General features: G+C 67.2%; 42 protein-coding genes (1 of these 42 cut by a window edge). 30 read left to right on the forward strand and 12 right to left on the reverse strand.

Annotated elements, in window-relative coordinates; translation table 11 throughout:
• On the reverse strand, nt 1-624 hold the beginning of the coding sequence (locus tag ABIC65_RS20850) for a glycoside hydrolase family 127 protein (protein WP_354311316.1). 1,749 nt of this gene lie to the left of the window's left edge; 624 of the gene's 2,373 nt are visible here — the first part of the coding sequence; its start codon is at nt 622-624; the stop codon falls past the left edge of the window.
• A 145-nt stretch (nt 625-769) separates the two neighbouring features.
• Between ABIC65_RS20850 and ABIC65_RS20855 the strand changes: the two genes are divergently transcribed.
• Together ABIC65_RS20855 and ABIC65_RS20860 are read left to right on the forward strand one after the other, a co-directional pair.
• On the forward strand, nt 770-3,112 hold the full coding sequence (locus tag ABIC65_RS20855) for a S9 family peptidase (RefSeq protein ID WP_354311318.1): 2,343 nt from the start codon (nt 770-772) through the stop codon (nt 3,110-3,112).
• An 8-nt stretch (nt 3,113-3,120) separates the two neighbouring features.
• Nucleotides 3,121-5,862, forward strand: coding sequence for a DUF5695 domain-containing protein (locus tag ABIC65_RS20860; RefSeq protein ID WP_354311319.1), 2,742 nt, complete (start codon nt 3,121-3,123; stop codon nt 5,860-5,862).
• 6 nt (nt 5,863-5,868) lie between these two features.
• Here the strand turns inward: ABIC65_RS20860 and ABIC65_RS20865 are convergent, their stop codons facing one another.
• The 3 genes from ABIC65_RS20865 to ABIC65_RS20875 all read right to left on the reverse strand — a co-directional run bounded on the left by ABIC65_RS20865 (nt 5,869) and on the right by ABIC65_RS20875 (nt 9,768).
• Nucleotides 5,869-6,474 (reverse strand): DUF1826 domain-containing protein, encoded by a 606-nt coding sequence (locus tag ABIC65_RS20865; protein ID WP_354311321.1) that lies wholly within the window; start codon nt 6,472-6,474, stop codon nt 5,869-5,871.
• Between the two features lie 112 nt (nt 6,475-6,586).
• Nucleotides 6,587-8,125: a glycoside hydrolase family 43 protein gene (locus ABIC65_RS20870; RefSeq protein ID WP_354311323.1), complete on the reverse strand. Its 1,539-nt coding sequence runs from the start codon at nt 8,123-8,125 to the stop codon at nt 6,587-6,589.
• Entirely contained in the window at nt 8,125-9,768 is a 1,644-nt protein-coding gene (locus ABIC65_RS20875) for a glycoside hydrolase family 43 protein (RefSeq protein WP_354311324.1), read from the reverse strand. Before ABIC65_RS20875 ends, ABIC65_RS20870 begins: the two co-directional genes overlap by 1 nt.
• A 173-nt stretch (nt 9,769-9,941) precedes the next feature.
• Here ABIC65_RS20875 and rpiA point away from each other — a divergent pair, with 173 nt between their 5' ends.
• The 6 genes from rpiA to ABIC65_RS20905 are packed head-to-tail and all read left to right on the forward strand — an operon-like array spanning nt 9,942 to nt 18,821.
• Nucleotides 9,942-10,640, forward strand: a complete 699-nt coding sequence (rpiA, locus tag ABIC65_RS20880; RefSeq protein ID WP_354311326.1) for a ribose-5-phosphate isomerase RpiA — start codon at nt 9,942-9,944, stop codon at nt 10,638-10,640.
• Nucleotides 10,641-10,698: 58 nt separating this feature from the next.
• Nucleotides 10,699-12,774, forward strand: a complete 2,076-nt coding sequence (tkt, locus tag ABIC65_RS20885) for a transketolase (RefSeq protein ID WP_354311327.1) — start codon at nt 10,699-10,701, stop codon at nt 12,772-12,774.
• On the forward strand, nt 12,771-15,575 hold the full coding sequence (locus tag ABIC65_RS20890) for a bifunctional transaldolase/phosoglucose isomerase (protein ID WP_354311328.1): 2,805 nt from the start codon (nt 12,771-12,773) through the stop codon (nt 15,573-15,575). Before tkt ends, ABIC65_RS20890 begins: the two co-directional genes overlap by 4 nt.
• A gap of 23 nt (nt 15,576-15,598) precedes the next feature.
• The gene (gene gnd, locus ABIC65_RS20895) at nt 15,599-16,585 is read left to right on the forward strand and encodes a phosphogluconate dehydrogenase (NAD(+)-dependent, decarboxylating) (RefSeq protein ID WP_354311330.1); all 987 of its coding nucleotides are present in this window, start codon (nt 15,599-15,601) and stop codon (nt 16,583-16,585) included.
• Nucleotides 16,582-18,015: a glucose-6-phosphate dehydrogenase gene (zwf, locus tag ABIC65_RS20900; RefSeq protein ID WP_354311332.1), complete on the forward strand. Its 1,434-nt coding sequence runs from the start codon at nt 16,582-16,584 to the stop codon at nt 18,013-18,015. The genes gnd and zwf overlap by 4 nt, the downstream gene beginning before the upstream one ends.
• On the forward strand, nt 18,012-18,821 hold the full coding sequence (locus ABIC65_RS20905) for a Cof-type HAD-IIB family hydrolase (RefSeq protein WP_354311334.1): 810 nt from the start codon (nt 18,012-18,014) through the stop codon (nt 18,819-18,821). Before zwf ends, ABIC65_RS20905 begins: the two co-directional genes overlap by 4 nt.
• Here the strand turns inward: ABIC65_RS20905 and ABIC65_RS20910 are convergent.
• Nucleotides 18,818-19,249, reverse strand: a complete 432-nt coding sequence (locus tag ABIC65_RS20910) for a DUF1810 domain-containing protein (protein ID WP_354311335.1) — start codon at nt 19,247-19,249, stop codon at nt 18,818-18,820. The genes ABIC65_RS20905 and ABIC65_RS20910 overlap by 4 nt on opposite strands.
• A gap of 10 nt (nt 19,250-19,259) precedes the next feature.
• On the reverse strand, nt 19,260-19,898 hold the full coding sequence (locus ABIC65_RS20915) for a TetR family transcriptional regulator (protein ID WP_354311337.1): 639 nt from the start codon (nt 19,896-19,898) through the stop codon (nt 19,260-19,262).
• A gap of 91 nt (nt 19,899-19,989) precedes the next feature.
• Here ABIC65_RS20915 and ABIC65_RS20920 point away from each other — a divergent pair, with 91 nt between their 5' ends.
• Genes ABIC65_RS20920 through ABIC65_RS20930 form a run of 3 tightly spaced genes read left to right on the forward strand, consistent with a single transcriptional unit; the run spans nt 19,990 to nt 22,213 of the window.
• Nucleotides 19,990-20,658, forward strand: a complete 669-nt coding sequence (locus ABIC65_RS20920) for an O-methyltransferase (RefSeq protein WP_354311339.1) — start codon at nt 19,990-19,992, stop codon at nt 20,656-20,658.
• Nucleotides 20,659-20,708: 50 nt separating this feature from the next.
• Nucleotides 20,709-21,263: a 3'-5' exonuclease gene (locus ABIC65_RS20925; protein WP_354311341.1), complete on the forward strand. Its 555-nt coding sequence runs from the start codon at nt 20,709-20,711 to the stop codon at nt 21,261-21,263.
• Nucleotides 21,260-22,213 (forward strand): alpha/beta hydrolase, encoded by a 954-nt coding sequence (locus ABIC65_RS20930; RefSeq protein ID WP_354311342.1) that lies wholly within the window; start codon nt 21,260-21,262, stop codon nt 22,211-22,213. Before ABIC65_RS20925 ends, ABIC65_RS20930 begins: the two co-directional genes overlap by 4 nt.
• 44 nt (nt 22,214-22,257) lie before the next feature.
• Here ABIC65_RS20930 and ABIC65_RS20935 read toward each other — a convergent pair whose 3' ends face one another.
• Nucleotides 22,258-25,617: a TonB-dependent receptor gene (locus ABIC65_RS20935; RefSeq protein ID WP_354311344.1), complete on the reverse strand. Its 3,360-nt coding sequence runs from the start codon at nt 25,615-25,617 to the stop codon at nt 22,258-22,260.
• Nucleotides 25,618-25,852: 235 nt separating this feature from the next.
• Between ABIC65_RS20935 and ABIC65_RS20940 the strand changes: the two genes are divergently transcribed.
• The 11 genes from ABIC65_RS20940 (at nt 25,853) to ABIC65_RS20990 (ending at nt 40,368) form a co-directional block, all read left to right on the forward strand.
• Nucleotides 25,853-27,367, forward strand: coding sequence for a tryptophan halogenase family protein (locus ABIC65_RS20940; protein ID WP_354311345.1), 1,515 nt, complete (start codon nt 25,853-25,855; stop codon nt 27,365-27,367).
• Entirely contained in the window at nt 27,364-28,794 is a 1,431-nt protein-coding gene (locus tag ABIC65_RS20945) for a tryptophan 7-halogenase (RefSeq protein WP_354311347.1), read from the forward strand. The genes ABIC65_RS20940 and ABIC65_RS20945 overlap by 4 nt, the downstream gene beginning before the upstream one ends.
• Nucleotides 28,781-30,373: a tryptophan halogenase family protein gene (locus tag ABIC65_RS20950; RefSeq protein WP_354311349.1), complete on the forward strand. Its 1,593-nt coding sequence runs from the start codon at nt 28,781-28,783 to the stop codon at nt 30,371-30,373. The genes ABIC65_RS20945 and ABIC65_RS20950 overlap by 14 nt, the downstream gene beginning before the upstream one ends.
• Entirely contained in the window at nt 30,370-31,902 is a 1,533-nt protein-coding gene (locus ABIC65_RS20955) for a tryptophan halogenase family protein (protein ID WP_354311350.1), read from the forward strand. The genes ABIC65_RS20950 and ABIC65_RS20955 overlap by 4 nt, the downstream gene beginning before the upstream one ends.
• The gene (locus tag ABIC65_RS20960) at nt 31,899-32,924 is read left to right on the forward strand and encodes a cupin-like domain-containing protein (RefSeq protein WP_354311352.1); all 1,026 of its coding nucleotides are present in this window, start codon (nt 31,899-31,901) and stop codon (nt 32,922-32,924) included. The genes ABIC65_RS20955 and ABIC65_RS20960 overlap by 4 nt, the downstream gene beginning before the upstream one ends.
• A 217-nt stretch (nt 32,925-33,141) precedes the next feature.
• The gene (locus ABIC65_RS20965) at nt 33,142-33,651 is read left to right on the forward strand and encodes a MucR family transcriptional regulator (protein WP_354311354.1); all 510 of its coding nucleotides are present in this window, start codon (nt 33,142-33,144) and stop codon (nt 33,649-33,651) included.
• Between the two features lie 198 nt (nt 33,652-33,849).
• Complete coding sequence (locus ABIC65_RS20970; protein WP_354311355.1) at nt 33,850-34,392, forward strand: RNA polymerase sigma factor; 543 nt, start codon at nt 33,850-33,852, stop codon at nt 34,390-34,392.
• Entirely contained in the window at nt 34,382-35,371 is a 990-nt protein-coding gene (locus ABIC65_RS20975; RefSeq protein ID WP_354311356.1) for a FecR family protein, read from the forward strand. Before ABIC65_RS20970 ends, ABIC65_RS20975 begins: the two co-directional genes overlap by 11 nt.
• A 103-nt stretch (nt 35,372-35,474) precedes the next feature.
• Complete coding sequence (locus ABIC65_RS20980; RefSeq protein WP_354311358.1) at nt 35,475-38,162, forward strand: TonB-dependent receptor; 2,688 nt, start codon at nt 35,475-35,477, stop codon at nt 38,160-38,162.
• 73 nt (nt 38,163-38,235) lie between these two features.
• On the forward strand, nt 38,236-39,813 hold the full coding sequence (gene treF, locus ABIC65_RS20985; protein ID WP_354311359.1) for an alpha,alpha-trehalase TreF: 1,578 nt from the start codon (nt 38,236-38,238) through the stop codon (nt 39,811-39,813).
• Nucleotides 39,814-40,002: 189 nt separating this feature from the next.
• Complete coding sequence (locus ABIC65_RS20990; protein WP_354311360.1) at nt 40,003-40,368, forward strand: response regulator transcription factor; 366 nt, start codon at nt 40,003-40,005, stop codon at nt 40,366-40,368.
• A gap of 47 nt (nt 40,369-40,415) precedes the next feature.
• Here ABIC65_RS20990 and ABIC65_RS20995 read toward each other — a convergent pair whose 3' ends face one another.
• Nucleotides 40,416-42,674 (reverse strand): TonB-dependent receptor, encoded by a 2,259-nt coding sequence (locus ABIC65_RS20995; protein ID WP_354311362.1) that lies wholly within the window; start codon nt 42,672-42,674, stop codon nt 40,416-40,418.
• A gap of 238 nt (nt 42,675-42,912) precedes the next feature.
• Here ABIC65_RS20995 and ABIC65_RS21000 point away from each other — a divergent pair, with 238 nt between their 5' ends.
• On the forward strand, nt 42,913-44,946 hold the full coding sequence (locus tag ABIC65_RS21000; protein ID WP_354311364.1) for a PAS domain-containing sensor histidine kinase: 2,034 nt from the start codon (nt 42,913-42,915) through the stop codon (nt 44,944-44,946).
• Here the strand turns inward: ABIC65_RS21000 and ABIC65_RS21005 are convergent.
• Nucleotides 44,943-47,579: an ATP-binding protein gene (locus tag ABIC65_RS21005; protein ID WP_354311365.1), complete on the reverse strand. Its 2,637-nt coding sequence runs from the start codon at nt 47,577-47,579 to the stop codon at nt 44,943-44,945. The two genes, ABIC65_RS21000 and ABIC65_RS21005, sit on opposite strands and share 4 nt — an antisense overlap.
• Before the next feature lie 249 nt (nt 47,580-47,828).
• On the opposite strand from ABIC65_RS21005, the gene ABIC65_RS21010 reads away from it, so the two are divergent.
• The 4 genes from ABIC65_RS21010 (at nt 47,829) to ABIC65_RS21025 (ending at nt 51,092) form a co-directional block, all read left to right on the forward strand.
• Nucleotides 47,829-48,908: a catalase family peroxidase gene (locus ABIC65_RS21010; RefSeq protein ID WP_354311367.1), complete on the forward strand. Its 1,080-nt coding sequence runs from the start codon at nt 47,829-47,831 to the stop codon at nt 48,906-48,908.
• Nucleotides 48,905-49,507 (forward strand): cytochrome b, encoded by a 603-nt coding sequence (locus ABIC65_RS21015; RefSeq protein WP_354311368.1) that lies wholly within the window; start codon nt 48,905-48,907, stop codon nt 49,505-49,507. Before ABIC65_RS21010 ends, ABIC65_RS21015 begins: the two co-directional genes overlap by 4 nt.
• On the forward strand, nt 49,504-50,394 hold the full coding sequence (locus ABIC65_RS21020; protein ID WP_354311369.1) for a LysR family transcriptional regulator: 891 nt from the start codon (nt 49,504-49,506) through the stop codon (nt 50,392-50,394). Before ABIC65_RS21015 ends, ABIC65_RS21020 begins: the two co-directional genes overlap by 4 nt.
• Nucleotides 50,395-50,696: 302 nt before the next feature.
• Nucleotides 50,697-51,092 (forward strand): hypothetical protein, encoded by a 396-nt coding sequence (locus ABIC65_RS21025; RefSeq protein WP_354311371.1) that lies wholly within the window; start codon nt 50,697-50,699, stop codon nt 51,090-51,092.
• A gap of 72 nt (nt 51,093-51,164) precedes the next feature.
• Here ABIC65_RS21025 and ABIC65_RS21030 read toward each other — a convergent pair whose 3' ends face one another.
• Complete coding sequence (locus ABIC65_RS21030; RefSeq protein WP_354311373.1) at nt 51,165-51,629, reverse strand: hypothetical protein; 465 nt, start codon at nt 51,627-51,629, stop codon at nt 51,165-51,167.
• A gap of 945 nt (nt 51,630-52,574) precedes the next feature.
• On the opposite strand from ABIC65_RS21030, the gene ABIC65_RS21035 reads away from it, so the two are divergent.
• Both ABIC65_RS21035 and ABIC65_RS21040 read left to right on the forward strand, forming a co-directional pair.
• Entirely contained in the window at nt 52,575-53,570 is a 996-nt protein-coding gene (locus ABIC65_RS21035; RefSeq protein ID WP_354311374.1) for a sigma-70 family RNA polymerase sigma factor, read from the forward strand.
• Nucleotides 53,571-53,676: 106 nt separating this feature from the next.
• Nucleotides 53,677-53,928, forward strand: coding sequence for a hypothetical protein (locus ABIC65_RS21040; protein ID WP_354311376.1), 252 nt, complete (start codon nt 53,677-53,679; stop codon nt 53,926-53,928).
• A gap of 206 nt (nt 53,929-54,134) precedes the next feature.
• Here the strand turns inward: ABIC65_RS21040 and ABIC65_RS21045 are convergent, their stop codons facing one another.
• Entirely contained in the window at nt 54,135-54,506 is a 372-nt protein-coding gene (locus ABIC65_RS21045) for a low affinity iron permease family protein (RefSeq protein WP_354311378.1), read from the reverse strand.
• A gap of 247 nt (nt 54,507-54,753) precedes the next feature.
• A complete protein-coding gene (locus ABIC65_RS21050) occupies nt 54,754-55,341 on the reverse strand; it encodes a DUF4142 domain-containing protein (RefSeq protein WP_354311379.1) in 588 nt (195 codons plus the stop codon).
• A gap of 131 nt (nt 55,342-55,472) precedes the next feature.
• Here ABIC65_RS21050 and ABIC65_RS21055 point away from each other — a divergent pair, with 131 nt between their 5' ends.
• A complete protein-coding gene (locus tag ABIC65_RS21055) occupies nt 55,473-55,892 on the forward strand; it encodes a DUF3597 family protein (protein ID WP_354311381.1) in 420 nt (139 codons plus the stop codon).
• Nucleotides 55,893-56,183 lie beyond the last annotated feature (291 nt).

The raw sequence follows: 56,183 nt of genomic DNA on the forward strand, positions 1-56,183 counted from the left end.
CGCCTGGGCATTGTTCCAGCCGGCATGGACGTCGAGCAACCCGGCGAACAGCTTGTGCACCGTGTAGAGCGGCGACCAGGAGCCGTTGAGATCGAACCCGCCCGACTTGATCTCGCCGCGCATGATCTCCTGGAAGATCACTTCGCCGTCGCTGATCTTGCCGTCGCGCTTGCGCCCGAGCGCGCCGACATAGCCGGTGCCGCGTTTCGCCTGCGCCTCGGCCAGCTCGGCGACGATATAGTCGGCGCGGCGGCGGAGTTCGGGTTCGCCGGTCTGCTGCCAGCTGAGCACCAGCGCCGAGAGATAATGGCCGAGCGTATGGCCGGCGATCGTGTCGCTCTCCCATCCGCCATAGAGTGCGCCCTTGGGCTGCAGCCCGGCATAGAGGCGGAAATTGTGGAGCAGGCGATCGGGATCGAGCCGGAGCAGATAGCGCTGGTTGACCTGCACCGCCGTGGCATAGTCGGAGGGTGCCAGCTTGATCGCGGTAAGCGGCAGCGGGTCGAGTTTCTGCGGTAGCGCGGCCGCCTCCGCCGCGCGCGCAACAGCTGGGGCGGCACCTGCGCCCGCCACGAGCAAGGCGCTTCCGGCACCTGCCAGCATTTCCCGTCGCGTACGCCGCATCGCTCGTTCCCCTCAGTAATCGTATACGATCTACGGAGGCATGGTCAGCGGGTCAAGCGCTTAGCGCTACGGCATCATATACCGTATAACATTCTTGACCCGATTGCCGCGGCATGGTCTACCCACGCGCAAGGGGGAATACCGAATGCTTGTACCAGCTCGGCTCGGCAGGACCAGCGCCTTGGCAGCATGGGCGCTGCTCGCGCCTTGCCTGGCAGCGGCGCAGACCGACGCGCCGATCGAGGCCCGCTATGCCGCAGCCGACCGCTATCTGGGTGACGGGCTCGCCAAGCTGATCGTCGATCGCAGCCTGCGTGCGGGCTTCACCACCGACAGCGCCGGGATCGTCTATCGCCATGGTCCAGAAGGCGCGCGGACCGTTGCCTATTACGACCTCGCCACCAGCCAGTCGCGCCCGATCGCCCCGGAAGCGGCGATTGCCGCGGCGCTCGCCAAGGCGCTCGACAAGCCGGTCAAGCCCGCCGCGCTGCCGATCGAGGACGCGAAGCTCGAGGGCGGCGCGCTGCAGTTCAGCGCGTTCGACAAGCGCTGGACCTGGGCCGCCGACGGCACGCTCGCGCCCGCCGCAAAGGGTGCGGCGGACGGCGAGGACGCGCTCTCGCCAGACGGCCGCTTCCGCATCGTCTCGCGCGACTTCAACCTCTACGCCGTCGAGTTGGCGAGCGGCCGCGAAGTCGCGCTGACCAAGGACGGCACCCGCGACCAGCCCTATGGCCGCGGCATCCCCGTGCTCGCCGACATCCTCGCCCAGGGGACCGAGGACCCGACCATGCCGGTCTCGGTCCGCTGGTCGCCGGACAGCAAGCGCATCCTGACCTGGCGGCTCGACGCGCGCGACGTGATCCGGCTGGGCATCGTCCAGGCGACGCCGCCGGGCAGCCTCTACCCGCGCACCTTCCGCTACATCTATCCGCTTGCCGGCGCCGAGAAGCTGCCCCAGGCGACCCGGCTGGTGATCGACGTCGAGCAGGCGCTGCGTCGTCGCAAGGCGCGGCTGGTCCCTCTCGCTGTCCCCAGCGAGTCGCTGCTCTACCCCTATGATCCGGACATGGCCTGGGTGAACGGCCAGGTACGCGCGCAATGGACCGAGCGCGGCTACAAGCAGCTCGTCGTCTACAAGGCCGATCCCGAAACAGGCGCGGCGACGGTGGTCGCCCGCGAGGCGCTGACGCCCAGTGTCTCGGTGGTGTCGAGCTCGCTCCAGCCCGCGCCCGAGCTGGGCGGCGAGCTCGTCGTCTCCGAACGCAGCGGCTGGGCGCAGCTCTATCTCGTCCGCCCCGATGCGCCCGAGGGCGGCATCCCGCTCACCCGCGGCGAGTGGGACGTGATCGGCGTCGACCATGTCGATGCGGCGGCGGGCGCGATCCTGGTGCGCGGGGTCGGCCGCGAGCCCGATCGCAATCCCTATTATACCGCACTCTACCGGATCGGCACGCACGGCGAGCAGCCGCTGCTGCTGACGCCCGAGCCGATGCAGCATGACGTGCAGGTGGCGCCGGACGGCAAGACCTTCCTCGACGTGCTCTCGACGCCCACGCAGCCGAGCCGCACCGTGCTGCGCAGCGCGACCGACGGCCGCATCCTCGCCGAGCTCGGCCATGCCGATCCCACGGCGCTGCTCGCCAGCGGCTATCGCATGCCCGAGCCGTTCCAGGGCGTCGCGGCGGACGGCAAGACGCCGATCTACGGCATGATCTACCGCCCCGCGCGCTTCGACCCGAACCGCCGCTACCCGGTGATCGACAATGTCTATACCGGCCCGACGACCACCCAGGTGCCGACCAGCTGGACCGCTACGGTGGGCGCGGCAGGCTCCAGCGTCGCCCAGCTCGGCGCGATCGTGGTGATGATCGACGGCCGCGGCACCTCGCGGCGGGGGCGCGCCTTCCGCATGCACGCCTATCAGAATCTGGGCGAGGTCGGGCTCGACGACCATATCGCGCTGATCCGCCAGATGGCCGAGCGCTACCCAGAATTCGACCTGTCGCGCGTCGGCGTGTTCGGCGGTTCTGCCGGCGGCTATGACGCCGCGCGGTTCGTGATCCGCCGCCCCGGCTTCTTCAAGGTCGGCGTCGCCTCCTCGGGCAACCACGACCTGCGGCTAGACAAGGCCTGGTGGCCCGAGACCACCATGGGCGCCGCCAGCACCAATGACTGGGCGCGCAACTCGAACATGGTCGCCGCCCCCAATCTCGGCAGCCACCTGCTGCTGATCCACGGCGACATCGACGACAATGTGCCGGTGACCGAAAGCTTCCAGCTCGCCACCGCGCTGATCTGGGCGGGCCGCGATGTAGACATGGTGGTGCTGCCCAACACCACCCATGCGGTCTACCAGCCCTTCTTCTGGCGCAAGTTCCGCGACTATTTCGTGCAGCACCTGCTCGGCGAGGCGCCCCCCGCCGATATCGGTTTCGACACGCCTGCCTGGCGCGAACAGCTGCCGCTGCTGCGTCCCGAGAAATGAGGTCCCCGATGCGTGCCCCCCATCTGCTCCTCGCCGCCGCCGCGCTCGCCGGGGTGAGCAGCCTGCCCTTCGCCGCCCCGCTGCTTGCGCAGGAAAGGGCGGCGAAACCCGTCTATCCGCCGATCCGCACCACGCCGGTGCGGGTAGGCGCCTTCCTGCTCGAACTGCGCAGCGACACCGGCACGCTCGCCCGGCTGTCGCCCGCCGCCGATCCGGCGTTCGACTTCGTCCCCGGCGGCCGCGAGGCGGAGCGGCAGGGCGATGGCTTCAACCATATCGGCGATCTCAACCTTCGCCTGCGCACCGCGGGCGGCGCATGGCAGGACTTCGCCTCGTCGCGCGCCCGCAAGCCGATCAAACCCCTCCCCCTCACCCCCGGCGTTTTTGCCGCGGCGGACATCACCGCGAGCATGGGCGAGGGGCTGCCGCTGCGCATCGAGCGGCGCTGGGTGGATTCCGCCGGTGTGCCGGTGCTGCGCTTCCGCATCGTCAACACCTCCGCCGCGCCAGTTGAGATCGGCGGGCTCGGCATGCCGATGGTGTTCGACAACACCATTCGCGACCGTACGCTGGAGACCGCGCACGCCCAGGCGAGTTTCGTCGATCCCTATATCGGCCGCGATGCCGGCTATCTTCAGGTCACAAGGCTGAACGGCAAGGGCCCGGCGCTGCTGGTGCTCCCCGACGGACGCACGCCGCTGGAGAATTACGCCCCGCTCAAGAACCCGAACGAGCCCGGCGCGATCTTCACCGACAAGAGCCCGCGCAGCCAGGTCTCAGAAGGCTTTTACGACTGGACGGTCGCCTCCAAGGGGTTCGTCGAGCAGGAATGGCGCAAGGCGGGCGAGCAGTGGAACCCGCCGACCAGCTTCACCCTCGCGCCGGGTGAAGCCCGCGACGTGGGCGTGCGGCTGGTGCAGGCGCCGTCGATCCGCGGCATCCAGTCCACCCTCGTCGCGCAGGGAAGGCCGGTGGCGCTGGGCGTGCCCGGCTATGTCGTGCCGAACGACCTCGAAGCGTCGCTCTTTCTGAAATACGCCCAGCCTGTCGCCAAACTGGACGTCTCCCCTGCCGGGGCGATGACGGTGACGGCGGCGGGCGTCGTGAGCGGCTGGCGGCGCTATGCGGTACGGAGCACCGGCTGGGGCCGTGCGCGCGTCACCATCACCTATGCCGATGGCAGCGTGCAGACGGTCCAGTATTTCGTGACCAAGCCGCTCGAGCAGACCATGGCCGATCTTGGCCGCTTCGCCACGACGCAGCAATGGTTCGACGATCCCAAGGACCCGTTCGGCCGTGCCCCCGCGATCCTCAGCTACGACCATGAAGCGGGCAAGATCCTCACCCAGGAGCCGCGCGTCTGGATCGCCGGCATGAGCGACGAGGGCGGCGCCGGCGGCTGGATCGCGGCGATCATGAAGCAGCTCGACAATCCAGACCCGGCCGAGGTCGAGAAGCTGGAGACGCTGGTCGACAAGACGATCTTCGGCAAGCTGCAGATCGCCAGCGGCGAGCATATCGGGGGGGTCAAGAAGAGCCTGTTCTACTACGACCCCGCCGCCTTCCCCGGCTTTTACGACCCCGCTGCGAACTGGAAGACCTGGACGAGCTGGTCGAAGAAGGATGCCGACGATCTCGGGCGCTCGTTCAACTACCCGCATGTCGCGCTCGGCTATTGGACGCTGTATCGGCTGGCGCGCAACCATCCGGGGCTGGTCACCCATCATGACTGGCGCTGGTATCTCGACCATGCCCGGATGACGATCGTCGCGATGATGCGCGATGCGCCCTATTACACCCAGTTCGGGCAGATGGAGGGCGAGGTCTTCGTCGACATCCTCGAGGATCTCCAGCGCGAGGGGATCGCCGACGGCGCCGCGCAGATCGAGGCGCTGATGAAGAGCCGCGCCGATCACTGGGCGAGCCTCGCCTATCCCTTCGGCAGCGAGATGGCGTGGGATTCGACCGGCCAGCCCGAGGTCTATTCCTGGATGCGCTATTTCGGCCATCCCAAGCAGGCCGCCGAGACGGTGGAAGTGATCCTCGGCTATGATCCGCTGATCCCGCACTGGGGCTATAACGGCAATGCCCGGCGCTATTGGGACTTCCTCTATGGCGGCAAATATCCGCGGATCGAGCGCCAGATCCACCATTACGGCTCGACCAACAACGCGCTGCCGCTGTTCGAGGCATTCCGTGCCAACCCTGCCGACCTGCACCTGCTGCGCGTCGCCTATGGCGGACTGATGGGCGGCATCACCAATATCGATCGCGACGGCTTCGGCTCGGCGGCGTTCCACAGCTGGCCGGACCGGATGGCGTGGGATCCGTATAGCGGCGACTATGGCTCGGGCTATTTCGCCCATGCGTACGGCGCCGCGACCTATCTGGTGAAGGACCCGGTATTCGGCTGGCTCGGCTATGGCGGCAATGTCCGCGTCGCCGCCGACGCGGTGACGGTTGCGCCCAGGGACGGTGCGCGCAGCCGGCTGTTCGTCGCGCCCGCCGGCCTGTGGATCACGCTCGAGGCGGGCAAGATCGCCCAGGCACGCTATGTGCCCGCGACCGGCGTGATGACGCTCACCCTCGACCCGCGCAGCGCGATGACGCCGCAGGCGCTGGTGCGGGTGGAGAAGACCATCGGCGGCCGCGGCTACCGCGTCGAAGGCGGCACGCCGGCGCGGGGCGCCACCACGCTGCCGCTCGGCGCGGGACCGACCGAGGTACGGCTGGTGCCCCGTGCCGGCTGACCGCGCTCAGGCCGGATCGATCGCGAGCAGCAGCCGGGTTTCGCCCGTCCCCAGGATCGGCGGCGAGCGGTGGAGGATCGCCGGTGTGTCGGTCGCAAGGCGCCCCTTGAAGATGGCGACATCGCCGGTCTGCAACTGGCGGATCGGCGTGTCCGCCACGTCGGGACCATAGCGCCACTGGGTGCCCTGCCCGACCAGCGTGCAGAGCAGCCGCGCCGCGACATAGTCGGCGTGGAACTTGCGGCAGGCGTCGGTCTCGATCACCTCCAGCCGCACCGTCACCGCATCGAGCGTCAGCGCGCCTGCGAAATGCCGCGCCAGGCCGACGATCTCGTCGCACAACGCGGTGCCCCGCGCGCCATAGGGATAGCCCGCAGCTGCCAGTGCATCGGCGATGGTCACCGACAGCACCTCGACGCGACTGGTGAGCTCGCAATCGTCGATTGCGCTCCAGTCGAGGCTGCCCAGCCAGTCGAGCGCCTCAGGGAAGCGCCGATGCCAGACGGCGAGATGCACATAGGGCTGCGCGGCGGTTGCCAGCACGGCGGGCTCGCACCGTTCGATGGCAAGCGCCGGGGCAACCGCCTCCTGGCCCGGAACGTCCAACGCCAATCTCGCCTGCGCCACCATCTTCTTGCCCTTGCATGATACACTGTATCATTCCCTTGCCGCGATCGGAGCGCGGCGCAAGCGGGGGTGCGACGAACGGAGGTGACGGCGGCGATCAGAAGCGCGAGAGGGTGAACCGGTCCACGTCGAGCGCCCCGCCGGCGGTGCCTGGGTTGAAGCAGGACAGCGCGAATTGCACGCCCTGGAAGGTGCCGGTCCGCCAGTCATATACCAAAGGCACCGTGCCCCCGAGGGGCGTGAAGCTGCGGCCGTCCTCGCTGTACGAGAGCAGCGCGGTTGCCGCGGTGAAGTCCATCTCGGTACGCAGCCACAGCCGCGGTACCTTGGTGGGGATCGCGGCGACGCGGATCTCGGTCTTCGGTCCCGCGGTGGTGGACTCGGTCACCCGCATCGACAGCGCGCGGCTGCCGTCGGGCTGGCCGACCACGGCGATCGCCGCGCTGTACTTGCCGAAGGTGCCGAAGCCACACACGTCGCCCGGCCGGATGCCCGCGGGATCGACTTGGACCTCTGCGCGCGAGCGTGGCGCCTGCCCCTTCTGGACCAGCGTGTTGCGCGCCCACCAGAGCTGGTCGGCCGGCACCGCGCGCAGCCGCAGCCAGCCGCGCCGAGCGGTGAGCGACCAATAGGGATCGAGCGGATTGTGGTTCCACTGCCATTGCCGGCCGAGCGTCGGCGCGGTGAAGTCGTCCGAGGCGGGCGGCTCGGTGAAACGGCCGCCCGGGATCGGCTTGCGCGCCCGATCGGGCACGCGGCCGGGCTGCTCAGGCGTGCCCCAGACCGGCCAGCCGTCCTGCCAGAAGACCGGGCTGATGTTGGTGACCCGGCCGATCGGCCCGGAGTCGCGCATCACGAAGCCGACATCCGTGCCATCCGCCAGATCGACCAGCGCGCCCTGATGCCCGCCCGTCGTGTCGTCGATCTGCGGCTTGGTCTCCCACGGGCCGTCGAGGCTGCGGGCGCGGGAGACGGTGAGCGCCAGCTTGTTGGGGATCGAATTGAACAGATAATACCAGCCGTTCCGCTTGAGCAGCTTCGATCCCTCGGCGCCTTTGTTGTAATAGATCTCGCGGCTGGAGGTGATCTTCGAGGCGGTCTTGTCGAGCGTGTGCAGCGTGATCGTGCCGTTGGTGCCGATCGAGGTCGCAAGATACACCTGGCCATCGTCGTCAAAGAACAGCGCCGGATCGAACGCGGCGCGGTCGAGCTCGGCATAGGTCCAGGGGCCGCGGGGATCCCGCGCGCGGTAGATCCGCGTATGCTGTCGGATCGGGGTCACCGCCAGATAGTAGATGCCGGCATGGTAGCGCAGGCTCGGCGCATAGACGCCGGCGCGATAGGAACCGCCATCCTTGAGGTCGAACTCGGCGGCGCCGGTCAGCTTCGGGAGGACATGGCTGAGGATGTCCCAGTTCACCAGGTCGCGCGAATGGAGGATGGTGAGGCCCGGCACATTGGCGAAGGTAGTGCTGGCGAAATAGAAGTCCTTGCCCACCCGGATGATGTCGGGATCGGGATAATCCGCGTTGAGCGGCGGGTTGCGATAGGTCCCGTCGCCCTGGTCCGAGCGCCAGACCTGGGCGGAAGCCATGGCGGGCAGCAGCAGGGCTGCCGCGATAAGTGCGCCCCGCATCACTGCGCCATCGGCCCGATGATCGTGCCGACGAACCCGCCCGCCTCGTGGGTGCTGAGGAAGCGGACGTCGAGATCGCGCTTGAGCGTGCCTTTTGTCGCGCCGCTCGCATAATCGAACGCCATGGTGCCGCCGGTGATCCGCAGCGTCAGCGTGACCGGCGCGGTGCCGGGCAACGGGGTCGAGGCGACCATCTGCTCGTCGCCCTTGGCGCGGGTGTAGAGCGCCAGCGTCCGCGTGCCGCCGCTGTTGGTGAGGCCGTAGAAGAGATAGTGGAGGTCGCTCTGCACCGCTGCGAGGCCCGCACGCTCGTCGGGCTTGGTCGGGGCATAGCGCACCGTCACGCTGACGGTGGCGTTGGCATGCTGCTGGCGGCGACCGACAAAGCCGGGCACCTGGTTGAGATCGCCGAGCCGTGCGGGCCTTGTGATCACCAGTTCGCCGCGCTCGACCTTGTAGAAAGGCGTCTTGGGGGTGCGGATGCCGATCCATTGCATCGACAGGGTGTTGCCGGCGAAGCGGTCGACATAGCTGAAGCCGCCGCTGGTCGGCAGTGCGGGCGCGGCCTGCGCGGGCAGGTTGGGTGCCCTGGCCACCATCGGCACCGGCTTGCCGTGCGGCAGGATCATCGGCCAGCCGTCGGTCCAGGTGACCGGCAGCAGGAAGGTCTCCCGCCCCGTGTTGTAGAAGTCGTCGGCATAGGGCCGCACGCCGAGGAAGGTCGCCCACCAGTCACCCTTCTGGGTCTGCACCAGCGTCGCGTGACCGGTGGAGGTGACCGGGTTCGGGCGGTTGGGATCGAGGTCGCGCTGGGTCAGGATCGGATTGTCCGTGAAGGGCACATAGGGGCCGAGCAGGTCCCTGGAGCGAAACACCACCTGCGAGTGGTTGACGCTGGTCCCGCCCTCGGCGGCGGTCAGATAGTACCAGCCGTCCTTCCTGAAGATGTGCGGCCCCTCGATCCACACCGGCTTCTTGGTGATGTCCACCCCGCCGTTGATCAGCTGGGTGCTGGGGCCGACCATCTTGCCTGCGCGCCAGTCATATTCCTGGATCCAGATCGCGCGGTGGCCCTCGTAGCGGGGCGTCTCGTCGGGGGCGCGGTTGTTGACGATATAGGCCTTGTCGCCTTCCCAAGTGATCGAGGGATCGATGCCTTCGAACGGCAGCCAGATCGGATCGGACCAGGGCCCGCGCGGGTCCTTGGCGGTGATCACGAAATTGCCTTTGCAGCTCACGCAGGTGTTGACGATGTAGAAGGTGCCGGCGTGATAGGAAATATCTGGCGCGAACACCGCCTGCGAGGTGCGCATGCCGGTGAAATCGAGCTGGCCCGGCCGGTCGATCGCGTTGGCGATCTGGGTCCAGTGGACCAGATCCTTCGAATGGAAGATCGGCAGCCCGGGATAATGGGCGAAGGACGAAAGGACGAGATAATAGTCCTCGCCGACGCGGGTGACCGAGGGGTCCGGGTAATAGCCCGACAGGATCGGGTTGCGATATTCGCCGGGGCCCGGCTTCGCGGCTTCCATCGCATGACCCGAATAGCGGAAGTCGCTGAACCGGGCGGGCGACTGGGCGAAGGCGGGCATCGCGCTCGCGCCCATCAGCACCGCGGCAGCGGCGATCCTCGAAATCTTCATAGCATCCCCTCGCATCCGCTTCGGCGGCATCGACTTTCCGACCGAGGGGCAGCCCGCGCCGACCTTCGGTAGCGCTACCATATCGCGGCGGACGCGGATGACCAGCCTCCACGTTGCGCCTAGACGCGTGTATAGCAGCCGGAACGCCCGCGGCGCTGTACCGTTCGGCCATCATGGTCTCCCCCACCGATGCCGAGCGCCTGAAGCGCGCCGCCGCTGCCGCTGCGGTGGAGGAAGTGCAGGACGGCATGGTCGTCGGCCTCGGCACCGGCAGCACCGCGGCGCATGTCGTGCAGCTGCTCGCGCCGCGGGTGGCGGCCGGGCTCGACATCACCGCCGTGGCGACCTCGCGCGCCACCGACGCTGCCGCACGCGCCGTCGGCATTCGCTTGGTGACCCCGGACGCGCTCGGCGCGATCGACCTGTGCATCGACGGCGTCGACGAGATCGACTCCCGGCTCCGCGCGATCAAGGGCGGCGGGGGCGCGATGCTGCTCGAGAAGATCGTCGCCACGCTCGCCCGCCGCAACATCGCCATTGCCGATGGCTCGAAGCGGGTCGAGCGGCTGGGCGGCCGTGCGGTCCCGATCGAGATATTGCCGGCCGCGCGGGGGCTCGTCGCTGCGGAAATTGCGCGCCTCGGCGGCGCCGCCGATCTGCGCCTGCGCGACGGGGCCCCGTGGGTGACCGACTGGGGGCATCACATTCTCGACGCACAGTTTCCGAACATCACCGATGCCACCGCCCTCGCCCGCGCCCTCTCGGCCATCCCCGGCGCGCTCGGCCACGGCCTGTTCCTCACCGAGATCGACGCGCTCTACGTCGCCGGTAGCGACGGAGTGAGCCGCCAGGAGCGCCCGATAGATGAATGAGATTGCAGCCATTTGCGAACCCACCCGTTGCATCGCGACGAACGGAGTTGCCTGATCCATGTCCGACCTCGACCAGAACACCCACGAAGACGGCTCGCCCGATCGCCTCGCGATCGACACCATCCGCACGCTCAGCATGGACGCGGTGCAGAAGGCGAACAGCGGCCACCCCGGCACGCCGATGGCGCTGGCGCCGGTGGTGCACACGCTGTGGAGCCAGTTCCTCCGCTACGATCCCGCCGCACCCGACTGGCCCAATCGCGACCGCTTCGTGCTGTCGGTCGGCCATGCCTCGATGCTGCTCTATTCGGTGCTGCACCTCGCCGGCGTCCGCGAGATCGACGCCGACGGCCAGCCGACCGGCAAGCCCGCGGTGAGCCTCGACGACATCAAGCAGTTCCGCCAGCTCTCCTCCAAGACCCCCGGCCATCCCGAATATCGGATGACCACCGGCGTCGAGACCACCACCGGTCCGCTCGGCCAGGGCTGCGGCAATTCGGTGGGCATGGCGATCGCCGAGCGCGCGCTGGCCGCGCGGTACAATCGCGACGGCTTCGACCTGTTCGACCATGACGTCTATGTCCTGTGCGGCGACGGCGACATGATGGAGGGCGTCTCGGGCGAAGCCGCCTCGATCGCCGGGCATCTCAAGCTCTCGAACCTCTGCTGGATCTATGACAGCAACCATATCTCGATCGAGGGCAGCACCGATCTCGCCTTTGACGAGGATGTCGGCCAGCGTTTCCAGGCCTATGGCTGGAACGTCCTCCATGTCGACGACGCCAACGACACCGCAGCGCTCGCCGAGGCGATCGCCACCTTCCGCGCGACCAGCGACGCGCCGACCTTCATCGTCGTCCACTCGGTGATCGGCTGGGGCTCGCCCCGCGCCGGTAGCGAAAAGGCGCATGGCGAGGCGCTGGGCGAGGACAATGTCCGCGCGACGAAGAAGGCCTATGGCTGGCCCGAGGACGCGCAGTTCCTCGTTCCCGAGGGCGTCGCCGAGCGCTTCGGCGGAGCGGTCGCGGATCGCGGCAAGCCGGCGCGCGAGGCATGGGAGCAGCTGTTCGCCCGCTACCGCGAGGCCTTCCCCCAGGAAGCCGCCGAGATCGACGAATTGCGCCGCGGCAAGCTCCACAATGGCTGGCAGCAGGCGATCCCGAGCTTCGACGCCGATGCCAAGGGCCTCGCCTCGCGCGACAGCAGCGGCAAGGTGATCAACGCGGTCGCCCCGCACCTCCCGGCCCTGCTCGGCGGCGCGGCGGACCTGTCGCCCTCGACCAAGACCGACATCAAGGGCGCGGACTCGTTCGAGGCCCATAATTACGGCGGCAAGAACCTGCATTTCGGCGTGCGCGAACATGCGATGGGCTCGATCGCCAACGGCATGGCGCTGAGCTACCTGCGCCCCTACACCGCGACCTTCCTGGTCTTCGCCGATTACATGCGCGCGCCGATCCGGCTGGCGGCGATCATGGAGCTGCCGGTGGTGTTCGTCTTCACCCACGACTCGATCGGCGTCGGCGAGGACGGGCCGACGCACCAGCCGATCGAGCATCTCGCCACGCTGCGCGCGATCCCCGGCCTCGACACGATCCGCCCCGGCGATGCCAACGAAGTCGTCGCCGCCTGGAAGGTGGCGCTCGAACACAGCCAGGAGCCGACCGCGCTGATCCTCTCGCGCCAGGCGATCCCGACGCTCGACCGCAGCAAATATGCCTCGGCCGAGGGCCTTGCGCGCGGCGGCTATGTGCTCGCCGATGTCGAGGGCGGCGATCCGGAGGTGATCCTGATCGGCACCGGCTCCGAACTGCCGATGGTGGTCGACGCGCACGAGCGGCTCACCGCCGAGGGCGTGCGCTCGCGCGTCGTCTCGCTGCCGAGCTGGTATCTGTTCGAGAAGCAGGACCGCGCCTATCGCGAGTCCGTGCTGCCGCCGGAGGTGATGGCGCGTGTTGCGGTCGAGCAAGCCGGGTCGATGGGCTGGGACCGCTATGTCACCAGCAACGGCGCGACGGTCACCATGTCGACCTTCGGCGCCTCCGCGCCGCTCGCCAAGCTCCAGGAGAAATACGGCTTCACCGTTGACAACATCGTGAAGGTCGCGCGCGACGTGATGGAGAAGGTCAAATGAGCGCCGACAGCAAGCTGAAGCAGCTGCACGATGCCGGCCAGGCGGCGTGGCTCGATTTCGTCGACCGCAGTTTTCTTCAGGATGGCGGCCTGCGCAAGCTGATCGAGCAGGACGGCCTGACCGGCGTCACCTCCAACCCGTCGATCTTCGAAAAGGCGATGGGGCATGGCGAGGCCTATGACGCGGGCTTCACGCGCTTCCTCGGCAACGGCGACGCCAGCGTGGCCGATGTGTACGAAAGCCAGGCGATCGCCGATATCAAGGCCGCCGCCGCCGATCTGCGTCCGGTCTATGACCGGCTGGGCGGGCGCGACGGCTATGTCAGCCTGGAAGTCTCGCCCTATCTCGCCAACGGCACCGAGACGACGATCGAGGAAGCGCGGCGGCTCTGGCAACATGTCGACGAGCCCAACCTGATGGTGAAGGTGCCGGGCACCGAGGCGGGCGCTCCCGCGATCCGCCAGCTGATCGAGGACGGGATCAACATCAACGTCACGCTGCTGTTCTCGCAGGAGAGTTATCAGGCAGTCGCCGAGGCGTATCTCGCAGGATTGGAGGCGCGGGTAGCCGCAGGGCAACCGATTGACCGGATCGCGAGCGTTGCCAGTTTCTTCGTCAGCCGGATCGACATCCAGATCGACAAGAAGATCGATGCGCGGGTCGCCGAGGGCGATCCGGAAAGCGCCGCACTCGAGGCGCTGCGCGGCAAGGTCGCCATCGCCAATGCCAAGCTGGCCTATGCTTGGTATCAGGCGATGATCGCCAGCCCGCGCTGGCAGGCGCTGGCCGCCAAGGGCGCGATGCCGCAGCGGCTGCTCTGGGCCTCGACCGGCGTCAAGGATCCCGCCTATCCCGACACGCTGTACATCGACACGCTGATCGGGCCGGACACGGTCAACACCATGCCGCCCAAGACGATGGATGCGTTCCGCAACCATGGCACCGTCGCCGAGACGCTGACCGACGGCCTCGACAAAGCCCGCCACGTCTTGGCGGAAGCCGATCGGCTGGGCCTCGGCCTCGACGACATCACCCGTGCGCTGGTGCTCGACGGCGTGCAGCAGTTCGGCGACGCCGCCGATGCGCTGCTCGGTGCCGTCGCCGCAAAGCGCACCGCGCATCTCGGCAAGCGGCTGAATGGCTTCGAGGCGCAACTGCCCGACGCGTTGGAAAAGGCCGTCGAGGACCGGCTGGCGACGGCCCGTGCCGACGCCTGGTCGCGCCGGCTCTGGGCGGGCGACGCCACGCTGTGGACCGGCGGCGACGAAGCCGAGTGGCTCGGCTGGCTTCCCGCCGCGCGCGGCGAGCAGGTCGACATGGCGGCACTCCGGCAGCTGGCGGAGCAGGCCAAGCATTTCCGAAACGTCGTGCTGCTCGGCATGGGCGGATCGAGCCTCGGGCCGGAGGTGCTCGCCCAGATCCTCGGCAATGCCTCGGGCAGCCCCAGGCTGCACGTGCTCGACACCACCGATCCCGACCAGATCGCCAGCGTCCAGGCGCAGATCGATCCCGCCGAGACGCTGTTCATCGTCTCCTCCAAGTCCGGCTCGACGCTCGAACCCGAGCTGCTGCGCGCCTATTTCTTCGAGGCGAGCGGCCGCAAGGGCGACCATTTCGTCGCGGTCACCGATCCGGGTTCGAAGCTGGAAGCGACGGCCAAGACGGACGGCTTCCACGCCACCTTCCCCGGTGACCCTGCGATCGGCGGTCGCTATTCGGTGCTGTCCGTCTTCGGCATGGTGCCCGCCGCGGCAATGGGCCTCGACGTGGCCGGCTTCTTCGAGGCCACGCAGCCGATGGTCTTTTCCTGCGGCGCCGACGTGCCGCCGGCCGCCAACCCGGGCATCCGCCTCGGCGTGCTGCTCGGCGAGGCAGCCAAGGCCGGGCGCGACAAGCTGACCATCCTCGCCGAATCGCCGCTCGTCCCGCTCGGCGCCTGGCTCGAGCAGCTGCTCGCCGAATCCACGGGCAAGCAGGGCAAGGGGATCGTGCCTGTCGACCTCGAGCCGCTGGGCGCGCCTGAATCCTACGGCAACGACCGCGTGTTCGTGCAGTTCGCGCTCGCCGGGGCCGCGAGCGGTACCGAGTCCGCCGCGCTCGATGCGCTCGCCGCCGCTGGGCATCCGGTCGTGCGGGTCACGCTCGATACCCCGCGGCTGATCGGGCAGGAGTTCTTCCGCTGGGAAATCGCGACCGCCATCGCCGGCGCGGTGATCGGCATCGATCCCTTCGACCAGCCCGATGTCGAGGACGCCAAGGTCGCGACGCGCACGCTGGTCGACGCCTATGAGGCCTCGGGCACGCTCGATCCCGAACAGCCGATCGCCGAGACTGCGGACTTCGCGCTCTATGCGAGCAAGGGCCAGTCGCTCTCCGGCAGCCCCGCCAGCCTGCTCCGCGACCATTTCGCTGCGCTGGTCCCCGGCGACTATGCCGGCTTCCTCGCCTATATCGAGCGCAACGATGCCGACACGGCGGCGCTCACCGCCATGCGCATTGCGGTGCGCGATGCGAAGCGGGTGGCGACCGTCGCCGGCTTCGGCCCGCGCTTTCTCCACTCGACCGGACAGGCCTACAAGGGCGGCCCGGCGGGCGGCGTGTTTCTTACCATCACGCGCGAGCCCGATCCGGACCTCGCCGTGCCGGGCCGCAAGGCAAGCTTCGGCACGGTCCAGATCGCCCAGGCACGCGGCGATACCGACGTGCTCGCCGAACGCGGCCGCCGCGTGCTGCGCGTGCATTTGAAACGGGGCGGCGGCGGGCTACAGGCCCTGGTATCGGCCGTGCTTGCGGCTCTCTGAAGATAACGGAAGGAATACAGCGGATGCGTCTTGCAATGATCGGCCTCGGCCGCATGGGTGCGGGGATCGGACGGCGGCTGATGGAGCACGGCCATGAGATCGTGGCGTTCGACCGGAGCACCGATGCGGTGGAGGCGATGGCCAAGGACGGTGCTACGCCCGCCGGCTCGCTCGAGGACGTGGTTGCCAAGATGAGCGCACCGCGCATCTTCTGGGTGATGCTCCCCGCCGGCGAGCCGACCGAGAGCACGGTGGAAGCGCTGATGGCCGCCGCCGAGCCCGGCGACATCATCATCGACGGCGGCAACAGCTTCTACAAGGACGACATCCGCCGCGCCAAGGTCGCCGCCGAGCGCCAGCTCCATTATGTCGATGTCGGGACCTCGGGCGGCGTGTGGGGGCTGCAGCGCGGCTTCTGCATGATGATCGGCGGCGAAAAGGACGCGGTCGAGCTGCTCAATCCGATCTTCGACGCGCTCGCGCCGGGCATCGGTACGATCGCGCGCACGCCCGAGCGGGTCGGCCGTGAGGACTGCGATCCGCGGGCCGAAAAGGGCTATATCCATTGCGGCCCGGCCGGGGCCGGTCACTTCGTCAAGATGGTGCACAACGGCATCGAATATGGCCTGATGCAGGCCTATGCCGAAGGCTTCGACGTGCTGCGCAGCAAGGCCTCGGAGAATCTTCCGGAAGACGAGCGCTTCGACCTGCACCTGACCGACATCGCCGAGGTCTGGCGGCGCGGTTCGGTGATCTCGTCCTGGCTGCTCGACCTCTCCGCCTCGGCGCTGGCCAAGGACCATGCCCTCGACGCCTTCAGCGGCAAGGTCGCCGATTCGGGTGAAGGGCGCTGGACGATCGACGCGGCGATGGAAGAAGCCGTGCCGGTCTATGTCCTCTCCGCCGCGCTGTTCGCGCGCTATCGCAGCCGCGTCGAGAACACCTTCGGCGACAAGCTGCTGTCGGCAATGCGCTTCGGCTTTGGCGGGCATGTCGAGATGCCGCAATGAGCGACGCGCCGCCGGCACCCGCCGCGACACTGGTGATCTTCGGGGCGATGGGCGATCTCGCCGGTCGCCTGTTGATGCCGGCGCTGGTCCATCTGGAACGCGACGGGCTGCTCGACGGCGACACGACCTTGCTCGGCATCAGCCATGGCGAGGGCGATGACGACGCGCTGCGCGACAAGCTCGGCGCGTTCATTGAGGGCGACGAGGAGGCCTGGGGCAGCTGGCGGGACCGGATCGCGTACTTGCGCGGCGACTTCGCCGACGATGCGCTGTACGACACGCTGCGGGAGAAGCTGCAGGGCAACGCGGTGTTCTACCTCGCCACCGCGCCGCGCTTCTTCGGCCTGATCGGCGAGAAGCTCGGCTCCAGCGGGCTGCTCGACGAGGCGGACGGCTTCCGCCGGCTCGTCGTCGAGAAGCCGTTCGGCACCGATCTGGAATCGGCGCAAGCGCTCAACGCGCAGCTGCTCTCTCATGCCGACGAGACCCAGATCTACCGGATCGACCATTTCCTCGGCAAGGAGACGGTGCAGAACATCACCGTCGCCCGCTTCGGCAACGCGCTGACCGAAGCGGTGTGGAACAACCGCTATGTCGACCATGTCGAGATCACCGCGGCGGAAACGGTGGCGGTCGGCAGCCGGGGCAAGTTCTACGACGAGACCGGCGCGCTGCGCGACATGGTGCCGAACCATCTCTTCCAGCTGCTCGCACTCGTGGCGATGGAGCCGCCGAACAGCTTCGATGCCGAGGCGGTGCGCTCGGAAAAGGCCAAGGTGATCGCCGCGGTCACGCCGATCCCGCCGGAAGATGCGGTGCGCGGCCGTTATCTGGCGGGCGAGGCGGGCGGCAAGCCGGTACCGGCCTATCGCGACACGCCCGACGTTGCCCCGGACAGCCGCACCGAGACCTATGTGGCGCTCAAGGTCGCGGTGGAAACCTGGCGCTGGCACGGCGTCCCCTTCTACCTCCGCACCGGCAAGGCGATGACCGCGCGCGATACCGAGATCGTCATCCATTTCCGCGAGGTCCCGCGCACGCTGTTCCGCAATACGCCCAACACCGAGCTGCCGCCCAACCGGATGATCCTCCAGATCCAGCCGGGCGAGGCGCTGACGCTGGAAATGGCGGTGAAGCAGCCCGGGCCGCTGGTGAAGATGGTGCCGGCAAGCCTCGCCTTCGCCTATGCCGATGCGTTCGATATCGGCCCCCATACCGGCTATGAGACGCTGCTCTACGACGTGCTGATCGGCGATCAGAGCCTGTTCCAGCGCGCCGACCAGATCGAGGGCGGCTGGCGTGCGGTGCAGCCGCTGCTCGACGCCTGGCGCAGCGGCGAACCCGACGACTATACCGCCGGAAGCACCGGCCCCCAATCCGCCGACGCGCTTCTTGAACGCGACGGCCGCAGCTGGCACGAGATCGCATGAACCTTCGCCTGTTTCTCTCCGACGTTGACGGTACGCTGGTACGGCCCGACAAGAGCCTGGGCGCCCCGGTGGTGGCCGCGATCCAGCGGCTGGTAGCAGCGGGGGTTCCGGTCTCGATCATCAGCGCGCGCCCGCCGAGCGGGCTGCTCTGGATCGCCGAGCGGCTAGGGCTCACCACCCCGATCGGCGCGTTCAACGGCGGCACGATCGTGCGGCCCGACGGCACGGTGCTGTCGGCGACGCATCTCGATCCGGCGGTCGCCGCACGCACGCTCGCGCTGGTCGAACGGCCGGACGTGATCCGCTGGGTGTTCGCCAAGGGGCAATGGCATGCCGATCGGCTCGACGACCATTATACCCCGCGCGAGTGCGTCACCTCCGCGCAGGATCCGGTGGTATGCAGCGATTTCGGCCCGCTGCTCGATGCGATCGACAAGATCGTCGCGGTGTCTTCCGATCACGAGATGCTCGCCGGGCTGGAGGCGGACGTCGCGGCGGCGCTGGGCGACGGGGCAGAGGTCGCGCGCTCGCAGCCTTATTATCTCGACGTGACCGCGCCAAGCGCGAACAAGGGCGACGGCATCGCCGCGCTGGCCGCGACGCTGGACGTGCCGCTGTGCGACGTCGCGGTGATCGGCGACCAGTATAACGACCTGCCGATGTTCCGCCGGGCCGGACTGTCGATCGCGATGGGCCAGGGGCCGGAGGACGTGCGACGGGCGGCGATGCACGTGACCGGTGGCAACGATGCCGATGGCGTCGCCCAGGCGATCGAGACGATCCTGCTGCCGCTTCTGAAGGTCTAGCCGGGGTCCCGTTCAAGGATCGCCAGCGTCGCCGGGTCGCGCGTGCCGCCGAACCAGCGGTCGAGCGCGGCGGCGAACAGCGGGCCGGCGCCCGCGGCCTCGAACAGGGTCAGCGACGAGCGCAGCTTGATCGCGTCGACCTCGCCGAACACCGCCTCGGCGGTGCCGCTGGTCAGGTCCTGCAGCGCCGAGACGCTGTCGCGCAGCCGGGTGCCCAGCACCGGGTGCTCAAGATAGGCGCGCGCCTCCGCCAGCGAGGCAATGGCGTAGCGCTGCGCCATGGCGCTTCTGCCCAGCCCGGCGATCTGCGGGAAGATGAACCACATCCAGTGGCTGCGCTTGGCGCCGCGGCGGATCTCGGCGAGCGCCGTGTCGAAGCTCCCCTCCTGCGCGGCGACGAATCGGTCGAGGTCGTGCGGATCGCTCATTCGCGCCACCCTAATCGGTTTTGCCGCGAAGCGCGCTGAGATATGCGAGGAACATGTCCGCCATCGCATCGGACCAGACGACGATCTCCGCCTCGCTGCGTGGGCTGGCGGAGAAGCTGGCGCCGACCTGGCTCAGCGTCATCTTGATCAGGTCGCCCGCGCAGTTCCGTGCTGCCTCGGGCACGTCAGGCAAGGCTTCCTCGACGAACGTGCGGTAGATCCGCGCCGCCTCTCCCTTGGCGGCTACGGCCTCGGGGGCGTCGCGATAGAGCGGGGCGGCGTCCGCCAGCGCGGTGCGGACCGCCGCCTCCTCGCATTCGGAGCGAACGAAGGCATGGACCAACTGCCGCATCCGCGCCGGCGGCGGCACGTCGCGTTGCTGGAGGATTCCGGAGAGGAGCGCGGTCGTACGGCGCCATTCGTCGACCTGCAGCCGGAACAGGATTGCCGCCTTGTTGGGGAAATATTGGTAGAGCGAGCCGACGCTCACCCCCGCCCGCTCGGCGACTCGCGCGGTGGTGAAACGCCCCGCGCCCTCGGCCATCAAAACCTGAACAGCGGCCTCGAGCACCGCCTCGATCAACTGGGTCGCGCGCTGCTGCTTGGGGCTTTTCCGCGCGTGAATCGGCGGGGTTCGGGCAGCGGCCATGGGGGTCCTCGGCAATGCGAATAGGCGAAGCTGACGGATTAGTCGTATTTTGGCGGTGCCGGCAAGTTCCCGCCGGCCACCGGAGCACCCCATGACGAATACGCTTACCAGCGCCCCCGTGGCGCCCCTCATCGCGCGCCTGTTTGCCGAGGCCGATGCGCACCGACCCGCGCTCGCGCCTGCCTTTGCGGGGATCGGCGCGGAAGAGCAGCGTCGCCTGATGCGCAGCAAGACGGCCTATACCGAGTTCTACGCCCGGCTCGGCGACTTTGCCCTGCCCGTCTCGCCCGCCGTCGGCACCTTGCTCTACATGCTGGGCCGCGCCACCGAGGCACGCAACATCGTCGAGTTCGGCACCTCGTTCGGCATCTCGACGCTCCACCTCGCCGCAGCGCTGCGCGACAATGGCGGCGGCCGGCTGATCGCCACCGAGTTCGAACCATCCAAGATCGCCCGCGCCAAGGCGAACCTCGCCGAAGCGGGGCTGTCGGATCTCGTCGACTTCCGCGAAGGCGATGCACTGCAGACGCTGGCAGTGGACCTGCCCGAGACGATCGACCTGGTGCTGCTCGACGGCGCCAAGGCGCTCTATGCCGACATTCTCGACCTGCTCGAGCCGCGCCTCCGCCCCGGCGCGATTCTGATCGCCGACAATGTCGATCATTGCCCCGACTATCTCGAACGGGTGGGCAAGGTCGCGGGCGGCTATATGTCGATGCCGTTCAACGACGAGGTCGAGCTGACGATCCGGCTGCGGTGATCCGCGGAAAGGCCTTGCAGTCCAGCCGCTTCGCTGTCGTTATCATGGGCATGCTGGTGTTTCTGGACTTCGAGGCCTCGTCGCTGGGCAAGCGCAGCTACCCGATCGAGGTGGCGTGGGTGTTTGAGGACGGCCGGTCGGAAGCGCATCTCCTCCGCCCCGCCCCCGACTGGGACGACTGGGATCCTGCCGCCGAGGCGATCCACCACATTCCCCGCGCGACCTTGCTGGCAGAAGGGGAAGCACACGACACGGTGGCGCAGCGGATGGTCGAGGTGCTGACCGGCCACGATCTGCTGGCCAGCGCGCCGAGCTGGGACGGCAAGTGGCTGAGCACCCTGCTCCGCGCCGCCGGGCTGCCCCGCCACAGCCTGCGGCTGCGCGACACCGAGGCCGCATGGCGCGAGGCGGCACGCGCGGTGCTGGAACCGCATGTGCCGCCCGCGCTGCTCGATGCGACGGTGAAGGACCTTCTGGTGCACGCCGAGATGCAGGATCGCGACCAGCCCGCCCACCGCGCGCTTGCCGATGCCTTGGAAGAACGCGATCGCTGGCTCGCCGTTCGGGCAGCGGCGGCGGCGCATGTCGCAGGAGACCAAGGATGATCCGTTCGACTCTCCTCGTCGCGGCGGCGCTGTCGGCGATGGCGGCACCCGCCTCGATAGCCAAGCCCCCGCAAGAGACCGTGGATGCCCCGCTCCACGGCCGGCTGGAGGGGCCGTTCGAGCTCCGGTCCCGCGTCTATCCCGGCACGGTGCGGCGCTACTGGGTCTATGTCCCCGCCGGCTATGACCCTGCGCGGCCACCCAATCTGCTGCTGTTCCAGGACGGTCAGCGCGCGACCAACCCCAATGGCTCGCTCAAGGTCCCCGCGGTGCTCGACGCGCTGATCGCGCAGGGTGCCATTCCCCAGACGCTCGGCGTGTTCGTCACCCCAGGCAACCGATCGGCGCACTATCCCGACACGCTCGGCATGCAGAACCCGGACCACCGGGTCGAAGAATATGACGCGCTGTCCGACGCCTATGCCCGGATGACGCTCGACGAGCTGCTCCCCGAAGTCACGCGGCGCTGGCGCTTCTCGGCCGATCCGAAGCGGCGCGCGGTCGGCGGTACCTCCAGCGGAGCGATCGCATCCTGGACACTGGCCTGGCGTCACCCCGAGGCGTTCGGCAACGTGATCAGCTGTATCGGCAGCTACACCTCGATCGGCCTAGCGCTCGACGCCGACGGGCAGCCGCGCACCTATGGCGGCGATATCTACCCGGGGCTGATCCGCAAGAGCGCGATCCGGCCGCTGCGCGTCTTCCTGCAGGACGGCCGCGAGGATCTCGACAACGAGCATGGCAACTGGTTCCTCGCCAACCAGCAGATGCTCAAGAGCCTCGAATGGGCCAATGCGCATGCCGATGCGGAGAAGCGGCCCGGCCCGCGCTACGACGTGCGCCATGCATGGACCGCGGGCGGCCATTCGGACGCCGAGGGCGGCGCGTTGCTGCCCGAGATATTGCGCTGGATCTGGCGCGATCAGCCGGCGGATACGGGCCGCCGCTGAGTGCCGCTAAAGGGGCCCGGCGGTTGCCGAGCCCCTCTTGCCACTTAGAAGCTGCCGCGCAGGATGAACGAGAAGCGACGATCGTTCATGAAGTAGGAGCGCGGCGCCAGGTCCTTCGGATCGCCCGTATAGGCCTGGGTGGTCTTGGTGATCGTGTTCGTCAGGTTCACGCCCTGCACGCCAAGCTTCACATTGTTGGTCAGGTTGACGAACAGCGAAGCGTCGAGCGTCCCCACCGGCTCGTTGAAGATCGAGAAATAGGGGAAGATCACGTCCGATGCGGTCAGCAGGAAGCGCGAGCGCCAGTTATAGGCCGCGCGCACCGAGATGCCGCCCAGTTCATAGAATACCGCCGCGTTGACGTTGTGCTTGGACAGCTGCTCGAGCGGCAGGTTGCCCGACGGGGTCACCGTGGAAACGTTCGAGGGCGAACCGCCGTTCAGGAAGCTGTTGGGCAGGCCCGAGCTGTCGATGAACGTGTAGTTGGCGGAGATGCCGAGCCCCTTCAGCGGACCGGGCAGGAAGTCGTAGGTCTGCTGATAGGCAAGCTCGAACCCCTTGATCTTGCCCGTTCCTTCATAGTTCGCCGGACCGCGGACGAACACGTTCTTGGTCACGTCGTTGCTGGTAAGCGTGCGGTTGGTGACCTGCTGGTAGAAGAAGCCGTCGATCGCCTTGTAGAACCCGTTGAGGGTGAGCGAACCGACCCGGGCGAAATACCATTCGAGGCTGGCGTCGAACTGCCAAGCAGTGGCCGGACGCAGATAGGGGTTGCCCGCGGTCGCCGTCAGCTCGCCGCTCGTGCCGAGGCCGATCGTCAGGAAGTTGCGGATGTTGGCGTTGTCCGGGCGGGTCAGCACCTTCGAACCCGCGAAGCGGAGCAGCAGCTGGTCCGACAGGCCGAACTTCAAGTTCAGGCTGGGCAGGAAGTAGCTGTAGCTGCTCTTGGCGGCGTTGAACGTGTCGAACCCGGCGCCGGCGAACTGCTGCAACTGCGCATAGCCCGACGGCCCGAGCGTGCACACGCCGCCTTGCGGTTGCGGCAGGGTTCCCGGCGGTGCGTTCGGCGGCACTTGCAGCGCACAACGATCGGCATACGGCTCGAGGATGTTGAGCTCCGCCTGGCTCGGCACGCCGATCCGGCCTTCCGAGCGAAGGTTGGTGCGCACCCAGCGCAGACCCACATTGCCCGAGAAGCGGATCCGGCCGAACAGCGTGTCCGACCCGAAGCTGGCCATGCCATAGGCGGCCGTGTCCAGCTGGCTGACCGGCTGGATCTCCGAGGGCAGGTAGGGCGTGCCGGCAACGGCACGCGCGCGCCCGGAGGCCGGCACCCAGGTCGGCGACGCGCCGAGGCCGGTGGCGATCGCCTGCACCGCCTGGAAGTCCTTCACTGCTTGGTCATAGCCACGGATCAGGTCGCCGCCATAATAGAAGGCGCCCGGCGGGGCCGCGGTCTGGCCGCGGAAGAAGTTCGGGAAGTTGTAGCGAGTCATCATGCTCGCCGGCGTGTCCGAGAAATTCACCGGCCGCGAACCCGACCAGGTCTCGCTCAGCATGCCCCAGTTATAGGTGGAGTAACGGACGGTCTGATCACGATCCTGGTAGCGCGCTCCGAACTTCACGCGGCGCAGGAACGAGTCCTCGTCGAACTTGTACTCCAGGTCGCCCTGGAACGCATATTGCGTACCGGTGCTGTCCTCGAAATGGTCCATCGCCGCGCGCCAGAACTGGAAGCGGGGGTCGTTGAAATATTGCGCATCGGTCGCGCTGGCGAGCGCGGCGTTCGGCGTCGACCAGTTATAACCGAGATATTGCGGCTTGTGCGGGGTCACCGACGGGATCTTGCCCGAAATGTCGAGCTCCTGGTCGGCGAAGCTCGACCCGAACACCGAAAAGTCGAGATGCTGCCGATGCGACGTGGCGACCTGGCCATCGAGCGTGACCGTCAGACGATCGGTCAGGTCGGTCTTGAGCCGGAGGCTCCAGTCCTGGTTCAGCGTCTCTTCGCGCGACTGGCGGCGTGCCAGCGACTGCTGCAGGCCGCCGATCGGCACATAGGGCGAGGTGCTCGGATCGCCGCGCCAGCCATTGCTGGTGTTGACGATATAGCCCGACTGGAACAGCCCGTTGGCGTCGTACTGGAAGTCCTGGAACTGGCCGACCGGACATTCGGCGCGCGAGGTTGCCGCGCCGGCGCTGCCATCCGCCGGAATGGTGTTCGGGCCGTTCGAGTTCTGGAGACAGCCTTTCGGATAGGTGGTGTATTCGGCGAGATCGGGCGCGGTTTCGAACGTGTACTCGCTCCATTCCTGCGTGGTGTGCGAGCGGACATATTCGGCGGTCAGTGTAGTGCGGTGATCGATCGATTCGAACTGCGCTGCGAGCGACATGCCGTCGCGCTTGCGATTGAATTCCTGCGTGCGGAACTGCCCGCCCGCCGGGGCCACCCGCGACCCGGCGAAATCGGCGAAGCCGTCCGCACCCGCACCGCCGGCGGTGCCGCAGGGCGCGTTGGTTGCGGGCAGCGTGGTGGTGTTGGCCGACGAGGGTAGCGGGTTGCGGCAGACGAGCGTGCCGTCGGTGTTGGCCGCATTGACCAGCGTGTTGTCACGCGTCTGGTAATTTGCGACCTGGATGCCGTCCGATCGGCTCTTGATCTGCGAAAAGGCGCCGCTGGCGAGCAGGCCGAAGCGACCGATACCGGTATCCCAGGTGTTCGAGATCAGCCCCGAGATCGTCGGCGTCCACTTCTTGCGCATGTCGCCATAATTCGCCTCGAGGCTCATGGCGGCATGGAGGCCGGTGCGATCGAACGGCTTGCGGGTGTTGAGGTTCACCGTGCCGGCGAGCCCGCCTTCGATCATGTCGGCGGTGGTGTTCTTCGCGACGATCACCGAGCCGAGCAGTTCGGAAGGCACGTCGGCAAAGTTGAGCGCCTGGCCGCCGACGCCCGCTGCGAAGGCGGTGCGGCCGTTGAACTCCGAGCGCACGAAGGTGAGGCCGCGCACCGCGACGCCCGAGCCTTCGACCGAGAAGTGATCGGGGTCGTTCGAACCGGCGAAGCGGTTGATCGACACGCCCGGCACGCGCTGCAGCGCTTCGGTGACCGAGCGATCCGGGAGCGAGCCGATGTCCTGCGAGGTGATCGCGTCGACCACCGTATCCGAGTCGCGCTTGATCGACTGGGCGGTGGCAAGACTGGCGCGGATGCCGGTGACGACGATCTGGTCCTGCTGCGCCTCGTCGACCTGCGTCGCGCCGGCCTGCTGATCATCGGTCGCGGTCTGGGCATGGGCGGCGCCCATCATCCCGGCGACGCACAGCGCGGTGACCGACGCACCACGTAAGAAAGATCCGATTTTGTTGATATTGCGCAGACGCGCACGCGATGACGACCGCATGATCCCCTCCTCCGACTTTTTGGTGGCTCGTTGGCCACGACAATGTTGTCAGTATGTACAACAGATCGCCAAGCGCTTGGCAATGCGACCGCTACCATTTTTGGAAATGTTTTCGCAAACACTGTAACCTGGATGCAACGCTCGGCCACATGTCCTCTGGGGCAAGCGCGAAGGAACGTTTGACATAGCGGCGAAAATTGCCGGTAATCGCGCAAAAGCGGGAGGGGATGCAGCGATGACCGGGCAGCCGAGTCTACGCGTCGTGATCGTCGGAGGGGGAACGTCGGGCTGGATGACCGCAGCGGCGCTTGCCCGTTTGTTGCCAGGACGTTGCAGCGTGCACCTCATCGAGTCCGAGGCGATCGGCGTCATCGGCGTCGGCGAGGCGACGCTGCCGCACATCCGCGGGTTCGTCGAAAAGCTCGGCATCCGCGAGGCCGATTTCATGGCCTGGACGCGCGGTACGTTCAAATTGGGTATCGAATTTCGCGACTGGGGAAAGATCGGCGACAGCTATGTCCACCCGTTCGGCACGTTCGGCCGCGGCACGGGCGAGGTCGATTTCCACCATTACTGGACGCGGCTGCGACTGGCGGGCGTCGACGTGCCGCCGCTCGAGCGATTTTCCTATGGCTGCATGCTCGCCCGTGGAAACCGGTTCGACCTGCCTGCGACCGACCCCGCACAGATCGCCTCCACCTATGGCTATGCCTATCAGTTCGACGCGCTGCTGTTCGCCCCCTATCTGCGCGGCATTGCCGAGGGGCTGGGCGCGCGGCGCAGCGAGGGCAAGGTGGTGGAGGTGCTGCGCGACGGCGCAAGCGGCAACATCACCGCCGTCCGGCTGGACGACAGCCAAGTGATCGAAGGCGACCTGTTCGTCGACTGCTCGGGCTTTCGCTCGCTGCTGCTCGGCGAGGCGCTGGCGGAGCCGTTCGAGGACTGGAACCACTGGCTTCCCGCCGATCGCGCCGTGGCGATGCCCTGCCGCACCGCGACTTCGGTGACGCCCTATACCAGCGCGATCGCGATGCCCGCGGGCTGGCGCTGGCGCATCCCGCTGCAACACCGCACCGGCAACGGCTATGTCTATGCCAGCGCCTTCACCTCGGACGAGGCGGCGGCGCAGACGCTGACCGGCGCGGTGGAGGGCGCAGCGCTCGCCGATCCGCGCGTGCTTCGCTTCCGCGCGGGGCGCCGGCGGCGCAGCTGGGTGAAGAATTGCGTCGCGATCGGGCTGGCGAGCGGCTTTCTCGAGCCACTTGAATCGACCAGCATCTATCTGGTCCAGCAGGCCATCACCGCGCTGATCGAGCTGTTTCCCGAAGCGCCCGAAGCGCCGATCGAGCGCGACGAGTTCAACCGGCTGATCGACCTGGAATATGATCGCATCCGCGATTTCCTGATCCTCCACTATCACGCCACCACGCGCACCGACACGGACTTCTGGCAGTACGTCCGCACCATGACCGTGCCGGACAGCCTGGCCGAAAAGATCGAGCTGTTCCGCCGCGCCGGCCGGGTGGTGAAGTATCGCGAGGGCGTGTTCCTCGATGCGAGTTGGATCGCCGTCTATGTCGGCCAGAGCATCCTGCCCGAAGGCTATGATCCCCGCGCCGACACTGCCGATCCGACGGCGCTGCTGCAGGGCATGCGCGCGCTGGAGGCGGAGATCGCCGCGGCCGTCGCGCGGGTGCCCGAGCACCTCCGCTATATCGATCGCTATTGCGCGATGGCGGCGGCGGCATGAGCCTAGCCCAGGTCCTCGTCGTCGGCGGCGGGCTGACCGGCTGGTCGACCGCCGCCGCGCTCAAGCGGCGGGTCCCGACGCTTTCGGTGTCGATCCTGCCGCTCGCGCCCCCGGGCGATGCGCTGGCGGACCGCATCGCCACCACCCTGCCTTCGATCCTCGGCTTCCACGCCGATCTCGGCATCGGGCTCGGCGACGGCGTCGTGCGCACCGGCAGCATCTATCGCCTCGGCACGCTGTATCGCGACTGGGTGGAGGGTCTGCCGGACTATGTTCACGCCCATGGACCGCATGGCGAGCCCGTCGACGGCGTCTCCTTCCACCATCTCTGGGCGCGCGCGGCACGGGACGACGTCGTGGCGCCGTTCGATGCCTTTTCCGCTGCCGCGGCAATGGCGCGCGAAGGACGCTTCGTGCTGCCGGCCGAGGGCGGCATCCTGGGCGCGCATAGCTTCGGCCTCGCGCTCGACGTGCCCCGCTATCTTGGCATGCTCCAGGCGTTCGCCCGGCATGTCGGCGTCCGCACGCTCGACGGCGCCTTGGAGGCGGTCGAGCGTGCGGCCGATGGCAGCGTCGCGGGGGTGGTGCTGACCGACGGGATCCGGGTGACCGCGGATCTGTACTGCGATTGCAGCGGCCCCGCCGCCCGCGTCCACGGCGTGACGGGAAGCGCGCGCGAAAGCTGGCAGGGCTGGCTTCCCTGCGACCGGTTGCTTCTGGAGGAAGCGACGCCGGCCGAGGACGCGGCGCCGATGGAGTGCGTGACCGCCACCGCACAGGGCTGGCGCTGGATGAGCGCCACCCAGCAGGGCGCCGTCTATAGCGCCGCACACAGTCATCGCGAGGATGCGGCGATCCGCTTCGAGGCGGGTGCGACGCTCGAACCCTGGCGGCACAATGTCGTCGCGATCGGCGATGCGGCGGTGACGATCGAGCCGCTCGAATGGGGCAATCTCCATCTCGCGCACAGCGCGATCGACCGGCTGATATCGATGCTGCCCGCCGGTGCGCCGCACCCGCTGGAAGCCGCCGAATATAATCGCCAGGCGCTGGCGGAGGCGCGGCGGGTCCGCGATTTCGTGCTGCTGCACTATGTCACGGCGCGTCGTGCTGGCGGGTTCTGGCACGACGTCACCAGCGCCGAGCCCCCGGACTCGCTCGCCCATACGCTGCGCCTGTTCCGTCAACGCGGTCGCCTGCCCTTCTACGAGGAGGAGACCTTCGATCGCGACGGCTGGCTCTCGGTGCTGTTCGGCCAAGGCGTGCTGCCGCGCCGGATCGATACGCTTGCCGATGCGGTGCCGCCCGCCCGCGCCGCCGAGGCCATGGTCCGCCATCGGGATCGGATCGCCCAGGCGGTTCGCCCCCTCCCCACCCTTGTCGCCTATCGCGCCGCGCAATCGAGGCATTTGCATGAACGAGCATAGCATCCGCGACGTCGTCATCGTCGGCGGCGGCACCGCCGGCTGGATGGCCGCCGCGGCGTTTTCGCGCTTTCTCAACAACGGCTATACCCGCATCACCCTGATCGAATCCGACGAGATCGGCACGGTCGGCGTCGGCGAGGCGACGATCCCGCCGATCCTGCGCTTCAACCAGATGATCGGGCTGGACGAGAACGAGTTTCTTGCGGCGACCGGCGGCACCTTCAAGCTGGGCATCGAGTTCGTCGACTGGGGCGGACTGGGCGAGCGTTATTTCCACCCCTTCGGCAATTACGCGCAGGATCTGCAGGGGGTGCATTTCCACCAGCTTTATCTGCGCGCGCGGGCGCAGCGACCGATGCCGGACATCGCCGAATGGTCGATGAGCGCGGTCGCGGCGTCGATGGGCAAGTTCGGCCGCCCCTCGCCTACCGCACAGACCCCCGTGCGCGAGCTGTTCTACGCCTTCCACTTCGACGCCGGCCTCTATGCTCGGCTGCTTCGCCGATTGTCGGAATCGCGCGGCATCACCCGCATCGAAGGCAAGATCACCGACGTGACGCTGCGACCCGATGACGGCTTCGTCCAGTCGGTGACGCTGGAGGGCGGCCGGACCGTGGCGGGCGACCTGTTCATCGACTGCTCGGGCTTCCGCGGGCTGCTGATCGAGGAGGCGCTGCAGGCAGGATATGAGGACTGGCGGCACTGGCTGCCCTGCGACCGTGCGGTGGCGGTGCCCTGCGCCAATGTCCGCGATCCCGATCCCTTCACCCGTTCCACCGCGCGCGCCGCCGGCTGGCAATGGCGGATTCCGCTCCAGCACCGGATGGGCAACGGCCATGTCTATTGCAGCGAGTTCCTCGACGACGACACCGCCGAGCGGCAGCTGATGGCCTCGCTGGAAGGGCCGGCGCTCGCCGATCCGCGGCGGCTGCGTTTCACCACCGGGCGGCGGCGGGAGAGCTGGTCCCGCAACGTCGTCGCCCTGGGACTGTCGAGCGGCTTCCTCGAACCGCTCGAATCGACCAGCATCCACCTGATCCAGAGCGGCATCGCCCGGCTGATCGCGCTGTTCCCGGACAAGCGCTTCGATCCGATCGAGCGGCAGGAATATAACCGCCAGATGCGCGACCTCTATGAGGACATTCGCGACTTCATCATCCTCCACTACAAGGCGACGACGCGCAGCGACACGCCCTTCTGGAATCGCGTCCGCACGATGGACATCCCCGAAAGCCTCGCGAACCGGATCGCGCTGTTCCAGAGCAAGGGGCGGCTGTTCCGCGAAGGCACCGAGCTGTTCACCAACACGAGCTGGGTGGCGGTATGCCTGGGCCAGCACATCGTGCCGCGCGAGCACGAGCCCGCCGCCGATGCGCTGGACGAGACTCTTGTCGCAAAGGCTCTGGAGCAGATGCGCCAAGGCTATTGGGAAACCGCGCAGAAGATGCCGAGCCATGCCGAGTTCCTCGCGCGCATCGCCCCCCAGCCGCCAGCCCCGGCGGCGCCCGCCGCCGAGCCGCTGCCGGTCTTCTCCTTCGCGCAGGATGCCCCGTTTGCAGCACCCGGATCGCCGGTGTGAGAGACGATCAGATCCGGCGTATCGTGATCGTCGGCGGCGGCACCGCCGGGTGGATGGCCGCGGCCGCGCTGGGCAAGCTGGTCGGCACCCTGCCGGGATTGCAGATCGAACTCGTTGAATCAGACGCGATCGGCACCGTCGGGGTTGGCGAGGCGACGATTCCGCACATCAACCTGTTCAACCGGATGCTCGGCATCGACGAGGCCGCATTCGTCCGCGAGACCTGCGCGACCTACAAGCTGGGCATCGAGTTCGTCGACTGGCAGCGGATCGGCACGCGCTATGTCCACCCCTTTGGGGTCTACGGGCTCGACATGCTGGGGGTGGAGTTTCACCATTTCTGGCTGAAAGCGCGCACGCTGGGCGATGCAGCCCCGCTCGACGCCTATTCGATCGGCATCGCCGCGGCCCGGCGCGGGCGCTTCGCGCATCCCCGCCCGGACCAGCCCAATTCGCCGCTCGCCCGGCTGGGCTACGCGTTCCAGTTCGATGCCGGGCTCTATGCCGGCTTTCTCCGGCGGCTCGCCGAGGGGCTGGGGGTGCGCCGCACCGAGGGCAGGATCGTCGAGGTCCGCCGCGACGGCGAGACCGGCCATGTCGCTGCCGTCCGGCTCGAATCAGGGGCAGAAATTGCGGGCGACCTTTTCGTCGATTGCTCGGGCTTTCGCGGGCTGCTGATCGAGCAGACGATGGGCGCACACTTCTGCGACTGGACCCATTGGCTTCCCTGCGATCGCGCCGTCGCGGTCCCCTGCGCGCCAGGCGGGGACCGCCTGCCGCTGACGCGGGCGACAGCGCGGGCCGCGGGCTGGCAGTGGCGGATCCCGCTCCAGCACCGCACCGGCAACGGCTATGTCTATGCCGGCGATCATCTCTCCGACGACGAGGCGACGGCGACGCTGCTCGCGAACCTCGACGGGCCGGCGTTGTCCGAACCGCGCGCGCTGCGCTTCCGCGCCGGGCACCGGGACCGTGCCTGGATCGGCAATGTCGTGGCGCTGGGGCTCGCCGGCGGCTTCCTGGAGCCGCTTGAATCGACCAGCATCCACCTGATCCAGTCGGGCATCGGGCGGCTGATGGCGCTGTTCCCCAGCAGGCAGTTCGACGCGCCGGAGATCGAGCGCTTCAATCGCGAGACCGCGCAGGAATATGCCGATATTCGCGACTTCCTGATCCTCCACTACAAGGCGACCGAGCGCGACGACACCGCCTTCTGGCGCCGCTGCCGCGACATGACGCCGCCGGACAGCCTGACTGCGCGGATCGCGCTGTTTCGTCGAAACGGCCGCATCCTTCGCGAGCAACACGAGCTGTTCCAGGACGCAAGCTGGCTCACGGTGATGAACGGCCAGGGAATCCTTCCGGCGGGCTATCATCCGGTTGCCGATCTGCTATCCGATGCGGAGACGCTCGAACGCCTCAACCACATCGCGCAAGTGATTGACGAAACGGCCAACGCCATGCCGCTGCAGGACGATTATCTCCGCCAGATCGGCTGCGCGCTGCCCCCGCTCCGGCAAGCATCGTGAGCGACCTGCCCGCGCCACGTCCGATCCGCGAACTGGGCACGATCGGCCGCGAACGGTTCGATGCAGAGATCCGGCCAGCGCGCGAACCGGTGGTGCTGCGCGGACTTGCCGCCGATTGGCCGGCGGTGCACGCCGGGCGCGCAGGCGCCGAGGGGATTGTCGCCTATTGCAAGCGCTTCAGCCATGACCGCGCGGTGAGCGCGATCGTCGGCGAGCCGGCGATCGATGGCCGGTTCTTCTACAACGACGACTTCACCGGCATGAACTTCGTCCGCGGCGTGTCGCCGCTCGATCCATTCCTCGACCGGCTGCTTCGCGAACTGGAGCGCCCCACCGGCTATGCGATGGCGATCCAGTCGACCCTCGCACCCGAACTGCTTCCCGGCTTCACCGCAGAGAACGCAATCGATCTTGTCGGCGAGGAGGTCGTGCCGCGGCTTTGGCTGGGGAACCAGCTGCGCGTCGCGCCGCATTACGACCTGATGGAGAATATTGGTGTGGTCGTCGCCGGGCGGCGGCGCTTTACGCTGTTCCCGCCGGATCAGGTTTCCAACCTCTATATGGGCCCGCTCGAATTCACCCCGGCGGGGACGCCGACCAGCTTCGTCGACATCGCCGCGCCCGATCTCGCCCGCTTTCCCCGCTATGCCGAGGCGGCGCGCCACGCGCAGGCGGCGGTGCTGGAGCCGGGCGACGCGATCTACATCCCGTTCCAATGGTGGCACGCCGTGGACTCGCTCGATCCGGTAAACCTGTTCGCCAATTACTGGTGGACGCACCCGCAGCGCGCCATCCTCAACCCGCACGACGCGTTGTATCACGCGCTCTTCTCGTTGCGGCTGCTCCCCGAGGACCAGCGGCTCGCATGGCGGGCAATGTTCGACCACCTGGTGTTCCAGCTCCACGGTGATCCAGCGGCACATATTCCCGAGGCGGTACGCGGTGTTCTCGGCAAGCCTACACCCGAGCAAGTCGAACGCGCACGAGAAACGCTGCTTCGCGCGCTGGATGCCCAAAGCTAAACGCTATTGTCGGCAACCTGCCAAAGCTCTCGATTTCTGCAGCAAACAGCTTTTAAGGCCGCTCTTATCATATTGAGTAGCTTGCAGCTCAATGCGCAATAAGGTGCAATATGAACATTGTTCTGCTGCTTCCAACATATTTTAGCAGACGCGCGAGATCCACCACTATAAACAAGTGCACGGCCACAAGCCGTGTAACAATGAAGAGGGACGCAACATGTCTGATCAGATCCACCCCGATCCCGTTGAACTCGCGAGCGATCTCACTATCGCCTGGCTCTCGAATCAGAATAATCGGGCGACGTTGGAGGATGTCTCTACGTTTCTTCGGAAGATGCATGCTGATGTGATCGCGCTTTCAGGTGCCCCTGGGCAGTCCGAAGATGCGAGCGACGAAACAGCCGCCGGAGCGTTCACGCCCGCGGTTTCCGTTCGCAAGTCGCTTGCCTCGAAAGACCATATCATCTCGATGATCGATGGTAAGCCGTACCGGACATTGCGTCGGCATCTGAGCACGCATGGCCTGACGCCCGAAGAATATCGCGACCGCTACAATCTCAAGCCGGATTATCCGATGGTGGCGCCGACCTATTCGGAACAGCGCCGCGCCATGGCGCACAAGATTGGCCTTGGTGCCAAGGGACGGGCGGCACGCACCGTCGGTGCCGATGCGCCCGCGCCCAAGTCCGCACGCAAGCCGCGCGCCAAGCCCCTCGCGACCGCCTGAACGCCCGACGCAATGCCTCCCCAGCAGCCCGCCTGCTGGGGATCCGGCGACTGCTTGCGCATGCGAAGAAGGCCTGAACGGCGGGGCCCGCAACACAACGTCCACCGCGCCCCGAATAGGTCTCCGAGCCGCCCTGATGAGCCTCTTGTGTCCCCCGCCGCATCCGCGCAAAACCGGCGACCAAGGAGCACGTGAACGATGCGGCCGCGGCGGGTGAGAGGGGCAGAAGGCGAACGCGGCGCGTTGCTGGATCAGCTCGCGCGCCGCTATGCGCGGCCGCTGGCGCGCTTCTTCGAGCGGCGCGTGGCGGTGCGCGACGACGTGCCCGATCTGGTGCAGGACGTGTTCCTCAAGCTCAGCCGGATGCCCGATCCCGGCGCGATCGATCAGCCGGATCGCTTCCTCTTCGTCACCGCCGCCAATGCTTTGAAGGATCGCGCCCGTCGCGAGGCGGCGCGGGGCGGCGCCGTCCATGAAAGCTGGGACGACGAGGCACATCCCGGTTCGGATTTCTCGCCCCAGCGCGTCTTGGAGGGTAGGGAAGCGGTGCTCCGGCTCCGCGATTCCCTGCTCGAACTGCCCGAACGCACCCGCGACATCTTCGTGTTGCGGGTGCTGGAGGGGCTGAAGATCGCCGATATCGCCCGGCTGGTCGGCATCTCGACCCGGGCAACGGAGAAACATGTGGCGCGTGCGATGGCGCATGTGACCACGGCATTGGAGGCGTGGCGTGAAGACTGACGGGACCGCCACGACGACGATCGCGACCGAGGCGGCGCTGTGGCACGAGCGGCTGGCGCGCGATCCCGACGCCGCCCTACCCGAGGCGTTCGAGCGTTGGCGGGCGGCGGACCCCGCCCATGCCGAGGCATTCGCGCAGGTCGAGGCCGCGCATGATTGCGCTCGTTCCCTTGCCGCACATCCCGAACTGCTGGCGCTCCGGCAGGCGACGGCAACCCGCGTCGCGGTGCATCGCGCGCGCTCGGCGGCGCGCAAGCAGAAGGCCGGGGCGGCGCTCGCGGCACTAGCGCTGGTCGCGCTGCCGCTGGCCGGCTGGTATGCTGCCGAGCATCGCAGCCCCGCCGGCACCGAAGTCGCCCAAACCCGGCTGTTCAGCACCGGCGTCGGCCAGCGCCTGTCGATGATGCTCGATGACGGCTCGCGGCTGACGCTCAACACCGCCACGTCGGTGCGCGTCGCCTATACGCCGACCGAGCGCCACCTGATCCTGGAGCGCGGCCAGGCCTGGTTCGAAGTCGCCAAGGGGCAGCCGCGGCCGTTCCGCGTCACCGCCGGTGCGCACGACGTGATCGCGCACGGCACCGCCTTCGACGTGCGGCTCGATGCGGATCGAACCACCGTGCTGCTGGTCGAGGGCAAGGTCACCGTTGGCACCGTCGCGATGGTGCCCAACGATCTTCTGGTCGCCCGCGGAACCAGCATGACGCTCCGCCACGGCGGCGACGCGCGTCAGATCGAGGCATGGCGCGAAGGGCTGGTGGTGTTCGCCGACACGCCGCTCGCCGAGGCCGTGGCCGAACTCAACCGCTACGCACCGCACGCGCTGGTGGTGAAGGATAGCCGTGCGGGCGCGCTGCGGATCAGCGGCGCCTTCCGCACCGGCGAGAGCGCGACCTTCGCCGAGGCGCTGGAGACGAGCTTCCCCGTGCAGGCGGTGACCCGCAGCGACGGGACGATTGAGCTTTCCAGCCGACGCTGAAATTTTTCGCGGGGGCAGGTTCGGGTTTTCGGATCGGCTGCGTCATGGCCAGTAGAAGCGCTGCACCAGACGGCGCCTCGTGAACCGATTTGGGAGGATCCTGATGCCGCGTACCCTTTCCACGCTCGTCCGCAGCCTGGCGCTCGCCGGTGTCGCCGCCTGCGCCCTCACGCCCGCGCTCGCTGCCCCTGCGCCCGATGCCACCGTGAGCCTGGCGATCGGCAGCCGCGATCTCGGCGCCGCGCTCACCGAATTCGCCCGCCAGAGCGGCCGCCAGATCCTGTTCGCCCCCGACCTGGTGCGCGGCAAGCGCGCGCCCGAGCTGCGCGGCCGCTACGGCGTCGACCGCGCGCTGGCGATGCTGCTCGCCGGCAGCGGCCTGCGCTATCGCACCACCGCCAGCGGCACCTTCGTCGTCGAAGGCGGCGGCACCGAGGGAGCGGCGGCGGCACCCGCCGTACGGGCCAGGCAAGCGCAGGCCGCCGCGGCAGACCCGCAGGAAGCGCCCGCCGCCAACGACCCCGAAATCGTCGTGACCGGGACCGCCGGCGCCGGCACGCGTCGCCAGGATGCGTCCTTCGCCGTCACCACGATCAACGATGCCGCGATCGAACGGCTGGCACCGGCGAGCACCGCCGAAGTGCTGCGTGTCGTGCCCGGCATCAGCGTGGAGAGTTCGGGCGGCAAAAACGGCGCCAACATCTTCGTGCGCGGCTACCCGTCGGGCGGCGACGCCGAATATGTGACGATCCAGTCCGAAGGCGTGCCGATCTTCTCGCCGCCGACGCTGTCCTTCCTCGAAAACTCGCAGCTGATCCGTATCGACTCCACGCTCAAGCGGGTGGAGGCCGTGCGCGGCGGCACCGGTGCGCTGTTCTCCTCGGGCCAGCCGGGGCTGACGATCAACTTCGTCCAGCGCGAGGGCGGGTCGACGCCCGACAATCTGCTCAAGCTCGGCGTCGCCAGCTATGGCGACGTGCGCGCCGACGGCTATCTCTCCGGGCCGATCGGTGCGGGCACGACCTACATGGTCGGCGGCTATTATTCGGCGGGCAACGGCGTGCGCAATCCGCGCTTCACCGCCGAAAAGGGCGGGCAGATCACCGCCAATGTCCGGCATGATTTCGACAATGGCTCGGTGCTGGTGTTCGGCCGCTACCTCAACGATCGCGGCCAGTGGCTGCTGCCGATCCCGGTGGTGCAAAACGGCAAGAAGATCAGCCAATACGGCAATTTCGATGCCGGCAGCGGCACGCTCGCGGGCGGCGAGACCCGGCTGGGCGTGCTCAACGACGGCACGCGGGTTGACCTCGCCGACGGACGCGGGGCGGACGTGGTCAATCTCGGCGGCAATTTCGAATACCGTCTGGGCGACGGCTTCAAGCTGCGCGATCGCCTGAGCTGGCTGAAGGGCGATGCCAACACCACCGGCCTCGTCCCCGGCGGCACCCCGCCGCAGAGCGCATCGGCCTATGCCGCGAGCAAGGGCGGCACGATCGGCAGCCTCAGCTTCGTCAACGGCGGCCAGGCGGTGCCCGGCACCACCCAGGTGGTCGAGGCCGGGCTGTGGCGCGTGCAGAAAAGCATCGAGAATTTCTCCAACGACCTCGCGCTCGAATGGAAGAAGGGCGGCAACAGCTTCACCGCCGGGGTCTACTACGCAGCCTATTCGTCGCGCGACCTGTGGAACCTCGGCAACAGCCAGCTGCTCACCGCCGAACCCAATGCGCGGCGCCTCAACCTCACGCTCGCCGATGGTCGCATCGTCACCCGCAACGGCTTCACCAGCGGCTCGACCTTCAACGTGAATGCCGATTATGACGGCAAGGATGCGGCGGTCTATGCGGTGGACGAGCTGCAGGTGAACGACCAGCTCCGTCTCGATGCGGGCCTGCGCTACCAGCATCATTCGGTCGACGGCACGCTGGAGAATAACGGCGCCGCGCCGGCCGGCGGGCTCGATGGCAATCCGAACACGCTCTACGACAACAACGACGCGGTGCTGAACGGCACCTTCTCGACGATCCGCTATCGCGGCGAGAAATGGTCGTGGACAGCGGGTGCCAACTACGACTTCACCCGCTCGATCGGGCTGTTCCTGCGCTACAGTCGGGGCAACAGCTTCCCCTTCTTCGACAATCTGCGCGACGGCATCACCGTGGCGCCCCGCGTCGATACCTATGAGGGCGGGCTCAAGGTATCGACCGATCTGGCGAGCGCTTATCTCACCGTATTCCACAACGACTTCAACGGCCTCGCCACGACCGTGATCACCAGCGGCGCGCCGATCGCCTCGATCGGTGGCGCGCGCGCGACCGGCGTCGAGCTGGAAGGCGAGTTGCGGCCGGTGCGCAACTTCACCATCGGCTTTTCGGGCACCTATCTCGACAGCAAGTATCGCGACTTCTTCACCGACAATGGCCGCACCAATCTCACCGGCAATCGCGTGCAGCGCCAGCCCAAGTGGCAGTGGCGCGTTTCGCCGGCCTATTCGGTGGAGTTCGGATCGGAGAGCAAGGCGACGTTGTTCACTTCGGTCACCTATATCGGCGACCGCTTTTCCGACGTGCAGAACGCCCAGCTGCTGCCAAACTACTACAAGTGGGACGCGGGGCTCACCGTGGACGTCACCAAGCGGATCACGCTGCAGGCCTCGGTCGACAACATCACCGACACGATCGGGCTGACCGAAGGCAACCCGCGCACCATCGGATCGCAGGGCAGCGGGGTGATCCTGGCACGGCCGATCCTGGGCCGATCGGCATTGCTCAGCGCGTCCTACCATTTCTGAACACCCCCGAGGGGCCGGCCGGGCGCAGCGCTCGGCCGGCCTCGTGCGTTGTGCGCCCGATGAGGAACCCCCGATGATCCGCCGCCTGCTCCCGCTCGCCGCCCTGCTGTGCGTCGCCGCGACCGATCCCGAGCCGCAAAGCCCCGCCCAGCTTTTCGGGCCGCTGTTCGATGCGGTGCAGATGGCGCAGGTGTTTCCCGACGGAAAGACCTTCGTCGATGCGGTGCCGAAGGAGGATCCGGCGGCGATCCTGGCGGCGTACCGCAAGGCGAAGCCGAAGACGCGCGAGGCGCTGAAGGCGTTCGTCGAGGCGCATTTTACCTTGCCTGCCTCCGGCAATGGCGCGCCGGCGCCGCAGGAAAAGCTCGGCCTGCGCGCGCATGTCCAAGCGCTGTGGCCGGTGCTGTCGCGTCCGGCGCTGGCGCCCGAGCCGGGCAGCTCGGCGCTGTCGCTGCCGGCGCCCTATGTCGTGCCCGGCGGGCGCTTCCGCGAGATCTATTACTGGGACAGCTATTTCACCATGCTGGGCCTGAAGGTGGACGGCCAGCAGGCGATGGTCGAGCACATGCTCGACGATTTCGTGAGCCTGATCCAGCGCTACGGCCATATCCCCAACGGCACCCGCAGCTATTATCTAAGCCGCTCGCAGCCACCCTTCTTCGCGCTGATGCTCGACCTTTCGGACGCACGCGATCCGGCGGTGCTGCGTACCCGCCTTGCGGCGCTGCGCGACGAATATGGCTATTGGATGCGCGGGCAAGGCTGCATCACGGCGGCGCAGCCGGCGTGCGAGCATGTCGTGCGGATGGCGGACGGCAGCCTGCTCAACCGCTATTGGGACGCGCGCGAGACGCCGCGCGACGAGAGCTATCGTGAGGACGTGCATACCGCCAAGGCGGCGGCGGGCCGCCCGCTGACGGCGGTCTATCGTGACCTCCGCGCTGGTGCGGAAAGCGGCTGGGACTATAGCTCGCGCTGGCTGGCCGACGGGAAGACGCTGGCCACCGTGCATACGACCGATATCGTGCCGATTGACCTCAACAGCCTGCTCTGGGCGATGGAACGCGGGATCGCGCAGCGCTGCGCCACGCTCGCCGATGCGGACTGCGCGGCGGATTTCACCCGCCGGGCAGACCAGCGGCGCAAGGCGATCGACACCTATCTCTGGTTGGCGCCCGAGCAACGCTACGCCGATTATGATTGGCGGCGGCAGCAGGCGACCCCGGTGCTCTCCGCCGCGACCCTGTTCCCGCTGTTCGTCGGCGCGGCGAGCATCGAGCAGGCGAGCGCCGTCGCCGCCACCGTCCGCGGCAAACTGGTGGCCCCCGGCGGCCTGCGCACCACCGGCAACCGCACCGGCCAGCAGTGGGATACGCCCAATGGCTGGGCGCCGCTGCAATGGGTGGCGATCGACGGGCTCGCCGGCTATGGTCAGCGCGATCTGGCGAAGGACATTGCCGGGCGCTGGCTGGCGACGGTTGACCGCGCCTATCGCGCGACCGGCAAGATGCTCGAGAAATACGATGTTGAGGCGCAGGTGCCCGGCGGCGGCGGCGAATATCCGCTGCAGGACGGCTTCGGCTGGACGAATGGCGTGACCAGCGCGCTGCTGAACCTCCAGTTCCAGCCGCGCGGTGATACGAACCGTTGATCCCAGGCCGCCGCGGATCACGACGAAACCCGGCAAGTGTCCGGTTTCTCGCTGCGACCGCTGCGCTTTGAAGGGCGGCAGCGCCTGTCCCGAAAGGTCGTATATACGGTCGTATGCCTGTTAAGGCGTTCATAAAGAACCTAGTCTCAGGCCGCACTGACCAGCCGAACGTCAGATAAGGAAGCTTGAGTGTCAGAGCGCTTGATTGTTGCCGTCATCGACGACGACGAGGATATTCGTCAGGCGCTCGCTGCGATGTTCACCAGCAACGGCTACGGGGTGGAGTGCTTCGTAAGCGCCGAGCAATTCCTCGGGCGAATCGAGGCGCGCGCGATCTCCGTCATCGTCAGCGACCTCCAGATGGCCGGGCTGAGCGGGCTGGAACTCGCTCGGGAGCTACACGCGCGGGGCGTGGACACACCGATGCTGCTGATCACCGCTTTCGCAAGCGATGCCGTGCGACTGCGGGCCAAGCGGCTGGGCGTGCGCGTCGTGCTGGAGAAGCCTTTCGATCCGGCGATCCTGCTGCGCGAGGTGGCAGCGGCGGCAGGCTGACCCGCGCGATCGAAACAGTGCGCCGCATCGCGACCCGCGAGCCGTGCCTATAGCCGATGTGCCAGCCGAAGCCCGAAGCTGCGTGGCCGCCCGGGGAAGCGCACGATCACGTCCGGCGCGGCAGTGCTGATGAAGCTGGCATAGCGCTGATCCGTGAGGTTGCGGACGAACAGTTCCGCCGTCCAGCCGCGCGCGAACGTCATGCCCGCGCGCGCATCGACCACGGCATAGGGCGCGATCCGCAGCACGGGAATGTCGCCGAGATCGGCGTTGGAGGGCGACTGGAAGCTGCTATTCACCGCGACATAGGCCTCGCGTCCACGTCCAGCGGCCCAGCGATATTCCGCCTCGCCGACCAGATGCCATGTCGGCGAGAGCGGGAAGCGCTCGCCCGCGAGATTCTTCAGCCGCCCGAGCCCGTCATAGTTGACGAAGGGCCCGTCGATCCGGGAACGGGTGTAGCTCGCGCCGCCCGTCAGCGAGAAGCCACGCGCGGGCGTGGCGCGGAGTTCGATTTCCCCGCCCCAGACATGCGATTTCGGCACGTTCACCAGCGCCCCGATCGCGCCGATACCTGGGTCGATCGTCTTGCCGCGCAGCTGCTTGTCGCGATAGTCGTAATAGAAGCCCGCGGCGGCGAGGTGCAGCAGACCGTCGCGGCTCGCGATCTTGAGCCCCGCCTCATAGGCGACGACCGATTCCGGCCGTGCGGGCGCGAACTGCCGCGCCGAAGTCGCGGCGAGCGTGGGGAATGCGCCGCTCTTTCGGCCGCGGCTGACCGTCGCATAGCCCATCAGCCCCTCCCGCGGCGTCCATTGGAGGCCGCCGCGCCATGCCCAGTTGCGATCGGTGAAGGCGCCGTGCACCTCCGCGGGCAGGAACTGCGCCGACAAGGTCGCGCACGCACCTGCCGGGATGCTCACCCGCGATCCCGTCAGCGCCGAGGCGATTCGCGAGAGATAGGCCGCCCCGGTGCCGTCGCCATCGTCATGGGTGCAGCCGGAGAAGCTGCGATCCTCGTCGGTGTAGCGCAGCCCCGCCTCGATTGTGAGAGAGTGCGACAGCGCGACATCGGTATTCGCGAACAGCGCCCAGGATTCCATCGTCTGGCGCCCCTGCTGGTCGACGCCGTCGAACGGGTAGCTGCTCTGCGCGAAGCGGATGTCCAGCCCGTCGCGCGTCCGCTCGTGCTGGTAATTGCCGCCCACCAGCCAGTGCACCGCGCCCGCACTCCCGCTCGCGCGCAGCTCCTGCGCGAGGATCGAGACCTTTCCCGGCGTGCGCACGTCGAACAGCTCCAGGTCGGTGCCGTCCGCATCCATCGCGTCGTCGCGCTTCAGATGCTGCCACGAGCTGATCGACGTGATCGTCGCCATGCCCAGCTCATACGTGCCGCGCAGGACGATCTGTTGGAAGTCGCCATGCTTCTTGAACGGCATGCCGGGCGTCCAGTCGGCGGCCCGATTGCCGCGGAGGCCCAGCGGGTGGGTGAAGAGCGTGGGCGGAAGCGCCGGGCTGTTCGTGCGGATCGCCAGCAACTGCCCGGCCGCGCTGTCCGAACGATCGCGCCAGAAATTGACGTTCAGGAGCAGCGTCGCCCTCGACGACGGCGACCACTGCGCGATGACGCGCCCCGCCAGGAAGTCCGCGCCGCCGCGCGTGGCGTCGCGGGTGTCGCTCCGCTGCCAGTCGCCGCCGCCTTCGTAGCGTGCGGCGACGCGCAGCCCCAGCGTGTCGGAGAGCGGACCGCTGATAAAGCCTTCGCCGCGGACCGCGCCGAAATTGTCGATGCTGGCATCCATGCCCGAAGCGAGCGCGGTCGTCGGCTTGGCCGTGACGAAGTTGATCGCGCCGCCGGTGCCGTTCTGGCCGAACAACGTGCCCTGCGGTCCCTTGGCGATTTCCACGCGCTCGAGGTCGAGCATCGCACCGCTCGCCAGCGCCGGATAGGAGAGCGGCGCTTCGTCGACATAGAGGCTGACGGCAGGCGGCGCCGTCAGGCTGTTATCGTAAAAGCCGATGCCGCGTAGCGTGAAGACCGGATTGCCGTAGCTGGAACGCGTGTAGGTAAAGCCTGGGACGAGCTTCGAGAGGTCGCTCGGGCGCGTGATTCCGGTGGCGGCAAGCGTGCCGGCATCCAGCGTCTGGATCGAACCCGCGTCCGCCTCCGGATCGGCGCCGAGCTTGGAAGCCGTCACGACGATGTCGCCGGGCGTCGCTTGCTCCTGGGCGTGCGCGATCACGGGAGCGGCAAGCGCCGGGGTCATCATGGCGATGGGCAAGCAGCGATACAGCGGTCGACGCATTTCGAACTCCCCCGATCGCACCCGGCGCGCCGTCGCGACGAAGTTTCCGATGTGCGGACAGCATTTCTGAAAGACGGCCGCTCCGGCCATTGCCAAATCGGTAGGACAGTCCCGCGCCGCGGCAATATTCTACCCCCGTATAGGACGTGTCCGGCGCGGCGCCCGCTTAAAGTTCGAGCGAAATGGCGCCCGTTCCGAACCAAATACCCTTGCCCGTTGCGAGTTCAACATGGACTTGATGCAGCGTTTCGCCGCTGCCGATCTCCTCGATCTCAGCGCCGAAAGCATCATCATCCGCGATGCGGAGGGCGGCGCATTGGTGTGGAACGCCGCCTCCGCCGCACTCTATGGCTGGCGGCGCGAAGAGGTGCTCGGCGCCAATGTCGATGCGTTGCTGGCGAGCCGGCCACGTCTAAAGCTCGACCAGCTTTCTCCGGAGCGCCGCACGATAGACGTGACCCGCGTCGCATCGGATCAGCGCCTGGTCCTGGTCGAGGCCACCTACACGCCCCATTTCACCCCCGACGGCCGCCTCGACTATGTGGTGGAAACCGCACGTGACGTCACCGAAGAGCGGGCGAGCCAGCAGGCGCTCCGCTCGAACGAGCAGCGCTATCGTACGCTGTTCCAGGCGGTGACCGCCGCCTGCATGGAAGTCGACCTGTCGCGCGCGCTCGAGCGGCTGGCGCCGCTCCTGGCCGCGGCCCAGGGCGAGCCGCGCGCGCATCTGCTCGCCAACCCCGCGCTCGTCCAGGACCTGCTCGACCATGTCCGGATCGTCGAGATGAACGATCGATCGGTCGATATACTGGGCGCCCGCGGTACCCCCTTCCCCGACACGCTGCGCCCGTTCTGGACAGCGGAAAGCAACGACGTCTTCGTCGACATGCTTTTGGCCAGGGGGCGAGACGAACGCCGTCTCATTCGCGAAGTGCAGCTTCGCCGCCTGACCGGGGAACGGCTGTTCGGGGTGTTCACCATGTGTCTGGATGCGGGGCTGATCGGCGAAGGCCGCGTGATGATCGGCATCGTCGACACCACCGACATCCGTGTCGCCAACGCCCGCGTCGAGGAGGGGCGCGAGAAGTTCAAGGTGTTGTTCGAACAGATGCCGGTCGGGCTGTGCGTGATCAACTGCGACGCGCTCGACAGCTTCTACGCCGAGGCGGGGCTCGACGCGCAGATCGACCTGGAGGCGTATTTCGCCCAACGACCGGAGATTGCAGAGGCGATCCAGCGCATGGTCTATATCGAGGAGGCCAACGCGCACGCCGTGAAGCTGCTCGCCCTCGACGACCCCGCCGAGATCATCGGCCAGTCGGTGGACTTCAGCTGGACGAAGCGTCCGGACACTTTCATCCGTACGATCATCGCCGGGATCCGCCGCAGCAGCATGGAGGAGCAGACCCAGATCGTCGATCGCAAAGGCCAGGTGCACGACGTCATCTTCACCTGCGTCAGCATCCGGCAAGGCGGTCATCGTCGCTCCGTCATCAGCATGCTCGACATCGGCGACCGGCTTTCGGCGCAGGCGGCGCTGGACAGCCTGCGCGCCGAGTTCGCCCATTCCGCACGAATCTCGCTGCTGGGCGAGCTTTCGGCATCGATCGCGCACGAAATCAGCCAGCCGCTCACCGCGATCGCGACCAGCAGCCAGACCGGCCGGCAGTCGCTCGCCAAGCCCGAGCCCGATCTGGAGGCGGCGGCGACTGCCCTGGAGCGCGTCTCATCCTATGCGCTGCGGGCCAAGGAGATCATCACGCGCGTCCGCGGCATGGCATCGGGACGCGCGCCGGTGCTCTCCGAAACGCGGCTTGCGGACCTCGTCACCGGCGCAATGCCGCTGGTCGAGGCGCAGGCGCGCGCGATGCGCATCGAGATATCGGTCTCCGATCGCAGTTCCGCGCGGCAGATCTCGGTGGATCGGACGCAGATCGAACAGGTGATCGTCAATATCGTGGTCAACGCAATGCAGGTGATCGACAGCCATGCGCCCGCCGAGCGTCGCGTCGCGATCGAGATCTTCGACCGGGGCGAGATGGTCGGCTGCGCGATCTCCGACAGCGGACCGGGCCTGCCCGCCGGCCGGATGGAAAGCGTCTTCCAGCGCTTCGTCTCGACCAAGCCGGACGGCATGGGGCTGGGGCTGGCGCTGTGTCGCTCGATCATCGACGCGCATGACGGGACGATAATTGCCGACAATGCCTCGCCGCTGGGCGGCGCCCGCTTCGCCTTCGAACTTCCCGTCGCGACGGAAGAGAGGTCGCTCTAGGCTAGTTCCGCGATCGCGGTTTCGAGTGCCTCCGCGAACGGTACGCTGCCGCGGGCCCGGGCCAGCGCAAGCCCCTCCTCGAACAGCGCGCGCGCAGCCGCCTTGTCGCCCGCGACCAGTGCCCGGTTGCCGATCAGCCGCAGCAGTTCGGGTCGACTCCAGGATTGCGGCGGCGCCCGCCGCAGGTCGAGCATGGCGTCGGCGGCGAGCGCCGGATGCAGCGTCGCGAACACTTCCTGGCGGAACGGCCAGCTCGCCTCGATCCGCGCGCGCAGCGACGGCGTCACCTTGCCGCCGCCGCACACCTCGATACCGTCCGACAGCAGATCGGCCCATTTGGTGAAGTTGTCGAAGTTCCGCCGTGCCCGGTCGCGCAGGATCGCGACATAGCCCGAGGCCAGCTCCAGATCGCCGTTCCACACCGCGATGGGCACGATGATGTGCGCCAGCAAGGTGCAGAAGGTATGTCCGCGTTCCTCCGCCTGGCCCTGCAGGATCGCTTCCTCGATCGCCGCCTGCGCCGCCGCTCGCCGGCCCGCGAACCAGTCGAACCGCGCGCGCATGCAGGCACGGATCACCCTGGCATCGGGCGCCCAGGCGGTCTCGGGCTTGACGTTCACCCAGTTGGCCTGCTCGACAAAGGTGCTGAACACGCGCTCGGCACGGCGATGATACCCCAGGCCGTCATAGCCCCAGGCGATCAGCCGCCAGCCCTGATAGATGGCGTCGGCATTGCCGATCTCGCGCGCGATGCGCAGGAAGCGCCGCCCATAATGCAGCGATTCCGCATAGGCCCCGAGGTGCGAGGATTGCGCATGGAGATTCCAGGCGGAATCGAGCATCCGGCGCTTGTCGCCCAGTGCGTCGGCCAGTGCGAGGGCACGCTCGCCAGCCCCGATCCCCGACGCGTTCGGCCCCATCGCGAAGTAGAGCGACACCGAACGGCTGAACGCGAATTGCTGCGCCAGATCGCGCCGCTCGGGCATTACCTCGGCAACCGCATCCATCGCCTGCGCCAGCACGTCGCTGTAGCGGCTGATCTCCGAGAGCAGTAGCCAGGTCGGCACGGCGGCGGCGACGATATCGACGCCCACGCACTTCTCGCCGCCACCGCGAAACGTCCATTCCAGCGCCGCGGCGACGTTGCTGCGCTGCAGGTTCCAGAGCGCGAGCGTCGATTCCGGATCGCGATGGTCCGCCGTCTGCAGTTGCGCCAGCACATGCGCGACAAAGGCGTCGAAGGTGCGCGCCTTCTCTCCCGCCGCGGCCAGCTTGGACAGCGCGTAGTCGCGCGTGCTCTCGAGCAGGCGATAGGTCTCGCCGCCCTCGTCCCGGCGAGCCACGAGCATCGACTTGGCGAGAAGCGAGCGTAGCGCCGCCTGCACGACGCCGACGGGCCCGTCATGCGCCGACACCGCCACGACGTCGTGCAGCGAGAATTCGGCGGGGAACACCGAAAGAATGCGAAGGCATTTCTGCTCGGCGAAGGTGAGCAGGCCGTAGCTCCAGTCGAGCACGGTCAGCAAACCGGCATGGCGATCGCCCGTTCCCCGCCGCGCGTCCTTGAGCAGTTCAAACCGGCGTTCGAGCTGGTCAAGCACCGCGCCGATGCCGCCGGCGCCCACCCGGGCAGCGGCGAATTCGATCGACAGGGGCATCCCGTCTAGCCGGCGGCACAGCTGCCCGGCGGCGGCATAATCCTCCGGGCCGGGAGCGCCGGCCGCCCCTGCTTCGCGCAGGCGCTCGAAGAACAGCTCCACCGCAGGATTTGCCGCGATGGTCGCGGCATCGGTGCCCTCCTCCTCGGCGGGAACGGCGAGCGGCAGCACCGGGACGACCTGCTCCGCAGGCAGGCGCAACGCTTCGCGGCTGGTCGCCAGGATTCGCACGCCGCGGCACCGGTCGAGAAGCTCTGCGGTCGCCGCCGCCACCTCCTCGGCGATATGCTCGCAATTGTCGAAGATGATCAGCGTCGGGTTCGCCTTGAACTGGGCGATCAGCGTCTCGCGCGGGTGCCCCTGTGGCGCGGCCGAGAGCGCGGCGAGCATTGTCGTCCAGAGCAGCGCGGGATCGGAGATGCGGGCGAAATCCATGAACACGGCGCCGCGGCCGGTCAGCCTCTCCCAGCTCGACGCCGCCGAGATCGCGACGCTGGTCTTGCCCACCCCGCCCGGCCCGACCAGGGTCACCAACGGGCTCGACTGCATCTGCGCCAGCACGCCATCGACCAGTGCCGACCGACCGATCAGCCGGGTCCGGAGCAGGGGCAGGTTGGACGGGATCCCCTCCCCCTCCGCCTCGTCTTCATAGGCGACGAGCGTCCGGGCGATCGGGCCGCTGATCCAGGCGCCGGTGTCGTCGGCATGGATGGTCGCCTCCGACCCTTCGCTGCCGAAAACCGCCGCGATCAGCTCCTGCACCTGCGCGGTCAGCTTGACGCCTGGGACGGCCGCGCCGGGCCATAGCTTCCGGGCCAGCTCCTCATGGGGTACGACGCTGCCCGACCGCTCCAGCAGGGCCAGCAACAGCAGGCTCAGATGCGGGTTGAGCTGCTGCTGCCCGTCGGCACCCACCAACATCCTGCGCCCGGCCAGAAATCGCTGGCGGCCGAAGATATAGCAGGTCTCGTGCATGCTCGCACCCTAGGCCGCCGGACCACTATCGGCAATCAAATGGCGCAAATCCGACCCTCTACCGACGCATAGGTCGCGCTGGCCTCTCCAGCCCCGTAGCATCCGGCAAGGCACGTCGGCATGCCATCGCGCCGACGATGGGCGCATGTGCGCGACTATGCCATCGTCTGATATGGTGCGGCGTGCCCTCGCGTTATGTCGGCGATCGCATCCCGCATGCCTGCGACTCCAGCTTGGATCGGAACCGCCATGTCCCTCGCAAATCGTGCCGCACTCGGCGCCTTCGCACTGATCGGTGCCATCGTCGTAGTGCTGCTTGCCGGCTTCGGCTGGGCAGCAGGCTGGCTCGGCACCGGCCGCACCAGCGGCGGCGACATCACCGCCGCGCTGGAGGCCAACAACGGCGGCGTGGAGCCCGGCTATCGCCGCGCCCATGCCAAGGGCCTGTGCTTTACCGGCGACTTCGCCGCGAACGGCAGGGGTAGTTCCCTGAGCACGGCGAGCGCGTTACGCAGCGGCACCTATCCGGTGCTCGGACGCTTCTCGCTGGGCGGCGGTAACCCGCTCGCAGGCGATGGTCGCAACGTGTTCCACTCGATGGCGCTGCTGCTGAAGACGCCCGATGGCCAAGAATGGCGGATGGCGCTGGACCATACCCCGATCTTCCCGGTCGCCGACGTACCCGCCTTCCTCGCCCTCCAGCGCGCGACTACCCCCGATCCCAAAACCGGCAAGCCCGATCCGGCGGTGCTGCAGCCCTTCCTGGCCGCGCATCCGGAGGTGAAGGCGTTCCAGGCCTATATGGCCAAGGCGGTGCTGCCGAGCAGCTTCGCCAACGCGACCTATTACAGCATCAACGCCTTCCGCTTCACCGATGCCGCCGGCGCAACCCGCTTCGTACGCTGGCAGTTCGTGCCCGAGGCGCCGCTCGCCGGCCTGGACAAGCAGCATCTCGACCAACTTCCTCGCGACGCGCTGTTCCAGGAGATGCTGGCCCGGACCGCCAAGGCGCCCTCGCACTGGCACCTGCAGCTGGTGGAAGCGAACCCGGGCGACGTGACCGATCGGGCAACTGCCGCGTGGCAGGGGCCGCACCGGTCGATCGATGCCGGTACACTGACCATCCGCGCCGTCCGGCCCGAAGAAACCGGGGCGTGCCGCGACCTCAACTTCGATCCGACGATTCTGCCCGCAGGAATCGCGGTCTCGGACGATCCGCTGCTCGCCGCGCGTTCCAAAGCCTATTCCTCCTCGTTCACGCGGCGCGCCGGCGAAGGGCCGCACCCCAGCGCCGTCGGCGAGGATCTCGCCAAGGAGAAGCAGCAATGAGCCGCGCATCCCCCGATTTCCACCCGGCCCTGCGCCTGCTGCACTGGCTGATGGCAGCGCTGGTGCTAGCGATGCTGTTCATCGGCGTGTTCATGGTTTCCACCAGCGGCCCGGCCTATGTGACCCTGCTCGGCCTGCACCGTCCGATCGGCATTGCCATCCTCGCGCTGGTGCTGCTGCGCCTGCCGCTCCGCCTCGCCACCGGTGCGCCCGCTCTACCGGAGGATCTGGCGCCGGCGCAGAAGCAGATCGCCTGGGGATCGCATGTGCTGCTCTACGCCACGCTGGTCACCCTGCCGCTGATCGGCTGGGGCATGCTCTCCGCCGGCGGATATCCGGTGCGCCTCTGCAGCGGCATCGTGTTGCCGCCGATCCTGCCGCATGACCTCGCGCTCTATGCGGTGCTGCGCGCGGCGCACACCGCGATAGCGCTGGCATTCTTCGCGCTGATCCTGCTGCACCTCGCCGCAGCGCTGATGCACGGGCTGGTGCGGCGCGACGGCGTGCTGCGGAGCATGACCACCGGGCACCGCCGCCCCCCGGCCCCGCCGACAGCTAACGATGACAAAGCCGAGGAAAACGCTACGCTTCCGACATGACCCTCGAACAGCTTCGAATTTTTGTCGCCGTTGCCGAACGCGAGCACATGACCCGCGCGGCCGAGGCGGTTGGCGTTACCCAGTCCGCCGCGTCGGCCGCCATCGCCACGCTGGAGGCGCGGCACGCCATCAAGCTGTTCCATCGTGTCGGCCGCGGCATCGAGCTGACCGAAGCCGGCCGCTTCTTCCTCGGCGAGGCGCGCGCGGTCCTTGCGCGGGCGGCCGAAGCGGAGCTGGCGCTGGGCGACTATGCCGGGCTGAAGCGCGGGCATCTGCGGCTCGTCGCCAGCCAGACCATCGCGGCCTATTGGCTGCCGGCGCGGCTGGCCGCCTTTCACCGCCGTTATCCGGAGATCGAGCTGTCGGTGGCGATCGCCAACACCGAAGGCGCTGCCCGCCAAGTCCGCGACGGCGAGGCCGAGCTCGGCTTCGTCGAGGGCGCGGTCGACGATCCGGCGCTCGCCCACTGGAAGGTCGGCGAGGACCGCATGCTGCTGGTGAGCAGCACGCCCGCCGAGGCCATCACCAACGCCTGGCTGACGGACGCGCCCTGGGTGATGCGCGAACCCGGCTCCGGCACCCGCTCGACCTTCGAGGCGGCGATCCGGGACCGCGGTCTGGACCCGCGTAACCTCAACGTCGTGCTCACCCTGCCCTCCAACGAGTCCGTCCTCGCTGCGGTGCGGGCTGGAGTGGGCGCGGCGCTGTTGTCGCAACTCGTTGTTGCGCCGCTGCTGGAAGCGCGCGCGCTGTTCGCCTTGCCGCTTGCCTTGCCTCCGCGGCTTTTCCACGGGCTGCGACAGAAGGAGCGCTACCGCAGCAAGGCGGCCGACGCGTTGCTCGAAGCCATCGAAAGCTTCGGCGCGCAGCCGGACTGGGTGATCTGATCGCGTCCGTACGCGATGCCCGCAGCCACGAGGCTCAAACCGCCTGCCCGCACAGCTCGGCCAATTTGCGCGCCAGAACCGCCTCGTCAAAGCGATGCGGCTCGAAGGCATCTCCTCCATCGAAGAGGCCAACACCTTCCTCCCCTCTTACCTCCTGCGCCACAATGCTCAGTTCGCCTGCCCACCTGCGGACCCTCGGGACGTTCATCGGCCCCTCGCTCCGCACGAGAATGTGGAAGCCGAGATGGTCTGGCGCATCGAGCGCTCCGTCACTGGCGCCCTGACTGCATTACAACAAGGCAATGTTCATCCTGGAGCCGACGCCGCTGGCGCGCACGCTGGCCCGCAAGCGTGTCCACGTATGCGAATTTCCCGACGGCCGCATTGAGGTGCGGCACGGAGAAGTGGTCCTGCCCTACCGCGTCTACGACAAGATGCAGCGGGTCAACCAGGCAGAGATCGTCGAGAACAAGCGGCTAGGCGCTGCGCTCGCCATGGCGGCGGCAATCCAAGCCGTGACGCCTCATCATCGGCAGAGGAACAACAATGCGCCAGCGCGAGACTCACGGTCGGTCGGCATTTTTGCCCCTCCCCCTCCGACCGAACCAAAGATCGATCGCCGTACGCTGTGCACGCCCAAGCTGAAGCGAATTCGCCGCGTTAACGCCGACGAGCCCGCCACCAACGCGGCACCGTAAGGGGGCCGTAGGCAGCGCGACGGCAGCTCTGCCCGAAAAAGCTGCCGGTCCGCTCCCGCCCAGTTCCGGACGTCAAAGGGCGCGGCGAACAACCGAGAACGACGGCGAGCCACCGGTTAACACATCCATGCACCCCCACCCTGTCACGAACTGGTATTGGGTCACAGGCCCGCTGACATCCTTCCACACTTCTGACTGATCGCGGCTAAATCGAGCACCCTCCAAGCGGTAAGCAAAGTGGTTAGGAACTAAACCTTCATTCGGCGTGTCTTCCTCTTCGGTGCTGATAGCCATCTCATCTGAAAGTCTTACGATGCATGGGCGATCGAAACTCACACGGAGTGCGTGCGCTGCGTCGTCTGGCAGGATAAAGTCAGCGGCTATTCCGTTCGTCTTCCATTCGAAGGCAAGAATGTCGCTGGCTACCGCTCTAAGGTGAACGCCCGTCTCGATAGGTATGTAGGTTGGCATAGGGCTATCCTGACTCGCTGCGCCGATGTCCGCAATCCACCAATTTCCGCCGCCGACCGGGCTCATCGAGGGTCTGTACGGCTGCGTCCGCTTTTGGGGAGGTCAATCGCCTCCTTGGATGTCCGACTTTGGGCGCGCAGCCGCCAACTGCCCGTCGTGTGGGAAAATCGCGCTTCGTTATCCTTCTTTGTTACCGCCCCTTATGCAAAATTGCGGGCAATGCGGTGGTGAGGAGGAGATTGGAATGAGCGCTAGCACTACGGAAGAGGACATCAGATCTGAACGAGCGGAATTGCACTTCCTCGCCGCCCTGGTTGAGGAGCTGATGCGGAAGATGCACGTCGCTGGGGTGCTCAGCCAAGCGGAGCTAAACGAAATCGAGCAAGCCGTTGCTCAGCGCCTTGGAGGCACGCCTCGAGCTTGGTGAATTTGCCGACGATGTCCGTGAGAGCGTGAGAGTTTGCGGGAAAAATAATCTTTCATGCGGGCCAAGGTCGCCAGCCGCGCTCACGATGTCACCGATTGGAGAGTGGAGGCCAGGCTAAACCTAATCCGTGGGCTGCTCCGCGCTCAAAATTTTTCACCCATTTAGCCCGATTCCAAGCGCTACCCTCTATATGGTAAAGGAAACGCTAACAGCGAGCCTGTCGATGATGAATTTCGTAGCCGTCCCTCTCCCCGGAGAGCGCTCTTCTCGAGAGCTCAGCCGGGGTCGTGCCGTAGACGAACTGCGTCATTTTGAGGTCTGCCCCATGTGCGGACAAGCAGTCGACCGCCGCGACGACCTTTCCGTGATGCACCATATACCTCTGGGCCACGCGCCGATGCCTCGCCACTGATTTGGCTCACCGGTAGTGCTGAAGGCGTTGCGCTTCTGGGAGCTGCGATGCCCGCCGCAAGCCGATACGCGTTTCCACCTAAACTGACGTTTACCACTTCGTTAACTGGTTAACGGCATTTTTCCCTGGTGCCCGGGCGTCACGACGTCTGGCCGCGAACCAGGGGAAGATCATGACGTCCAAGACCACGCTCGCGCTCGAAGCGGCAGTTGCAATCATCCTCGAGAACCGTCCCAAGGACGGTGCAAGGCCGACCAACCGGCAGCGTGTCAACGTGGACCGCGCTCATGCGCAGATCATGAAGCTCATCGCACCCCGTGTTCGCCACTTCGTGCGGCAGTACGGGCTTATCAATTATTTCGAAGATGCTGAACAGTGCTGCGCCATCGCCGTGCATCGCGCGGTCGAAGCGTATGAGCCAGAGAAGGCGCAGTTCACGACGTTCGTGAACTGGCAGATCCGAGGCGAGCTCCAGAGCCTACGGTTCCGCGTGATGACCGATCAGCGGCCGTCCGCGAAGAGGGTTGCCGCCACGACGGTTTCTCTCAACGCTATCATGGACAGCGACGGTGAGATGGGTTCGTTTCTGGACGCCCTCGAGGATGAGTTTGCCGTCGAGACAACGGAATCCGCCGCTTCGGAATATCTGGCAGACGGAGCAAAGGCGTCTCTGATCGATGCCTATGTCGATCACCTGCGCACGGTGGGAATGGAGGCACTCGCCCGCCGCCCGCTGCCCAAGCGTAAGGAGGCTGCCCTTCGCAAGGAGCTGCCGCGCCTCCGCGTGAACGGCATCGCTGCGGCGGAACTCGAGAAGCTGGAAGCAACAATCGCGCGGGAGCGCGAGATCGTCGAGGGTCGCCTTTTCAGCGGCACCAGCCTCGAGCAACTCGCCGCCGAGACGGGTGTGACCGCAGAACGCGTTCGGCAAATCACGAAGCGCGCTGCCAAGGCGATCGCCGGTATCGCCGCCGCAGACCCGCGCTTTACCATTATGACCGAGGCTGGTCGGCCCGCTTCAAAGCGGCCGCAGGCTCGCGCTAGCAAGGCATCTATCCTCGCCGATGCTGCACTTCCGCACAATCGGCTGTCGCACGTTGCTGCCGTGGATCAGTTTGGACCGGACTACCAGTCCGCCTTAGACGCTCCCGCTGCGCTGATGCAGTGACTGCTCCTATACGCTGGCGGCCCTGCGCGCCCGGGTCTGCCTCTGTTTACCGGTTATCAGGATGATAACTGTATCTTGTGCACTCGATGGATCTGGGGTCGCGTGCATGGGTGAGGTGAAGATGCTTGTGCCTAACTCCGAAGGCGAGTCCGTCGGTGTCGGGAATGCCACGCTCCGCCGGCTGAGCACCGCGCTGCCGGAGAGCGCCGTTTGGGCTGCGGCAAGGATCATCTTCCAGGATACGTCAGACGAAGACCTCAGATTATTCAAAAAGCATGCGTTTTCGCTCGGCATGGCCTCAATCGCTGACTTGATAGCCATCGAAGCTCGACGTCGCGTGGCGATTAGCGCCAGGTAGTCGACAAGCCCATTTGCAGTAACTACGAAGCTTCCGCCCGACCAGTTCCGGCACGTCCGAATATGTTCGTCGAGGTCAGCCGCCTCAATGTCAGAACCTGCGCACCCGCCGATGTAAACCTGCCCGACTCCGGGAGGAAACGTGCCGCTAACGTCGCCTTTCAACACGCTGAAGCAGCGCCGCTCAACACATCCGATAAGATCGGTTCACTCCGCACCTCTTTCGCGCAACTCTTCCTCAGCAGCATCACCAGTACACCTCAAGGCTTCAAGCTCCTCCTCAGTCTTTGTCTCGATGCCGGCGATCTCATTGCGAGCACCCCGGATTGCGTAGACGAGCTCATCCATCTTGAGATGTAACGCCTGCTCGCTACGCCGCTGGCCATTTAACACCATCTGCGTGAGCGTGATCGAGGCGACTGAAAGGATTAGCGTCAGCGTATTCTCACCGGCCTGTCCGGCGCGCAAGAACCAGACGGCACAGAAAATAGCCACCAGGAGGATCGCGAGAGGCGAGCCTGACAGGTTCGCCGTGCGGCTCGCCATCCGGCTCGCCCATTCATTCGCTTGCTTCCACATTAGCCGGGCATACAGCGCACCGGATGGGTGGGCTAGGTCAAGAAGACATCAAGGGCCTTCGAAGCTGCAGTTGCGTCCAGCAGCTGTGATTAAAGAGGAAGCTTGCATCTCCTGCCTCGAGTGACCTTCGTCGGCGCTACGGCTTCTACGATCAAGGCTCGTAGAAGCCGCGCTGGTAGGTGCTGGGATGCTCTATCTCGACACCAGGGGGAGGGTTAGGGCGGCATTGAATGCCGCCCAATAAACGTCATTTCGCCAGCGAGTTAGCCATGTTGAGGTGCGCAGTGACAGTTGGGATCAGCTGGGTCGCGAAGTTACGCAGCGGCTGGGGCACCTCTTGGTTAGAAGCATTTGCCTTTAGGGCATCAAGCGTTTGCTGATGCGCTTCGACCTGAGCTGCTGCGTACGCTTTGTCAAAGGCCGTACCGTCTGCCGCCTTCAGCTCATCCAGCTTCTGCTGCTGCGCCGCCGTTAAAGCGGGATCCGGCGTGATCGCCGGGCTTGCGGCTGCGGCCGCCGACTTGAGCTTCGCCGTGGACTCGGTGTGAGCCTTGATCATGCCGTCCGCAAACTTCTTGACGGCGGGGCTGCTCGCCTGTTTCTGCGCGAGACGAGAGCTCGCAATCTCGAACGCGTCGCTGGCCGCCGCCGCGTTGGCGAAGGCTTTGCCCGCCGGCGCTGGTGCCGAAACGCTGCTATTGGCGGCGGCTTCGGTGCCCGCATCCGCATTGCCGGTGGCGATCACCGTGTCGGACGTATGGGTTTCCGTCTTCGACCCACAGCCGGCAAGTGCGACTGCCGCGATGCCCAGCATTGTCCAGCGTACAGCGTGCATTCTTCTCTCCATCTCCGGCCTGACTTGAGCAGGCAACGAGGGGAACGCGGGCAAGAACACGCCGTTCCGCCGAACCTGGGGTTGCGCAGAGCGTTATGTGTTTGGGCGCACGAGCCTCGCGAGGAGAAAGTATGAGTATTTTCAGCAGCATCCGGGACCGGATCTTCGGCCACAAACCTACTGGAGCCCAAACACCGTCCAGCCAGGCGGCTCCGAGCCCTTCTGCGGCGCAAGCCCCCGCCCCCGCCACGCCCCCCGTGGCCGCCCCGTCTGCGCCTGGAGCTAACGCTAGCGTTGACGTTGGCGCCGTTCTCTCAGAGATGGCGTCAATGAGAGACGGGGGCGGCAATTACCAGCAATCGATCGTGGATCTGCTCAAGCTCTTAGACCTGGATTCAAGCTTGGCGGCACGAAAAGAGCTTGCTGAGGAGCTAAATGTACACGCGGGAGCGGACGGAAGCGCGGAACAGAACATTGCACTACACAGAGCGGTGATGGCCAAGCTAGCCGCCAATGGCGGTGTCGTACCAGATAGTCTCCGAAACAGCTGATTTGGAGCGCGGAGGTGGATTTGCCTCCGCGCTTACCGGCGCCGAAGACCGAACCTAAGCCCTCGAGACCAGCGTCTTATTGCAGAGTTTTCTGTCGGACCTACGAGGCAGGCGCGAAGGAATGTCCGCTTCCAGGAACGGCGTTCCGGGCGCTGAATGTCCGAAAGTGGGCGCGCTGCTGCCTGGTGCCCCTGCCCCCCCCCTGTCTGATGGGATGGTGGTATGAAGAGGTTGCGGAAGGGAGCCCGTCCCCCCCGAGGGTCTGGAGCCCGATAGGGAGCAAGGGTCCCT

This window comes from Sphingomonas trueperi, from assembly GCF_040545665.1.
Classification (GTDB): domain Bacteria; phylum Pseudomonadota; class Alphaproteobacteria; order Sphingomonadales; family Sphingomonadaceae; genus Sphingomonas; species Sphingomonas trueperi_B.

What these genes read in the sequence shown, in the direction of transcription:
- ABIC65_RS20855 (WP_354311318.1), top strand. Translation starts at nt 770, where the DNA reads ATGCTTGTACCAGCTCGGCTCGGCAGGACCAGCGCCTTGGCAGCATGG.
- ABIC65_RS20860 (WP_354311319.1), top strand. Translation starts at nt 3,121, where the DNA reads ATGCGTGCCCCCCATCTGCTCCTCGCCGCCGCCGCGCTCGCCGGGGTG.
- ABIC65_RS20870 (WP_354311323.1), bottom strand. Translation starts at nt 8,125, where the DNA reads ATGCGGGGCGCACTTATCGCGGCAGCCCTGCTGCTGCCCGCCATGGCT.
- ABIC65_RS20875 (WP_354311324.1), bottom strand. Translation starts at nt 9,768, where the DNA reads ATGAAGATTTCGAGGATCGCCGCTGCCGCGGTGCTGATGGGCGCGAGC.
- rpiA (WP_354311326.1), top strand. Translation starts at nt 9,942, where the DNA reads ATGGTCTCCCCCACCGATGCCGAGCGCCTGAAGCGCGCCGCCGCTGCC.
- tkt (WP_354311327.1), top strand. Translation starts at nt 10,699, where the DNA reads ATGTCCGACCTCGACCAGAACACCCACGAAGACGGCTCGCCCGATCGC.
- ABIC65_RS20890 (WP_354311328.1), top strand. Translation starts at nt 12,771, where the DNA reads ATGAGCGCCGACAGCAAGCTGAAGCAGCTGCACGATGCCGGCCAGGCG.
- gnd (WP_354311330.1), top strand. Translation starts at nt 15,599, where the DNA reads ATGCGTCTTGCAATGATCGGCCTCGGCCGCATGGGTGCGGGGATCGGA.
- zwf (WP_354311332.1), top strand. Translation starts at nt 16,582, where the DNA reads ATGAGCGACGCGCCGCCGGCACCCGCCGCGACACTGGTGATCTTCGGG.
- ABIC65_RS20905 (WP_354311334.1), top strand. Translation starts at nt 18,012, where the DNA reads ATGAACCTTCGCCTGTTTCTCTCCGACGTTGACGGTACGCTGGTACGG.
- ABIC65_RS20910 (WP_354311335.1), bottom strand. Translation starts at nt 19,249, where the DNA reads ATGAGCGATCCGCACGACCTCGACCGATTCGTCGCCGCGCAGGAGGGG.
- ABIC65_RS20915 (WP_354311337.1), bottom strand. Translation starts at nt 19,898, where the DNA reads ATGGCCGCTGCCCGAACCCCGCCGATTCACGCGCGGAAAAGCCCCAAG.
- ABIC65_RS20920 (WP_354311339.1), top strand. Translation starts at nt 19,990, where the DNA reads ATGACGAATACGCTTACCAGCGCCCCCGTGGCGCCCCTCATCGCGCGC.
- ABIC65_RS20925 (WP_354311341.1), top strand. Translation starts at nt 20,709, where the DNA reads ATGCTGGTGTTTCTGGACTTCGAGGCCTCGTCGCTGGGCAAGCGCAGC.
- ABIC65_RS20930 (WP_354311342.1), top strand. Translation starts at nt 21,260, where the DNA reads ATGATCCGTTCGACTCTCCTCGTCGCGGCGGCGCTGTCGGCGATGGCG.
- ABIC65_RS20935 (WP_354311344.1), bottom strand. Translation starts at nt 25,617, where the DNA reads ATGCGGTCGTCATCGCGTGCGCGTCTGCGCAATATCAACAAAATCGGA.
- ABIC65_RS20940 (WP_354311345.1), top strand. Translation starts at nt 25,853, where the DNA reads ATGACCGGGCAGCCGAGTCTACGCGTCGTGATCGTCGGAGGGGGAACG.
- ABIC65_RS20945 (WP_354311347.1), top strand. Translation starts at nt 27,364, where the DNA reads ATGAGCCTAGCCCAGGTCCTCGTCGTCGGCGGCGGGCTGACCGGCTGG.
- ABIC65_RS20950 (WP_354311349.1), top strand. Translation starts at nt 28,781, where the DNA reads ATGAACGAGCATAGCATCCGCGACGTCGTCATCGTCGGCGGCGGCACC.
- ABIC65_RS20965 (WP_354311354.1), top strand. Translation starts at nt 33,142, where the DNA reads ATGTCTGATCAGATCCACCCCGATCCCGTTGAACTCGCGAGCGATCTC.
- ABIC65_RS20970 (WP_354311355.1), top strand. Translation starts at nt 33,850, where the DNA reads ATGCGGCCGCGGCGGGTGAGAGGGGCAGAAGGCGAACGCGGCGCGTTG.
- ABIC65_RS20980 (WP_354311358.1), top strand. Translation starts at nt 35,475, where the DNA reads ATGCCGCGTACCCTTTCCACGCTCGTCCGCAGCCTGGCGCTCGCCGGT.
- treF (WP_354311359.1), top strand. Translation starts at nt 38,236, where the DNA reads ATGATCCGCCGCCTGCTCCCGCTCGCCGCCCTGCTGTGCGTCGCCGCG.
- ABIC65_RS20995 (WP_354311362.1), bottom strand. Translation starts at nt 42,674, where the DNA reads ATGCGTCGACCGCTGTATCGCTGCTTGCCCATCGCCATGATGACCCCG.
- ABIC65_RS21000 (WP_354311364.1), top strand. Translation starts at nt 42,913, where the DNA reads ATGCAGCGTTTCGCCGCTGCCGATCTCCTCGATCTCAGCGCCGAAAGC.
- ABIC65_RS21005 (WP_354311365.1), bottom strand. Translation starts at nt 47,579, where the DNA reads ATGCACGAGACCTGCTATATCTTCGGCCGCCAGCGATTTCTGGCCGGG.
- ABIC65_RS21010 (WP_354311367.1), top strand. Translation starts at nt 47,829, where the DNA reads ATGTCCCTCGCAAATCGTGCCGCACTCGGCGCCTTCGCACTGATCGGT.
- ABIC65_RS21015 (WP_354311368.1), top strand. Translation starts at nt 48,905, where the DNA reads ATGAGCCGCGCATCCCCCGATTTCCACCCGGCCCTGCGCCTGCTGCAC.
- ABIC65_RS21020 (WP_354311369.1), top strand. Translation starts at nt 49,504, where the DNA reads ATGACCCTCGAACAGCTTCGAATTTTTGTCGCCGTTGCCGAACGCGAG.
- ABIC65_RS21025 (WP_354311371.1), top strand. Translation starts at nt 50,697, where the DNA reads ATGTTCATCCTGGAGCCGACGCCGCTGGCGCGCACGCTGGCCCGCAAG.
- ABIC65_RS21030 (WP_354311373.1), bottom strand. Translation starts at nt 51,629, where the DNA reads ATGAGCCCGGTCGGCGGCGGAAATTGGTGGATTGCGGACATCGGCGCA.
- ABIC65_RS21035 (WP_354311374.1), top strand. Translation starts at nt 52,575, where the DNA reads ATGACGTCCAAGACCACGCTCGCGCTCGAAGCGGCAGTTGCAATCATC.
- ABIC65_RS21040 (WP_354311376.1), top strand. Translation starts at nt 53,677, where the DNA reads ATGGGTGAGGTGAAGATGCTTGTGCCTAACTCCGAAGGCGAGTCCGTC.
- ABIC65_RS21045 (WP_354311378.1), bottom strand. Translation starts at nt 54,506, where the DNA reads ATGTGGAAGCAAGCGAATGAATGGGCGAGCCGGATGGCGAGCCGCACG.
- ABIC65_RS21050 (WP_354311379.1), bottom strand. Translation starts at nt 55,341, where the DNA reads ATGCACGCTGTACGCTGGACAATGCTGGGCATCGCGGCAGTCGCACTT.
- ABIC65_RS21055 (WP_354311381.1), top strand. Translation starts at nt 55,473, where the DNA reads ATGAGTATTTTCAGCAGCATCCGGGACCGGATCTTCGGCCACAAACCT.